At 68.2% G+C, this 52,756-nt stretch carries 45 protein-coding genes, 3 tRNA genes and 2 pseudogenes; 21 read left to right on the top strand and 29 right to left on the bottom strand.

All coding sequences use genetic code 11. The features are described 5' to 3' along the window. Together A5646_RS17880 and A5646_RS17875 are read right to left on the bottom strand one after the other, a co-directional pair. Window positions 1-738, bottom strand: a 738-nt coding sequence (locus A5646_RS17880) for an acyl-CoA dehydrogenase family protein (RefSeq protein ID WP_197505229.1), incomplete at its 3' end; no start/stop codon positions are given. Window positions 739-789: 51 nt separating this feature from the next. Beyond that, entirely contained in the window at window positions 790-1,545 is a 756-nt protein-coding gene (locus tag A5646_RS17875) for a deoxyribonuclease IV (protein ID WP_066869279.1), read from the bottom strand. A gap of 135 nt (window positions 1,546-1,680) precedes the next feature. Between A5646_RS17875 and A5646_RS17870 the strand changes: the two genes are divergently transcribed. From A5646_RS17870 to A5646_RS17860, 3 genes are all read left to right on the top strand, one after another. Further along, window positions 1,681-1,980 (top strand): hypothetical protein, encoded by a 300-nt coding sequence (locus A5646_RS17870; protein ID WP_066878536.1) that lies wholly within the window; start codon window positions 1,681-1,683, stop codon window positions 1,978-1,980. A 293-nt stretch (window positions 1,981-2,273) separates the two neighbouring features. Next, on the top strand, window positions 2,274-3,317 hold the full coding sequence (locus A5646_RS17865; protein ID WP_156765637.1) for a hypothetical protein: 1,044 nt from the start codon (window positions 2,274-2,276) through the stop codon (window positions 3,315-3,317). After that, the gene (locus tag A5646_RS17860) at window positions 3,314-3,925 is read left to right on the top strand and encodes a hypothetical protein (RefSeq protein ID WP_156752925.1); all 612 of its coding nucleotides are present in this window, start codon (window positions 3,314-3,316) and stop codon (window positions 3,923-3,925) included. The genes A5646_RS17865 and A5646_RS17860 overlap by 4 nt, the downstream gene beginning before the upstream one ends. Here A5646_RS17860 and A5646_RS17855 read toward each other — a convergent pair. The 5 genes from A5646_RS17855 to A5646_RS17835 all read right to left on the bottom strand — a co-directional run bounded on the left by A5646_RS17855 (window position 3,922) and on the right by A5646_RS17835 (window position 15,270). After that, complete coding sequence (locus A5646_RS17855; protein ID WP_156765636.1) at window positions 3,922-4,461, bottom strand: hypothetical protein; 540 nt, start codon at window positions 4,459-4,461, stop codon at window positions 3,922-3,924. The genes A5646_RS17860 and A5646_RS17855 overlap by 4 nt on opposite strands. Before the next feature lie 166 nt (window positions 4,462-4,627). Further along, window positions 4,628-8,578 (bottom strand): DNA-directed RNA polymerase subunit beta', encoded by a 3,951-nt coding sequence (locus A5646_RS17850; protein ID WP_066869269.1) that lies wholly within the window; start codon window positions 8,576-8,578, stop codon window positions 4,628-4,630. Between the two features lie 59 nt (window positions 8,579-8,637). Continuing rightward, window positions 8,638-12,159 carry a DNA-directed RNA polymerase subunit beta gene (locus A5646_RS17845; RefSeq protein WP_156749086.1) on the bottom strand — a complete coding sequence of 1,174 codons (3,522 nt, stop codon included), beginning with the start codon at window positions 12,157-12,159 and terminating at the stop codon, window positions 8,638-8,640. A gap of 400 nt (window positions 12,160-12,559) precedes the next feature. After that, entirely contained in the window at window positions 12,560-13,570 is a 1,011-nt protein-coding gene (locus tag A5646_RS17840; protein ID WP_066869263.1) for an ABC transporter ATP-binding protein, read from the bottom strand. 182 nt (window positions 13,571-13,752) lie between these two features. Next, entirely contained in the window at window positions 13,753-15,270 is a 1,518-nt protein-coding gene (locus tag A5646_RS17835) for a carotenoid oxygenase family protein (RefSeq protein ID WP_066881159.1), read from the bottom strand. A gap of 71 nt (window positions 15,271-15,341) precedes the next feature. On the opposite strand from A5646_RS17835, the gene A5646_RS17830 reads away from it, so the two are divergent. Then, window positions 15,342-16,019 (top strand): TetR/AcrR family transcriptional regulator, encoded by a 678-nt coding sequence (locus A5646_RS17830; RefSeq protein ID WP_066881192.1) that lies wholly within the window; start codon window positions 15,342-15,344, stop codon window positions 16,017-16,019. A gap of 50 nt (window positions 16,020-16,069) precedes the next feature. On the opposite strand, the gene rplL is transcribed toward A5646_RS17830, so the two are convergent. The 6 genes from rplL to A5646_RS17800 form a co-directional block, all read right to left on the bottom strand. Further along, a complete protein-coding gene (rplL, locus tag A5646_RS17825) occupies window positions 16,070-16,465 on the bottom strand; it encodes a 50S ribosomal protein L7/L12 (RefSeq protein ID WP_066869254.1) in 396 nt (131 codons plus the stop codon). A 44-nt stretch (window positions 16,466-16,509) separates the two neighbouring features. Then, window positions 16,510-17,130: a 50S ribosomal protein L10 gene (rplJ, locus tag A5646_RS17820; protein WP_066869251.1), complete on the bottom strand. Its 621-nt coding sequence runs from the start codon at window positions 17,128-17,130 to the stop codon at window positions 16,510-16,512. A gap of 249 nt (window positions 17,131-17,379) precedes the next feature. Beyond that, complete coding sequence (locus A5646_RS17815) at window positions 17,380-17,820, bottom strand: DUF1772 domain-containing protein (protein ID WP_066869246.1); 441 nt, start codon at window positions 17,818-17,820, stop codon at window positions 17,380-17,382. A gap of 32 nt (window positions 17,821-17,852) precedes the next feature. Beyond that, on the bottom strand, window positions 17,853-18,770 hold the full coding sequence (locus A5646_RS17810) for an ROK family protein (RefSeq protein WP_066869243.1): 918 nt from the start codon (window positions 18,768-18,770) through the stop codon (window positions 17,853-17,855). Window positions 18,771-18,775: 5 nt separating this feature from the next. Continuing rightward, window positions 18,776-19,393, bottom strand: coding sequence for a malonyl CoA-ACP transacylase (locus A5646_RS17805; protein ID WP_066881160.1), 618 nt, complete (start codon window positions 19,391-19,393; stop codon window positions 18,776-18,778). Next, window positions 19,390-23,559, bottom strand: a complete 4,170-nt coding sequence (locus A5646_RS17800) for an NEW3 domain-containing protein (RefSeq protein ID WP_066881165.1) — start codon at window positions 23,557-23,559, stop codon at window positions 19,390-19,392. Before A5646_RS17800 ends, A5646_RS17805 begins: the two co-directional genes overlap by 4 nt. Before the next feature lie 45 nt (window positions 23,560-23,604). On the opposite strand from A5646_RS17800, the gene A5646_RS17795 reads away from it, so the two are divergent. From A5646_RS17795 to A5646_RS17760, 8 genes are all read left to right on the top strand, one after another. Beyond that, entirely contained in the window at window positions 23,605-24,126 is a 522-nt protein-coding gene (locus tag A5646_RS17795; protein ID WP_066869233.1) for a DinB family protein, read from the top strand. Between the two features lie 22 nt (window positions 24,127-24,148). Beyond that, entirely contained in the window at window positions 24,149-24,742 is a 594-nt protein-coding gene (locus tag A5646_RS17790) for a DinB family protein (RefSeq protein ID WP_066869485.1), read from the top strand. A 41-nt stretch (window positions 24,743-24,783) separates the two neighbouring features. Further along, on the top strand, window positions 24,784-26,130 hold the full coding sequence (locus A5646_RS17785) for an AarF/ABC1/UbiB kinase family protein (protein WP_066881167.1): 1,347 nt from the start codon (window positions 24,784-24,786) through the stop codon (window positions 26,128-26,130). An 8-nt stretch (window positions 26,131-26,138) separates the two neighbouring features. Next, on the top strand, window positions 26,139-27,047 hold the full coding sequence (locus A5646_RS17780) for an alpha/beta fold hydrolase (RefSeq protein ID WP_197505230.1): 909 nt from the start codon (window positions 26,139-26,141) through the stop codon (window positions 27,045-27,047). Between the two features lie 88 nt (window positions 27,048-27,135). Next, a complete protein-coding gene (locus A5646_RS17775; RefSeq protein WP_067023086.1) occupies window positions 27,136-27,996 on the top strand; it encodes a cyclopropane mycolic acid synthase family methyltransferase in 861 nt (286 codons plus the stop codon). Window positions 27,997-28,232: 236 nt separating this feature from the next. Then, window positions 28,233-29,129, top strand: a complete 897-nt coding sequence (gene mmaA4 / locus A5646_RS17770; RefSeq protein WP_066869222.1) for a hydroxymycolate synthase MmaA4 — start codon at window positions 28,233-28,235, stop codon at window positions 29,127-29,129. Window positions 29,130-29,231: 102 nt separating this feature from the next. Further along, entirely contained in the window at window positions 29,232-29,930 is a 699-nt protein-coding gene (locus A5646_RS17765; protein ID WP_066881193.1) for a YciI family protein, read from the top strand. Between the two features lie 3 nt (window positions 29,931-29,933). Then, on the top strand, window positions 29,934-31,151 hold the full coding sequence (locus A5646_RS17760) for an RNA polymerase sigma factor (protein ID WP_066881172.1): 1,218 nt from the start codon (window positions 29,934-29,936) through the stop codon (window positions 31,149-31,151). Window positions 31,152-31,162: 11 nt separating this feature from the next. Here the strand turns inward: A5646_RS17760 and rplA are convergent, their stop codons facing one another. The 12 genes from rplA to A5646_RS17700 all read right to left on the bottom strand — a co-directional run bounded on the left by rplA (window position 31,163) and on the right by A5646_RS17700 (window position 36,319). Then, the gene (rplA, locus tag A5646_RS17755; RefSeq protein WP_066881174.1) at window positions 31,163-31,870 is read right to left on the bottom strand and encodes a 50S ribosomal protein L1; all 708 of its coding nucleotides are present in this window, start codon (window positions 31,868-31,870) and stop codon (window positions 31,163-31,165) included. 126 nt (window positions 31,871-31,996) lie between these two features. Then, window positions 31,997-32,425, bottom strand: coding sequence for a 50S ribosomal protein L11 (rplK, locus tag A5646_RS17750; RefSeq protein ID WP_003873569.1), 429 nt, complete (start codon window positions 32,423-32,425; stop codon window positions 31,997-31,999). A gap of 47 nt (window positions 32,426-32,472) precedes the next feature. Then, window positions 32,473-33,285 (bottom strand): transcription termination/antitermination protein NusG, encoded by an 813-nt coding sequence (gene nusG, locus A5646_RS17745; protein WP_066881175.1) that lies wholly within the window; start codon window positions 33,283-33,285, stop codon window positions 32,473-32,475. 61 nt (window positions 33,286-33,346) lie between these two features. Further along, complete coding sequence (gene secE / locus A5646_RS17740; protein ID WP_066881176.1) at window positions 33,347-33,796, bottom strand: preprotein translocase subunit SecE; 450 nt, start codon at window positions 33,794-33,796, stop codon at window positions 33,347-33,349. 95 nt (window positions 33,797-33,891) lie between these two features. Beyond that, window positions 33,892-33,964: transfer RNA gene (locus A5646_RS17735), tRNA-Trp, on the bottom strand. Between the two features lie 144 nt (window positions 33,965-34,108). After that, on the bottom strand, window positions 34,109-34,609 hold the full coding sequence (gene hadC / locus A5646_RS17730) for a (3R)-hydroxyacyl-ACP dehydratase subunit HadC (protein ID WP_066869205.1): 501 nt from the start codon (window positions 34,607-34,609) through the stop codon (window positions 34,109-34,111). 3 nt (window positions 34,610-34,612) lie between these two features. Next, a complete protein-coding gene (gene hadB / locus A5646_RS17725; RefSeq protein ID WP_065156429.1) occupies window positions 34,613-35,041 on the bottom strand; it encodes a (3R)-hydroxyacyl-ACP dehydratase subunit HadB in 429 nt (142 codons plus the stop codon). After that, window positions 35,028-35,480, bottom strand: coding sequence for a (3R)-hydroxyacyl-ACP dehydratase subunit HadA (gene hadA, locus A5646_RS17720; protein ID WP_369806957.1), 453 nt, complete (start codon window positions 35,478-35,480; stop codon window positions 35,028-35,030). The genes hadB and hadA overlap by 14 nt, the downstream gene beginning before the upstream one ends. 75 nt (window positions 35,481-35,555) lie before the next feature. Next, window positions 35,556-35,723, bottom strand: a complete 168-nt coding sequence (gene rpmG / locus A5646_RS17715; protein ID WP_003898538.1) for a 50S ribosomal protein L33 — start codon at window positions 35,721-35,723, stop codon at window positions 35,556-35,558. Window positions 35,724-35,768: 45 nt separating this feature from the next. Further along, window positions 35,769-35,842: transfer RNA gene (locus A5646_RS17710), tRNA-Met, on the bottom strand. Between the two features lie 52 nt (window positions 35,843-35,894). Beyond that, window positions 35,895-35,967 (bottom strand) — tRNA-Thr (locus A5646_RS17705). A gap of 145 nt (window positions 35,968-36,112) precedes the next feature. Further along, entirely contained in the window at window positions 36,113-36,319 is a 207-nt protein-coding gene (locus tag A5646_RS17700) for a type II toxin-antitoxin system VapB family antitoxin (RefSeq protein WP_066881178.1), read from the bottom strand. Between the two features lie 76 nt (window positions 36,320-36,395). Between A5646_RS17700 and A5646_RS17695 the strand changes: the two genes are divergently transcribed. The 3 genes and pseudogenes from A5646_RS17695 to A5646_RS17685 all read left to right on the top strand — a co-directional run bounded on the left by A5646_RS17695 (window position 36,396) and on the right by A5646_RS17685 (window position 38,726). After that, window positions 36,396-37,109, top strand: coding sequence for an MBL fold metallo-hydrolase (locus A5646_RS17695; protein ID WP_066869198.1), 714 nt, complete (start codon window positions 36,396-36,398; stop codon window positions 37,107-37,109). 71 nt (window positions 37,110-37,180) lie between these two features. Then, window positions 37,181-38,034: pseudogene (locus A5646_RS17690) on the top strand (hypothetical protein). Continuing rightward, window positions 38,031-38,726, top strand: a complete 696-nt coding sequence (locus A5646_RS17685; protein WP_066881182.1) for a crotonase/enoyl-CoA hydratase family protein — start codon at window positions 38,031-38,033, stop codon at window positions 38,724-38,726. The pseudogene A5646_RS17690 and the gene A5646_RS17685 overlap by 4 nt, the downstream one beginning before the upstream one ends. Before the next feature lie 229 nt (window positions 38,727-38,955). Here A5646_RS17685 and cynS read toward each other — a convergent pair whose 3' ends face one another. The 3 genes from cynS to A5646_RS17670 form a co-directional block, all read right to left on the bottom strand. Beyond that, complete coding sequence (gene cynS, locus A5646_RS17680; protein ID WP_066869190.1) at window positions 38,956-39,411, bottom strand: cyanase; 456 nt, start codon at window positions 39,409-39,411, stop codon at window positions 38,956-38,958. A 244-nt stretch (window positions 39,412-39,655) separates the two neighbouring features. Then, window positions 39,656-40,405: a class I SAM-dependent methyltransferase gene (locus A5646_RS17675; RefSeq protein ID WP_066881195.1), complete on the bottom strand. Its 750-nt coding sequence runs from the start codon at window positions 40,403-40,405 to the stop codon at window positions 39,656-39,658. Between the two features lie 47 nt (window positions 40,406-40,452). Continuing rightward, the gene (locus tag A5646_RS17670) at window positions 40,453-40,968 is read right to left on the bottom strand and encodes a nitroreductase family protein (protein ID WP_066869187.1); all 516 of its coding nucleotides are present in this window, start codon (window positions 40,966-40,968) and stop codon (window positions 40,453-40,455) included. 289 nt (window positions 40,969-41,257) lie between these two features. On the opposite strand from A5646_RS17670, the gene A5646_RS17665 reads away from it, so the two are divergent. From A5646_RS17665 to recD, 4 genes are read left to right on the top strand one after another with little or no spacing between them, the layout of a single operon-like run. Beyond that, window positions 41,258-42,124, top strand: coding sequence for a cyclopropane mycolic acid synthase family methyltransferase (locus A5646_RS17665; RefSeq protein WP_066881184.1), 867 nt, complete (start codon window positions 41,258-41,260; stop codon window positions 42,122-42,124). 38 nt (window positions 42,125-42,162) lie between these two features. Next, window positions 42,163-45,459, top strand: a complete 3,297-nt coding sequence (gene recC / locus A5646_RS17660) for an exodeoxyribonuclease V subunit gamma (RefSeq protein WP_066881186.1) — start codon at window positions 42,163-42,165, stop codon at window positions 45,457-45,459. Next, window positions 45,460-48,762 (top strand): exodeoxyribonuclease V subunit beta, encoded by a 3,303-nt coding sequence (gene recB / locus A5646_RS17655; RefSeq protein ID WP_066881188.1) that lies wholly within the window; start codon window positions 45,460-45,462, stop codon window positions 48,760-48,762. It abuts the gene before it with no gap. A gap of 11 nt (window positions 48,763-48,773) precedes the next feature. Next, complete coding sequence (gene recD / locus A5646_RS17650; protein ID WP_066881197.1) at window positions 48,774-50,471, top strand: exodeoxyribonuclease V subunit alpha; 1,698 nt, start codon at window positions 48,774-48,776, stop codon at window positions 50,469-50,471. A 41-nt stretch (window positions 50,472-50,512) separates the two neighbouring features. On the opposite strand, the pseudogene A5646_RS30000 reads toward recD, so the two are convergent. After that, a pseudogene (locus A5646_RS30000) lies at window positions 50,513-50,752 on the bottom strand (DUF2235 domain-containing protein); the annotation flags it as partial. On the opposite strand from A5646_RS30000, the gene A5646_RS17645 reads away from it, so the two are divergent. Then, on the top strand, window positions 50,751-51,482 hold the full coding sequence (locus tag A5646_RS17645; RefSeq protein WP_067023083.1) for a TVP38/TMEM64 family protein: 732 nt from the start codon (window positions 50,751-50,753) through the stop codon (window positions 51,480-51,482). The pseudogene A5646_RS30000 and the gene A5646_RS17645 sit on opposite strands and share 2 nt — an antisense overlap. Window positions 51,483-51,545: 63 nt before the next feature. Beyond that, window positions 51,546-52,756 (top strand): HNH endonuclease signature motif containing protein (locus tag A5646_RS17640; RefSeq protein WP_067023079.1); only part of this gene is annotated, 1,211 nt, incomplete at its 3' end.

Here is a 52,756-nt window from a genome sequence, read left to right as displayed (position 1 = left end):
CCGGTTGCGGGTGCCGTCGGGCAACACCCGCGGCAGCAGAAAGCACGACAGCCCGCCCGGTGCCTGCGCGAGCACCAAGAAGATGTCGCACATCGGCGCCGAGGTGAACCACTTGTGACCGGTCAGGCGGTAGGAGCCGTCAGCGTTCGGGATCGCCTGGGTGGTGCCGGCGCGCACATCGGAGCCACCCTGCTTCTCCGTCATCGACATGCCCGCGGTGATACCCGGCTTGGTGGTGGCCAGCCGGAGCTCGGGGTCGTATTCGCGGCTGGTCAGCAGCGGCTCGTACACCCTGGCCAGCTCGGGGTTGAAGCGCAGCGCGGGAACGACGGCGTACGTCATCGAGATCGGGCAGACGTGGCCCGGCTCGACCGTCCACACCGACGTCTTGGCGGCGCGGACCACGTGCGCGCCCGGCCGCTCGTCGGCCCAGGGCGCGGCGTGCATGCCGTGGGCGATCGCCGCGCGCATCAGTTCGTGGTAGGCGGGGTCGTACTCGACCTCGTCGATGCGGTGGCCGTTGCGGTCGTGGGTGTGCAGGACGGGCCGATTGCGGTCGGCGAGCTCGCCCCACCGCTGCGCCTGCTGGGTGGCCGACAGCGCCCCAACCTCATTCACCTCCTCCAGGCCCCACTGGCCGCCCTCGCGGATCAGGGCCTCGATGAGCACCGCGGAACTGGCGGGGTTGTGGTTCTCCAGGGGCGGGACCTGGTTGGTGACGACATGCGTATCCGACATGCCACCAATGTTACATTGTCCCGACAGCTGCACAAGAGGTGTAACAGCGGGTTAGTCCTTGACGTTCTCCCGCAGGAAGGCGATGTCGTCCTTGCGGCCCTCGTCCGCGGTTTCGCAGATCACCGGTGCGCCGGCGGCCTCGACCACCGCGACGAGCAGCTGCGGGTCGATCTGGCCGGTGCCGAAGTTGGCGTGCCGGTCGGCACCGGAGCCGGCCGCGTCCCTCGAGTCGTTGCAGTGCACCAGGTCGATGCGTCCGGTCAGCGACTTGATCCGGTCGACCGCGTCGATCAGGGCCTCCCCGGCGGCCCAGGCGTGGCAGGTGTCCAGGCAGAAGCCAATTCCCTTGTCGCCGATGTGATCCCACAGCCGGCCGATGGTGTCGAAATAGCGGGCCATCGCGTGGTCGCCGCCGGCGGTGTTCTCCAGGTACACCTGCACGTCTGATTCCAGGTAGTCCAGCGCTTTGACCCACCGCTGGAAGCCGGCTTCCATGTCGTCGTCGTCGGCGTGGCCGCCATGCACGATGACCGCCGTCGCGTCGATCTGCGCGGCCGCGTCGCAGGTGTCCTGCAGGATCTTGCGCGACGGGATCCGGATGCGGTTGTTCGCCGACGCGACGTTGATGAGGTACGGCGCATGGACGTACAGCGGGACGGTCGACGCTTTGAGCGCCTCGGCGTCCTCGCGGGGCTTGGGTTTTTTCCAGCTCTGCGGGTTGCCGAGGAAGAACTGCACGACGTCGGCTCCGTCGGCCTGCGCGGCGGCCAGCGGGTCGTCGTTGCGGACGTGTGAACCGATGAGCACGGGGACAGTCTAGTGAGGGGTAGTGACGCGAGCGATCCACCAGCACATGCACTAGCGCGCTGTGCCGATGAGCTCGATGGGACACCGATCGCCTGGGTGACTTTCGCCTCGCGCACACGCGAATAGAATTTTTCCATGCCGCTGCTGCGTGTCGATACCGCTGGCGTCCAGGCGATGGCCGCCCGATGGGCGGCGTCGGTCGGCGAGCTGGCTGGGACGGAGGTCCCCCCGGCATGGATCGGCTTCTCGTGTCAGGCCAGCGCCGCGGCAGTTAACGCCGCGCATATTGAGGTCACGGAGTTCACCGCGGCACTGGCCGCCCGGGTCGGCGCCCATGCAGCCCACATCGGCGAGGCCGACGCGGGCTACGTAGCCAATGAAGCCGATGCGGCGAACGCGTTAGCCTCGGTGGCTCCTCGGGTGACCGGCGTGTAGCGATGTCGGCGGGTGCTGGGATCCCGAGCCTCTCTCAGCTGGTGGCGTGGCCCAACGGGTATCTCACGGAGGCGGCCGACCACTGGGAATTGGTGGGCGCGCGCAGCTACGGAGTGGCTAACCGAGCGTGGCGCGACGCGTTGGCGGCGGATTGGCACGGAAATGGCGCCGAGGCGCTGCGCACGGCCGCCCATGCCGACATGCTGGCTACCAGCGGGGTGGCCGACCAACTGCAGGCGGCGGCCAAGATGGCTCGCAGCGGCGCTTCAGACCTTCAAGCGGCACGGTCGCGGGTGCGCTACGCGGTGCTGGACGCCAACGCGGCAGGGTTCGACGTCGATGACGACATGGCGGTCATCGACCGCTCCACTGGGGGATCGGCGGCCGAACGCGCCGCACGACAAGCCCAAGCGCAGGCACTAGCCGCCGACATTCGCCGACGAGCCGCACAACTGGTCGCCCTCGATCAACAAGTCGCCGGCAAGATCACCGCGGCCGTGGCGGGCATCCGTGACATCTTTCCGCAAGGTTCCGCGCCGCAGACGGCACCGCGAAAGCCCGAGATCCACAGCGTCGACAACCACACCTTCAAGCAGGACCCGGCGCCGCCCGCAGATCCTGGGGCGGATCCGCCATGGAAAGACCTGCCACCACCACAGAATTGGGATGACGTCCGAAAGATTTTGCAACAACTTCCACCGGGCAAGAACGACCCACATCGAGAGTTGGACACACCGGAAGAGATTCGGAAATTCTTCGAGTGGTTGAGTAAAGGCGCCGTCGGCGACTTACCCAATTCGGGTGGGTTCCCGCGTATGAAACTTCCGGATGGCACGGAGGTCAAGCTGCGTCCGGACAGCACCTCCGGGGGGCCGACTATCGAAGCAGTCCCTCCGGGCAAAACCAAGGGACCCAAAGTTCACTTGCCGTTGGCGCCAGTTGTAGACGATCCGCCGGTCCTTCCAGACATTGATCAACATCCAATTCCGGAGCCGCAGCCGCCGCTCTCGGGGCATCCGCCACCGCCGACGCTGCCACCGACGCAGATCCCCCATCCGGCCGACCTCCCGCCGTGGTTGCAGGACCCGTCCCCGCCGGGATTCACCGTTAGCCCGGTGCAACAACCGCCCGCGTTCGGCTGGGACCAGCCGGATGCGCCGGGGTCACCGGCGCCCCATCCGGCGCCGCCGCCCGGCGGGCCGTCGTGGTTACCACAGGTCGGCCACGATCTCAGTGAGGGAGGCAAAGCAGTGTTCGGCTGGGTAATGGTTGGCGGGATTCTTGTATGGACGATTCTTTCCGGCGGTGGGCAGACCGGTGAGGCGGCTGTGCCGTGAGCGTCTCATCCACCGGGCCGATGCGAGATCCTCTTCCGCCGTCGCTCGTAGATACCCTCATTGAGGACGAGTACATCGACGACGTGGTCGGTCTGCCCGGGGTTCAGGTACCTGAGTGGCTGAAACTATTAGGCATACCCCCTGGTTGGGAACTGCGTCCACTGCCCGACGATGCAAATCTGCCGTGGGCGCGCATCGCCGTGACCGGACCCCGTGGCGGCGGCGAGTGGGACGCTGCCGACACCATAAGCGTCTTCGGCTATACCGGCCGACCCTTCTTCTCGGACGTATTCCACAACGCGGACCGGATGCTGCGCGGTATGAATGCCACCGATATCGCCGTCAAGGCACTGCCCGTCCCGCCGATCCAGTGGACGGCCGCTGTGCGCAGCAGCGGCATCGCCCACCTCGGCGACCACAGCGTGTGGATCCAACAAAGCAACTATGTCGCGGGTTCTGAACAATTGCGCGCGGGCCGACTATTCGTGCACTCCCTGTACGTCGATACCGCATGCCGCGACCGGCTATCTGGCGACATCAGCGTGCTCAGCGACGGCGTGTACCAAGGATTCCTTGCCGGACTCGCCGCCGGGCAGCCCACCAGCTAGTCATCGCTGGCGACAACCAGTGCGACACTGCCGGCGCGGCGATCGATCAACACAAACTCCTGAAAACCGCTGTCGGAGCCCACGGATGAGCCCCAATCATGTTCAGCGGTGTCCCGCAGATCGGCGAGCTGGTAGCGGGCGGTCGCGCCACGAATGCGCGGGTAAAGCTCGCTTTCCATTTCGTCGCGACGGGCCGTGGGTAAGGGCGCTTGGTATTCGGCCCACGTGCGCAGCAACGCTTCGGCGTCCTCCGCAGAGACCGCGGAAAAGGCCTCGGGAGTGATGGCGTTCAACCAGTAAGGCCCGTGAATCGTTTTGGCGTCCTGGAAATTTCGCGTCGCATAGCTGTCGCGATAACGCAAATGTTGGATCAACAACGCCAGGATGTCGCGGTCGTTCGCATCGGCGGGAAATGTGAACAATTTAATGACCACCCATTGCCGACTCGTCCGGAAGTTGATGAACACCTCACCCCGATACGCCAACACCTCCTCCGCCGGTGCAGCACCCGTCGCCACGCCAGCTGGCTCGTCCATCGCTTCTCACCTCCGTCGCCTAGAAGCACACGCGAAATGTCGCCGGGAAGCAAGCCACCCGCCGGTGTGCGCTGGCCGCGCGCTGGACGTCGAACGTGCGGCTCGGCCACTCTCGTGACGCAACGAAAAAGCCCCGGGGCGAACCCCGGGGCTTTTTCGTTGTCGACTAGCGGTAGTCGCTGTAGCCGTAGTCGTCCAGCGGCACCGCGGCACCGGTGGCCTGGCCGAAGTCCGGGCTGTAGTACTGATCCTCGTAGGACGGGATCGTGTACGCGGCGGCCCGAGCCTCCTCGGTCGGCTGCACCTGGATGTTGCGGTACCGGTTGATACCGGTACCGGCCGGGATCAGCTTTCCGATGATCACGTTCTCCTTCAGACCGTTGAGCTTGTCGCTGCGGCAGTTGATCGCCGCATCGGTCAGCACTCGCGTGGTCTCCTGGAACGACGCCGCGGACAGCCACGAGTCGGTGGCCAGCGACGCCTTCGTGATACCCATCAGCACCGGACGCCCGGCCGCGGGCTCGCCGCCCTCGGCCACCACGCGGCGGTTCTCCGCCTCGAACTCCGCACGGTCGATCAGCGAGCCGGGCAGGAACTCCGTCGAGCCCGAGTCGATGATGGTGACGCGGCGCAGCATCTGGCGAACGATCACCTCGATGTGCTTGTCGTGGATCGACACACCCTGAGCGCGGTAGACCTCCTGGACCTCACGGACCAGGTGGATCTGCACCTCGCGGGGGCCCTGCACGCGCAGCACCTCGTGCGGGTCGGCCGAGCCTTCCATCAGCTGCTGACCCACCTCGACGTGGTCGCCGTCGGAGAGCACCCGCTCGGAACCGTCCTCGTGCTTGAACACCCGCAGCCGCTGCCGCTTGGACAGCTTGTCGTACACGACCTCTTCGCTGCCGTCGTCGGGAACGATGGTGATCTTGTAGAAGCGCTCACCGTCCTCGAGACGGACCCGCCCGGTGACGTCGGCGATCGGCGCCTTGCCGCGCGGGATGCGCGCCTCGAACAGCTCCTGCACCCGGGGCAGACCGCCGGTGATGTCCTCACCGACACCACCCTGGTGGAAGGTACGCATGGTCAGCTGGGTACCGGGCTCACCGATGGATTGCGCCGCGACGATACCGACTGCCTCGCCGATGTCGACCAGCTTGCCGGTGGCCATGGACCGCCCGTAGCAGGTGGCACACACGCCGGTTCCGGTGGTACACGTCAGCACCGAGCGCACCTTGACCGACGTGATGCCCGCGGCCAGCAGGGCGTCGATCTCCGGGTCACCCAGGTCCTCGCCACGCGGCACGACGACGTTGCCGGCCTCGTCGACCGCGTCGGCGCCCAAAGTCCGTGCGTACGCCGAGGTTTCGATGTACGGGTCACGGATCACGGTGCCGTCGGGCTGGCGCTCGGCCAGCTCGACGAGGATGCCCCGCTCGGTCTCGCAGTCGTGCTCGCGGACGATGACGTCCTGGCTCACGTCCACCAGACGACGGGTCAGGTACCCGGAGTCGGCGGTACGCAACGCGGTGTCCGCCAAGCCCTTTCGAGCACCGTGGGTGTTGATGAAGTACTCCAGCACGGTCAGGCCCTCACGGAACGAGGACTTGACCGGACGCGGGATGAACTCACCCTTCGGGTTGGTCACCAGACCCTTCATGCCGGCCAGCGTTCGCGTCTGGGTGAAGTTACCCGTGGCGCCCGAGTCGACGATCGTGATGATCGGGTTGTCGGCCGGGTAGTGCTCACGCAGCGCCTGACCGACCTCGTCGGTGGCTTCCTTCCAGATCTCCACCAGCGCCTCGTTGCGCTCGTCGTGGTTCAAAGCACCACGCTGGAACTGCTTTTCGACCTTCTCGGCGCGCTCCTCGTACTGGTCGAGGATTTCCTTCTTGCGCGGCGGGACGAGCACGTCGGCCATCGAGACCGTGACACCGCTGCGGGTCGCCCAGTAGAAACCGGCGTCCTTGAGCTTGTCCACGGTCTGCGCGACCACGATCATCGGGTAGCGCTCGGCCAGATCGTTGATGATCGACGCCTGCACCTTCTTGTGCATCTGCTTGTTCACGAACGGATAGCCCACCGGCAGCAGCTCGTTGAACAGCACCCGGCCCAGGGTGGTCTCGGCCAACCAGGCATCGCCGGGCTGCCAGCCGTTCGCGCCGAACAGCTCGGCCTCGATCTCGGCCGGCGGACGCAACTGGGTCAGCCGCACCTTGATCTTGGCCCGCACCGACAGCACGCCACGGTCCGACGCCATGATCGCCTCGGCCGGCGAGGCGTACACCCCGACCTCGGGCTCATCCTTGGCGGCTGCCTTATATTCGCCCTTGTCCCCGTCGACTTCGGTGGTCAGGTAGTACAGACCGGTCACCATGTCCAGACGCGGCATGGCCAGCGGTCGGCCCGACGCGGGCGACAGGATGTTGTTACTCGACAGCATCAAGATGCGTGCCTCGGCCTGCGCCTCGGCGGACAGCGGCAGGTGCACCGCCATCTGGTCACCGTCGAAGTCCGCGTTGAACGCCTCACACACCAGCGGGTGCAGCTGAATTGCCTTGCCTTCCACCAGCATCGGCTCGAAGGCCTGGATACCCAGCCGGTGCAGGGTGGGCGCGCGGTTCAGCAGCACCGGGTGCTCGGCGATGACCTCTTCGAGGACATCCCACACCTGGGGACGCTGGCGCTCCACCATGCGCTTGGCGCTCTTGATGTTCTGCGCGTGGTTCAGGTCGACCAGTCGCTTCATCACGAACGGCTTGAACAGCTCCAGCGCCATCAGCTTGGGCAGACCGCACTGGTGCAGCTTGAGCTGCGGGCCGACCACGATGACCGAACGGCCCGAGTAGTCGACGCGCTTACCGAGCAGGTTCTGGCGGAACCGGCCCTGCTTACCCTTGAGCAGATCCGACAGCGACTTCAGCGGGCGGTTACCCGGCCCGGTGACCGGGCGGCCGCGGCGGCCGTTGTCGAACAGCGCGTCCACGGACTCCTGCAACATCCGCTTCTCGTTGTTGACGATGATCTCGGGGGCACCGAGGTCGATCAGCCTCTTGAGCCGGTTGTTCCGGTTGATCACCCGGCGGTACAGGTCGTTGAGGTCCGACGTGGCGAACCGGCCACCGTCGAGCTGCACCATCGGGCGCAGCTCCGGCGGGATCACCGGGACGGCGTCGAGCACCATGCCCATCGGGGAGTTGCCCGACTGCTGGAACGCGGCGACCACCTTGAGCCGCTTGAGGGCGCGAAGCTTCTTCTGCCCCTTGCCGTTCCGGATGACGTCACGCAGGATCTCGGCCTCGGCGTCGATGTCGAAGTTCTCGATCAGCTTCTGGATCGACTCCGCGCCCATGGCGCCGGTGAAGTACTCACCGAAGCGGTCGATCAGCTCGCGGTAGAGGTTCTCGTCGACGATCAGCTGCTTGGGGGCCAGCTTGGTGAAGGTCGTCCAGATCTCCTCGAGCCGGTCCAGCTCGCGCTGAGCACGGTCGCGCAGCTGACGCATCTCGCGCTCGCCGCCGTCGCGAACCTTGCGGCGTGCGTCGGCTTTCGCGCCCTCGGCCTCCAGCTCGGCCAGGTCGGCCTCGAGCTTCTGGGCGCGGGCCTCCAGGTCGGCGTCGCGCTGGTCCTCAATGGCCTTGCGCTCCACCAGCATTTCGGCCTCGAGGGTCGAGAGCTCGTTGTGGCGCATCTCCTCGTCGACCGAGGTGATGACGTAGGCGGCGAAGTAGATGATCTTCTCGAGATCCTTGGGCGCCAGGTCGAGCAGGTACCCCAGCCGCGACGGCACGCCCTTGAAGTACCAGATGTGCGTGACGGGAGCGGCCAGCTCGATGTGACCCATCCGCTCGCGACGCACCTTGGCGCGGGTCACCTCGACGCCGCAGCGCTCACAGATGATGCCCTTGAACCGGACCCGCTTGTACTTGCCGCAGTAGCACTCCCAGTCGCGAGTCGGTCCGAAGATCTTCTCGCAGAACAGGCCGTCCTTCTCCGGCTTCAGCGTGCGGTAGTTGATCGTCTCCGGCTTCTTGACCTCGCCGTAAGACCATTGCCTGATGTCCTCCGCGGTGGCCAGGCCGATACGGAGTTCATCGAAGAAGTTGACGTCGAGCACGTAACTCCCTTTCCCCTTGCGGGTTTAGTAACTGAAAAAACGCTTTGCGTGGGGTCAAGCTAGGCGAGATCCTCGACGGACGCGGATTCGTTGCGGGACAGGTTGATTCCCAGGTTCGCCGCTGCCCGCTCGAGGTCTTCGTCCTCGCCTTCGCGCAACTCGATCGCCGCACCGTCGGAGGAGAGCACCTCGACGTTGAGGCAGAGCGACTGCAGCTCCTTGAGCAACACCTTGAAGGACTCGGGGATACCCGGCTCCGGGATGTTCTCGCCCTTGACGATCGCCTCGTACACCTTGACCCGGCCGACGGTGTCGTCGGACTTGATGGTCAACAGCTCCTGCAGCGTGTACGCCGCGCCGTAGGCCTGCATGGCCCAGCACTCCATCTCACCGAAGCGCTGACCACCGAACTGCGCCTTACCACCCAGCGGCTGCTGCGTGATCATCGAGTACGGACCGGTGGAGCGGGCGTGGATCTTGTCGTCCACCAGGTGGTGCAGCTTCATGATGTACATGTAGCCAACGGTCACCGGGTACGGGAACGGCTCGCCGCTGCGGCCGTCGAACAGCACCGCCTTGCCGTCGCCGTCGACCATGACCTCGCCGTCGCGGTTGGGCAGCGTGCAGGACAGCATGCCCTGCAGCTCCTCCTCCTTGGCGCCGTCGAACACCGGCGTCGACACGATCTGGTCCGGCTGCGCGTGCCGCAGGTCCTCCGGCAGGTTCGCCGCCCAGTCGGGCGTGCCCTCGATGTTCCAGCCGGACTTGGCCACCCACCCGAGGTGGGTCTCCAAGATCTGGCCGATGTTCATCCGTCGCGGCACACCGTGGGTGTTCAAGATGATGTCGACCGGCGTGCCGTCCGGCAGGAACGGCATGTCCTCCTGCGGCAGGATCTTGCCGATGACGCCCTTGTTGCCGTGGCGTCCGGCGAGCTTGTCGCCGTCGGAGATCTTGCGCTTCTGGGCCACGTAGACGCGCACCAGCTCGTTGACACCGGCCGGCAGCTCGTCGTCGTCCTCGCGGGAGAACACCCGGATGCCGATGACCTTGCCGGACTCGCCGTGCGGCACCTTCAGTGAGGTGTCGCGGACCTCGCGGGCCTTCTCGCCGAAGATCGCGCGCAGCAGCCGCTCCTCCGGGGTCAGCTCGGTCTCACCCTTCGGGGTGACCTTGCCGACCAGGATGTCGCCGTCGCGGACCTCGGCACCGATGCGCACGATGCCGCGCTCGTCCAGGTCGGCCAGCACCTCGTCGGAGACGTTCGGGATGTCCCGGGTGATCTCCTCGGCGCCCAGCTTGGTGTCGCGGGCGTCGATCTCGTGCTCCTCGATGTGGATCGAGGTGAGCACGTCCTCCTCAACCAGGCGGTTGGACAGGATGATCGCGTCCTCGTAGTTGTGGCCTTCCCACGGCATGATCGCCACGAGCAGGTTCTTGCCGAGCGCCATCTCGCCGTTCTCGGTGCACGGACCGTCGGCGATGACCTGACCGGCCTCCACCCGCTCACCGGCGTCGACGATCGGCGACTGGTTGGCGCAGGTGCCGTGGTTGGACCGCTCGAACTTGCGCATCCGGTAGGTGTGCCGGGTGCCGTCGTCGGCCATCACGGTGATGTAGTCGGCGGAGACCTCCTCGATCACGCCGGCCTTGTCGGCCACCACCACGTCGCCGGCGTCGATCGCCGCACGCAACTCCATGCCGGTGCCCACCAGCGGCGCCTCGCTGCGCACCAGCGGAACCGCCTGGCGCTGCATGTTGGCACCCATCAGGGCGCGGTTGGCGTCGTCGTGCTCGAGGAACGGGATCATGGCCGTGGCCACCGACACCATCTGGCGCGGCGACACGTCCATGTAGTCCACCTCGGAGGACGGGACGTATTCGACCTCGCCCGCCTTGCGGCGGACCAGGACGCGCGACTCCTCGAAGCGGCCCTTGTCGTCGATCGGCGAGTTGGCCTGCGCCACGACGTGGCGGTCCTCCTCGTCGGCGGTCAGGTAGTGGATCTCGTCGGAGACCACACCGTCGACCACCTTGCGGTACGGCGTCTCGATGAAGCCGAACGGGTTGACCCGGGCGTACACCGACAGCGAGCCGATCAGACCGATGTTCGGACCCTCCGGGGTCTCGATCGGGCACATGCGGCCGTAGTGCGACGGGTGGACGTCACGGACCTCCAGGCCGGCGCGCTCACGGGACAGACCGCCGGGGCCCAGCGCCGAGAGACGACGCTTGTGGGTCAGCCCGGACAGCGGGTTGTTCTGGTCCATGAACTGCGACAACTGGCTGGTGCCGAAGAACTCCTTGATCGCGGCGACGACCGGCCGGATGTTGATCAGGGTCTGCGGCGTGATGGCCTCGACGTCCTGGGTGGTCATCCGCTCGCGCACGACGCGCTCCATCCGGGACATGCCGACCCGGATCTGGTTCTGGATCAGCTCGCCGACCGTGCGCAACCGCCGGTTGCCGAAGTGGTCGATGTCGTCGGTCTCCACCGGCACCTCGGTGCCGCCGGGGACAGTCATGACCGCGGGCTGGCCATCCGTACGGGCGTGGTGCAGGCGCACCAGGTACTCGATGGTGGCGACGACGTCTTCCTCGGTCAGCGTCGAGCTCGTGATCGGCTCGCCCACGTTCAGGCCGAGCTTCTTGTTGACCTTGTAACGGCCGACGCGGGCCAGGTCGTAGCGCTTCTCCTTGAAGAACAGGTTCTCCAGCAGGGTCTGCGCGGACTCCTTGGTCGGCGGCTCGCCCGGACGCAGCTTGCGGTAGATGTCCAGCAGCGCCTCGTCGGTGCCGGCGGTGTTGTCCTTCTCCAGCGTCGACATCATGATCTCGGAGAAGCCGAACCGCTCGGTGATCTGCTCGTTGGTCCAGCCCAGCGCCTTGAGCAGCACGGTGACGGGCTGGCGGCGCTTGCGGTCGATGCGCACGCCGACGGTGTCGCGCTTGTCGACGTCGAACTCCAGCCAGGCGCCCCGGCTGGGGATCACCTTGACGCTGTGCAGCAGCTTCTCGGTGGACTTGTCGATCGTCTCGTCGAAGTACACACCGGGCGAGCGGACCAGCTGGCTGACCACGACACGCTCGGTGCCGTTGATGATGAAGGTGCCCTTCTCGGTCATCATCGGGAAGTCACCCATGAACACCGTCTGGCTCTTGATCTCGCCGGTGTTGTTGTTGATGAACTCGGCCGTGACGAACAGCGGGGCCGCGTACGTCATGTCCTTGTCTTTGCACTCGTCGACCGGCGCCTTGACCTCGTCGAAACGCGGGTCGGAGAACGACAGCGACATCGAGCCGGAAAAGTCCTCGATCGGCGAGAGCTCGTAGAGCACCTCTTCCAGGCCGCCCACCGGAGTGACGTCGCCGCGGGCGGCGGCGGCCTCGCGCCACCGCGGCGCGCCGATCAACCACTCGAAGGAGTCGATCTGCACGTCAAGCAGGCCGGGAACCTCGAGCGGTTCGCGGAGCTTGGCGAAGGAAACTCGGTTGGGCGCTCCGGGCACGGAGCCGTTTGAGGAACTTCCGTTAGAGGAACTTTGTGGGCGATCCGTCTTGCTCTGGCGGAAATCTGCCAAGATGCATCCTTCCAGCACCTCGTGCGACTCACGAAGGCCGGGACCACCGGCCAGCTCGCCGCGAATTGTGTCGGTTCGGCCGGCGAACGAACTGTCCGGATCTCACGCGCAACTAGAACTAAGCCACGTAAGGGGGCTCAGGCTTAGACCACGGTGTCAGGTGGCGGGTGAGGTGGGCAGGAGGTAGCCAGCGCAACGTCCAACAATAGCGCAGGACCGCGCATTCCTCAACTTCCCAGCGTTAGCAGTCCAGGGACATCGGCGCTGGCTGGCGATCTCGACTTCCCTTGGGCCATTCCGGTACATGCTGCCCAACAGACTGGCCCGTTTACGGCCCGTCGTCAAGAGGGCGGGCCGGGAGTGTTACGCGGAGTTATCGCGAACCGCCGGACGTCGCTGCCTACTCGCCGACCTCGTGTGCGCGGTACTTGTGGGTGCCTTCCATGTCGTCGATGATCGCGGCTTGGGCCTTCTGCGGCAGGGTGTGCAGGATCTCACGCACCCGCGCCTGGCGGCGGGCGACGGCCTTGCGCTCCGGCATGCCCGGCGAGGCGACGATCTGCGGGGGCACGCCCTCGATCTCCTCGACACCGCCGGCATGCTGGCCGGCGTCCAGGGCGGCCTGCTCTTCGGCCATCGTCGCCTCGTCCTTCTCCTCGGACATGCCGATCGGTCCGATCCGGCGACCGTTGAGGAACTGCCGCACGACGGGCTCGTCGCTGGTCAGCAGCACCTCGCGCGGGCCGAACATGACCAGCTTGCGGCGGAACAGCATGCCCATGTTGTCCGGCACCGTGCGGGCGATGTTGATGTTGTGGGTAACGATCAGCACCGTGGCGTCGATCTGGGCGTTGATGTCGAGGATCAACTGGCTCAGGTAGGCGGTACGGACCGGGTCCAGACCGGAGTCGGGCTCGTCGCAGAGGATGATCTGCGGGTCCATCACCAGGGCGCGGGCCAGGCTGGCGCGCTTGCGCATACCACCGGAGATCTCTCCGGGGAACTTCTTCTCGTCGCCGCCGAGACCGACCAGGGTCAGCTTCTCCATGACGATGTCACGGATCTCGCCTTCCTTCTTCTTGGTGTGCTCGCGCAGCGGGAAAGCCGCGTTGTCGAACAGGTTCATCGATCCGAACAGGGCGCCGTCCTGGAACATCACACCGAACAGCGTGCGGATCTCGTAGAGCTCCTTGGCCGTACATTGCAGGATGTCCGTGCCGTCGATGACGACCGAGCCGCGCTCGGGCCGCAACAAACCGATCAAGGACTTCAGGAACACGGATTTGCCGGTACCCGACGGCCCCAGCAGGACGCTGACCTCCCCGGCGGGGATTTCCAACGTCACGTCTTCCCAAATCCTCGAGGAGCCGAAGGACTTCGTCAGTCCATTCACCTCGATAGCGACGCCCATGGGGAATCCTTCCGTCGACACTCGTGCCCGCCACCTGCCCTTTTGTGTGGCATGAGTCACTGTAGCGCACGGCTGCCACACGGCATCAGGGATGCGGAGCACTGCCGGGAAAAATTGGCCGTCCTGAGATCAGCCGGAAGCCCCGATGGCACAACTTATTTGACGCACGTGTTAGCCAACCGTTAGCCAGTGGGCGCCCAGTTGCCGTGGAAGCCCATCGGCACCCGCTGCGGCAGGTGCACGGTGGCGACCTGCTCGAGCGTCTGCGCGTCCAGCAAGAGCAGTTGGCCCTCGTCGTGCTCGCGGTGATAGCCGAAGCCGATCAGGATGCCGTCATCCTCGGCGCGGGGTGTGGGATTGGGCACAAAGGACATCTCGCCGAGCAAAAGGCCGGCATCCAGGCCGGCGGCCGCGCAAGAACCCGTGGCGTAGTCGTGTTTGTACAGTGCGGTGGTCATCTCGGCCGCCCCGCCGGACAGGTAACCGCCCTCGGTGCCGATGGTGTAGCCGTACCGGTGCCGCCCACCCAACAGCGACTCGTTGATCCGTGGGAATTCCTGTGGACGATCGTCGCGGCGCTCGCTGGTGACCGCCCCGGTGGCCAGGTTGACGGTCCAGCGGTCCAGCGTCGGCAGGCTGTCGCCGGGACCGCGCAGGTCGCGGTCGAACATCCGCGAGTAGCGCACCACGTCGAGCACCAGAACCTCTGCGCCAGCACGCATCTCGGAGTAGGCGTTGAGCGGGTGGTAGACGTAGCAGGGTTCGATGTCGAACCAGCGGATGCCATCCTTGCCCGCATTGCTCCCGTGGCCCTCCCTCGGCATGACGCCGATGCGCGCTTGGTAGCCGGGGTTCCAGCGGTAGGGCATCCGGTTGATCGGCTCGCGATTGCGGTTGATCACGGTCGTCATCGGGCTGGGCACCCGCACGCGTCCGATGAGCGACTGCAGCACCAGCCGGGCCGGCAGACTCAGCCAGCGCGGCACGTTGGTCGGCATCACCTGCACGGGGTCGAAGGTCACCGGCAGGTCGTAGATCACCACGTATTTGTCGGTCAGCGAGAAGTCGTGCATCATCGGCGACCCGCCGACCTCGATGTCCACCGTGCGCCGAGCCCGGCCGGCGGTGTCGATGACCGAGTACTGCACGGTGCGCCCGCGGGTGAACGAGTAGGAGACGGCGTGCAATTCGCCGGTCCGCGGATCGGCGTGCGGATGTGCGGTGTAGCCCCCGAACAACGTCCCGTCGAAATCGCAATGCCCCTCGGTGTCCAACTCGTCGGTCAGGCGGTAGTTCGTCCCGCCCCCCTCGACGAGCGCGAGGGTTTGTCCGGCATGGCTCAGCACGTTGGTGTTGGGCCCGACGGAGAGCATGCCCGCCCGCGGGTCCAATCCGCTGGGCGCCGGCTCGCCGAGTTCGGCGCAGACGTGGGCGGTGCGCACCCACCGGTTGCGATACCAGCGCGCCTCGCCGCCGCGCAGCGCCACCCCGTGCACCATGCCGTCGCCGCTGAACCAGTGGTAGACGGCCGGGTTCACCTCGGCGACCGGGTTGGGCCCGTTGCGCAGGTAGCGCCCGTCGAGGTGGTCGGGGATGTGCCCGGTGACGCGCAGGTCGTGCGCGGTGACCTCGGTGCGCACCGGCGCGAGAAAGTCCTCGAGGTAGGGATTGCCGGGCTTGACGGGTGTCGCAGTCGCCATGACTGAGCTCCTATAACATTGTTATTTCAGCGTTATTGGCACGGTACGCCGCCGATGAGAAGATGGCAACGATGACTTCAGACGTTCAGCGCAGCATCCGCGAGGGGATGCTGCACGCGGCGGTCGCCCTGCTCGACGAGGACGGACCCGACGCCCTGCAGACCCGCAAGGTGGCCGGCGCCGCGGGGACCTCCACGATGGCGGTCTACACCCATTTCGGCGGGATGCGCGGGCTCATCGCCGAGGTGGCCGAGGAGGGCCTGCGCCAGTTCGACGCCGCGCTGACGGTGCCGCGCACCGACGACCCGGTCGCGGACCTGTTCGTGATCGGGGCGGCCTACCGCCGCTACGCCATCGAGCGCCCGCACATGTACCGGCTGATGTTCGGCAGCACCAGCGCGCACGGCATCAACGCACCCGCCCACAACGTCCTGACGCTGACCGTCGCCGAGATCGAGCGGGACTACCCGAGCTTCGCGCACGTGGTGCGCGGAGTGCACCGCTGCATGGTGGCCGGCCGGATCGCCGCCGGCGCCGCGACCGACGACGCGTCCGTGGTGGCCACCGCGGCCCAGTTCTGGGCGTTGATCCACGGGTTCGTCATGCTGGAGCTGGCCGGCTATTACGGCGCTGACAGCTCGGCCGTCGTGCCGGTGCTCGGCTCGATGACGTCGAACCTGCTTGTCGCCCTTGGTGATTCACCGGAGCGGGTTACCCGCTCGCTGCACACGGCGATGCAGGGGCGCTGAGCGCACGAAACCCCCGGGATCGCCATCCCGGGGGTTTGGTGCGCAGTGACTTACTTGACGGTGACGGTGGCGCCGGCGGCCTCGAGCTTGGTCTTGGCCTCGTCGGCGGCCTCCTTGGCCACCTTCTCCAGCAGCGGCTTGGGGGCGCCGTCGACCAGGTCCTTGGCCTCCTTGAGGCCCAGGCCGGAGACGATCTCGCGGACCACCTTGATGACGCCGATCTTCTTGTCGCCGGCGGCCTCGAGGATGACGTCGAACTCCGACTGCTCCTCGGCGGCCTCGGCGGGCGCGCCACCGGCGGCGCCACCGCCGGCGGCGGCAACGGCGACCGGGGCGGCCGCGGTGACCTCGAAGGTCTCCTCGAACTTCTTCACGAAGTCGGAGAGCTCGAGCAGGGTCATTTCCTTGAACGCGTCGAGCAGGTCGTCAGTGGACAGCTTTGCCATGGGTGTGGGTCCTTCCTTGTTTTTCCCAGGTTCCGGGGTGGTTGTTATTCGGCTTCGGCCGGGGTTTCCGGCGCCTCAGCGGGTGCTTCCGAAGCGGGTTCCGGGGTGGATTCCGCGGCGGGCGCGGGCTCTGCCGGAGCTGCTGGCCCCTCTGCGGCCTTCTTCTCCTGCAGAGCGGCCGCCAGGCGGGCGACCTGCGACGCCGGAGCGTTGAACAGCCCGGCCGCCTTGGCCAGGTTGCCCTTCATCGCGCCGGCCAGCTTGGCCAGCAGCACCTCGCGCGACTCGAGGTCGGCGATGCGCTCGACTTCGGCGACCGTCAGCGCACGGCCGTCCATGTAGCCGCCCTTGATGACCAGCGCCTTGTGTTCCTTGGCGAAGGTCTTGATCGCCTTGGCGGCGTCGACCGGTTCCCCGGTGACGAAGGCGATGGCCGTCGGGCCGGCGAAAAGCTCGTCGAGCCCCTCGACCCCGGCCTCCGAGGCCGCCCGCTTGACCAGCGTGTTCTTGGCCACCGAGTAGGTGGCCGCCCCGCCCAGCGAGCGCCGCAGTTCGGCCAGGTTGGCGACGGTCAGACCGCGGTATTCCGTGATCAGGGTCGCGGTCGATTCCTTGAACTGCTCGGCGATGTCTGCAACGGCGGTGGCCTTGTCAGCCCTGGCCATGCCTACCTCCTGAAGTGAAAGTCAATGCGACGTGTCGTCTCGATCCCCCGCAAGAACGACGAACGCCCCGGCGCAGAAGCGGCCGGGGCGTGAAAATGCGCCGGCGCGAGCCGGCGCTGATGCCTCGTCCTCCTGCGTGGGCCGCCGGGATGCTCCCGGACCTTCAACCGATTGCTCGGTGACCGACGGTCTTCGGTGGATCGGCCAACAGAATAGCGCGACCTGGCGCGGTCAGCCAAAACGGCGGACTCAGGTGACGGCGAGGGCCAGCAGCACGAACACCGCCAGCAGCAGGATCACCCGCACGCGGTGCCGGCGATCCCAGCGGGCGGCGAGCTCACGCGAGAGCTCACCGGTGCTGGGCCACTTCGCGATGCGGTTGTTGATCGGCACCAGCAGGGCGACCGTCGACAACACCACCACGGCCATCAGGCCCGCGGCGACGCCGCAGAGCCAATCGCGTGGGGCGCCGCGCTCCTGGACCGCAAGCGACACCAACAGCAGCAGGACGATGGCGTACCAGAAGGGCATCGTCGTGCCCAGCGCCCGGCCGGCGCCGCCGCGCGCCGCCCGGAAGGCGTCGTCGGGCAGCCGGGCGATCAGCGGGTGGAAGAACACCGCGACCGCCAGCTCCACACCGACCAGCAGCCCGGTGACCACGACCGCGAGGGCGTCGATGCTGTGGTTCATGACAATGACCTTGGCATGAAACCCGCGTGGGGTCAGCCGAGGCCCGCGAGCCGGGCGGCGCCGATCAGACCGGCCGCACCGCCGAGTTCCCCCGGCACCACCCGCAGCCCGGACAAGAAGTCCAGGCCGGCGTATTCGGCGAGCTTCGCGCGCAGCGGGTCGAAGAGCAGCGGCCCGGATCTGGCGACGCCTCCCCCGATCACCACCAGGTCCAGATCGCACACCGCACCGACGGAGGCGATCATCGCGGCAAGCGCGTTGGCTCCGCGCTGAAACGCCCGCTGCGCCAACGGGTCTGATGCCGCGGCGGCGGCCAGGTCGCTCGCGCCGGCGCCGGCCGGCGCGGACCATCCGTTTTCCCGCGCCCAGCGCACCATCCACGGCCCGGACGCGACGGTTTCGACGCAGCCGTGCCCGCCGCAGGTGCAGGGCCGGCCATCCAGCTCGACCACCACGTGCCCGACGTGACCGGCGTTGCCGGTGCGCCCCGAGTAGGGGACGCCGTCGAACACCAGGCCGCCGCCCACCCCGGTGGAGACCACCATGCCGAGCAGGAATCGGGCGTCGGGCCCCGCCGTTTTGCCCGCTCCAATCCAGTGCTCCCCCAACGCCATACAGACGCCGTCGCCGGCCAGAACCACCGGCAGCCCGGGCACCGCCGCGGCGACCCTGTCGCGCAACGGGAACCGGTCCCAGCTGCCGATGTTGATGGGGCTGACGGATCCGCTGCGCAGATCGATGGGCCCGGCCGACGCGATCCCCACCGCGGTGACGGCGGCGTCCGCCGTCCCCAGGGCGTCGGCGATCGTCGCTTCGACGGCGGCCCAGACGTCGTCGGGGGCGGTCGTGACCGGAGTTGGGCGGATGGCGGTGTACACCAGCTTCCCCCCCGAATCCACCAGTCCCGCAGCGATTTTCGTGCCGCCGATATCCAGCGCGAGGGTGAGCATGGCGCTCAGTGCCGGTGGGTGTTGTCGGGTTGCCGGGGGTCACCGGGATGCTCGTAGCCGGGCGTCAGCTCCACCAGCGCGGCGCGCCGCTCGTCCAGCCACAGCCGGAATGCGCGGCGCCGCGCGGCGCCGCGCAGATGCCCTTCGATCGCCGGGCGCACCTCGTCCAGCGGCGGCGCGGCCAGCGCCGGTGTGCGCCAACCGTGTTCGCCCGATAACGGCGCGGCGAACCGCAGCGGGTTGCGGGCGTGGTAGGCGGCCACCTCGGCGTCGCCCACTTGCACCGCCGCGGTGACATCGGCGAACAGCGCCCGGGCACGCGGGTCGGCCAGCACGGCCGCGGCGACGCTGCCGATCTCCAGCCGGGCGGTCACGTCGGGCAGCAGCTCGGCCTCGGATGGGGCGCCGCTCGCGGTCAGGCCGCGCGCGGCCGCCTCCACGGCGACCACCCGCTCGGTGACGATCAGCTGGGTCAGCCACCGCCGCAGTTGGCGGCCCTCGCTGGTGCCGGTGACCGGCAGGGCGGCCGCATCGCGCCCGGCGCGCAGCCGCGCCTCGGCGGCGTCGAGCACGCCCGACGGTACGGGCAGGCCGGCCACGGTCGCGATCCGGTCTGTGCTCATGTCACCGTCACCTTCACCGCCGGCGAGTAGACCAGCCGGCCGGCGCAACCGACCCGCACCAGCGCCCACCACTGGCCGGGGGCCAGCCAGGCCGGCGGGGTCAGCTGGAAGACTAAGTCGACGGCGCCGCGGGCGGGCAGCACCGCGCCCAGCGCGGCGGGACCCATCCACTCCCAGGTGCCCCACGGGCTGATCAGATGGGCCTCCAGCGCCAGGTCGGCCCCGGCGTGGCTGCCGACCGTGACCGTCAGGTCGCCCGCGTCGCCGGGTGCGAGCGTGACCTCGGCGGGGCCGCCGCCCAGGAAGATCAGGTCGCCGGGCTCGCCCACCGTCACCACGCACACGTCCTCGACGGGCTGTCGCCAGGAGGCCGGGACGCCTTCGCCGGCGACGCGCAGTTCGGCGCGCACCGGGTAGCGCCCGGGTGGGGTGCCAGCCGGGACCCTCAGCACCACGTCGGTGTGCAGGTGATCGCCGGCGCCCAGGGTGAAGGGCAGGTGGGCGGGCGTGGCCGTCCAGCCGTCCGGACACCTGAGGGTGACGGCGCCGGGAAGGGTGGCGTCGGTGCTGTCGCTGGCCGCGGTGAGCCGCAGCGTCACCTCGTCGCCGGGTTGGGCGGTCAGCTGCACCGGGTGCAAATGGGCGACCGCCGGTAGCCCGCCGAGGGGCGCGGGGCCGCGATTGTGCAGCCAATACCGCGCGTACAGCGGCTGCGCGGCCTCGGCGTGCGGGGCCGGCGCGGCGGCGCCGGTCGCCGCCCGGGACGCGTCGAACCGGGCCAGCACGGTCGCCACCTCATAGCCGTGCAGCTCGACCGACGATACGGGTTCGGCGCGCGATTCCAGCAGGTCGGCGCGGTGCAGGCTGGTCAGCGTCGCGACGTCGGACTTAAGAACGACGGGCGTGCCCGCGCCGGTGGTCTCCACCAGGCGCAGGGCGACCGCGTTCGGGTCCAGCGGCGCCGCGCTGCCCGCGGTCAGCGGATTGCCGGCCACCTTGAGGGCGGCCAGCTGTACCGATTCGGCGGGCTCGACGCGCAGCAGCGACCCGGCCGGCGGGAGCGCGCCCCCGCGGCGGTCCGGCGTGACGGCGAGCAGCGGCTGGGAGAACTGCGCACTGTGGGTGGCGATCCGGGCGCGCCGCCAGTCACCCGCCGCGCTGACCAACGCGTAGTCGAAGTGGTGCGTCCAGTGCTGCAGTTGGAAGTTGGAGCCGTCCGGCGCGGTGCGGCGCGGGTCGTCGATCCAGATGCCCGACGGCCAACCGGTGCAGGACCGCATCAGCGCGGTGTGCAGGGTGCCCTCGGTGTCGACGGCGAAGCTGGGCACCCCGCGGTTGAGCAGGGCGACGGTGCGGTCCTCGAAAGCGCCCGTTTCTGCCGCCGCTTGCTGGGCGACGGCGATCTCGGCGTCGCCGAGGTCGTCGACCACCGCGGCGATCGCGGCCCGTAGCTGGTCGTCGTCGCCGCCGTCGATGATCAGCACCGGCAACGCCCGCGGCGGACGCAGGTCGGCGTCGGGCACCCACACCGCGTCCAGCGGCGTCTCGGCGGGCACCCACACGAGGGCCCGGCCGGTCGCCGCCAACTGGCGGTCCAGCTCCTCGGCGTGCGCCGGGGCCTCGGCCAACACGGCCGCGGCGAAGGCGTTGCGACCGGGCCCGCCCAGCGCGATGCGCGCGTCGGGCAGGTTGGAATCGACTGCGAGGTTGCCGTAGCGCGGCTTGTCGGCGCCGCCGCAGGTGGCCGTGACGCCGGCGCGGACCAGCGCGACCATCAACTCCCGGGCCAGCGGCCCCGACAGCGTCTCCGTCGGCGACACCACCTCGGCGACCGCTATCGCCCGCACGTCGGCGCCCGAGATTCGGACCCGGGCCGCCGAGGACAGGCCGAACCAGCCGTACGCCGGGTTGTCCAGGGTCCACAGGTGCTGGGCGGTGTCCATGGCGCGCGATCCGTCGTGCAGCAGGGCGAAACCGCGGCCGATGACGGCGTCGCCCACCTCGCTGATCGGCATGGCGCCCGGCACCGGGCACGGCCAGCGCAGCCGCACCAACTGGTCGGCGCCGGTGAACTCGTCGATCGTGGTGCGGCAGTCCACCCGCGCGACCCCGCGCCACAACGTCAGGGTTTGGGTGTAGCGCAGCAGCGACCCGATCCGGCCCCGCACCACCAGCCGCTGACCCAGCGGCCCGTGCCAGGCCCGCACGTCTGCGGGGCCTTCCGACGAGCACACCATCGGCCCCTTGGGCAGCAGATGCCACGGGCCCTCGCCCTGGCTCGGGTGCGCCGGGTATTCCTCGTAGACGGCGAGCTCGTTGCCCACCCGCCCGGCTGCCATCAGTTCGCGCCCGTCCTGGATCAGCGAGGCGACGCCCCCGCCGCGCACCGGGTCGACCTCGATCCGGTAGTGCTCGTTGCGGATCGCCGTTCCCGGCACCGGTTCCCAGCCGGCCGGTTCGCCGCCTTCACCGGGGACCAGCCGGTAGGCCCGCCAACCCAGCGACGGCACCTCGCCGGCCAACCAGCTGACCGACCGCCCGCCGTGCTCGACGTGCGCCGCCAGCTCGGCACCGTCGGCGTCGAGCACCCGGACCCCGGCGCCGACCGGCCGGTCGAGGTGGGCGGTGACGACGTCGGTGCGCGGACAGCTCAGCGGATTCCACACGATCACGTCGCCCCCGCCCCCGCCCACGGCGCCGGACAGCAGGGCCAGCGAGCTGTCGCGGGCCGCGCGGCCCAGCTCCCAGGCGTCGCGCCACCCGGTCAGCAGGTCCAGGTACACCTGGTCGGATTCCGACCCGGTGATGGCGTCGTGGTGCGCGCCGTAGGCCAGCTGCACCCACGCCTTGGCCAGCGCGGCCTGCGGGTAAGGGGCGCCGGTCAGCGGCCCGGCGAAGACCGCGAAACGCTCGGCCGCCAGGACGGCGGTCTCGGCGGCCCGGTTGGCCTGCTTGGTGTCGATGTAGGACACGTCCTTGCCGGTGTAGATCGGGTTCATGTCCCGGGTTTGCGGCGACGGCACGCAGTCGCGCCGCCCCAGCTCGGCGCGCACCGCCGCGAAGAACTCGCTGGGCAGCGCGCACACGAACCGCGGCCACGTGTAGCGGGCGGCCCAGTCGCGGTGGATCTCGGTGACCCACTTGTTGGGCGGGGTGTAGTCGGTGCCGACCGGCAGCAACACGTTGCGGGTCAACGCGACCTTCTTGAGCTGGTCGAAGAGCTCGCACGTCGCCTCCTCGGCCTCGCCCAGCGACGCCGCGGAGTCCATCCACCACCCCGCCGAATAGTGCGCCGGCATGTAGTGGGTAAGCAGCCCGCGGCCCGACGGCGAGATCCATTCGAACTCGCTGGCGAACTGCATGCGCTCCACGTCGCCGTCGCCCAGCGCGGGACCCCACTGGTGGTGCGGTCCCCTGGCCCACGAACTCGACGTCAGCCCGGCATCGGCGGCCATGCCCGGGAACTGCGGGTCGTGGCCGAACACGTCCAGCTGCCAGGCGGTCGCCGGGTCAGCCCCGACGACGTGGCGCTGAAAACCCATGCCGTGCACCAGGTTGCGAATCGTCGTTTCCGGGCTGGTGAGGTTGGTGTTGGGTTCGTTGTAGGTGCCGCCCATCACCTCGACGCGGCCCTGGTCGATGAACCGGCGCAGGTCGGCCCGGTCTTCGGGGCGGGTGTCCCAGTACGGCTTGAGATAGTCGACCTCGGCCAGCACGAACTTGTAGTCGGGATCGCGGCGCGCCATCTCCAGATGGGCGTGCACCAGGTCGAACCCGTTGCGCTGGCGGGCCCGCCCCGGCGGGTCCTCGGTCCACTCGCTGGTGTAGGCGCCCTGGGTGTTCCACCACACCGGGTCGTAGTGGAAGTGGCTGACCATGAACATCGTCCAGCCGGGCTCGGCCACGGTGAACTCGAACGGCAGCCGCTGGCCGCCGACGTGCGCCCGCGCCGGCCGGCGTTGCCCGACGACGGGACCGTGAACGGTGACGGGGACCTCGACGACCTCGTCGCTGAGATCGGCGACCGCTTCGCCCGTCAGCCCGTCCCCGTCGATGCGGACCGACGTCGGCCCGCTCACCCCCGCGAGGGTGACCCGCACCAGCTGCAGCGGGGTGTCCGGCGGTCCGACGAACAGTTCGGTCGAGGCCACCGAAGTCACCTGCATGCCCGCACCTTACGGCGACGCGGGGTTGCTGGAAAGCTGACCGTCATGGCGGATTTGACCACCCAACTGGCCGATCAACTCGACTGGCACTGGCACAACCAATTGCGCCCGCGCCTGGACGGCCTGACCGACGACGAGTACTTCTGGCAGCCCGTGCCCGACTGCTGGACCGTGCATCCGGACGGGTCGATCGATTTCGCGTTCCCGGCGCCCAGCCCGGCACCGTTCACCACGATCGCGTGGCGCATGGCGCACGTCATCGTCGGCGTATTCGCGATGCGTGCCCATCACCATTTCGGCGGACCGCCGGCCGACTACCAGAGTTGGGACTATGCGACCGAGGCCGCCACCGCGCTGCGGCAGCTCGACGAGACGTACGCGAGGTGGATCACCGGCGTGCGCTCGCTGTCCGCCGCCGACCTGACCCGCCGCTGCGGCGCGGCCGAAGGGCCATACGCCGACTACCCGCTGACCGAGCTGGTTTTGCACATCAATCGAGAAGCGATCCATCACGGCGCCGAAATTGCTTGCCTGCGCGACCTTTACGTCCACAACAGGAAGGATTGACATGCCCGCCCTCGCCCCGCCGGTGGCCGACGAACGCAGCGCCCTGCGCGAATTCCTGGCCTATCACCAGAGCGCGTATTTCGCCGTCAGCCACGGCCTCACCGACGATCAGGCCCGCTCTACGCCCTCGGTCAGCGCGCTGTCGATCGGCGGGCTGGTCAAGCACGCCACCGGCATGCAGCGCACCTGGATGGCGCGGGTGGCCGCCGCGCCCGGCGCGCCGCCGAAAGACCCCCGTCCGTTCGAGCAGATCAGCAGGGAGTTCGCCGATCAGCACGTGATGCGGCCCGACGAGACGCTGGCCGGGCTGCTGGACGCGTTCAGGGCCCAGAACGCGACGACGCTGCGGCTGGTGGAGTCCGCGGACCTGGACGCCGCGGTGCCCGTCCCGCGGGACATCCCGTGGTTTCCCAAGGACCAGCGGGCCTGGTCGGTGCGCTGGGTGATCCTGCACGTGATCAACGAGCTGGCCCGGCATGCCGGGCATGCCGACATCATCCGGGAGACGATCGACGGCGCCACCATGTACGAGCTGATCGCCGCGCGGGAGGGCTGGGCGATCGAGGGCTGGGTGCAGCCCTGGAAACCCGGCGATAGCGGTGAGCGCCCGGGTTAGAGGATTGGGACTCATCCGCGCCCATTTGGCACACTGCACTGATGAGCTCTACCAAACACCGAGAGGGGGCCAAGCTCGACCGGGTGCCGTTGCCGGTCGAAGCGGCCCGGGTCGCCGTGACAGGTTGGCAGGTCACCCGCACCGCCGCTCGCATCATCACCAAGCTGCCGGGTCGCGGCCCGTGGCAGCAGAAGGTGATCAAGCAGCTCCCGCAGACCTTCGCCGACCTGGGGCCGACGTACGTCAAATTCGGACAGATCATCGCGTCCAGTCCCGGGGCGTTCGGCGAATCGCTGTCCCGCGAGTTCCGCGGCCTGCTCGACCGGGTACCGCCCGCCGACTCCGAGGAAGTGCACAAGCTTTTCGTCGAGGATCTCGGCGGCGACCCGTCCGAGTTGTTCGCCAAATGGGACGAGACGCCGTTCGCGTCGGCGTCGATCGCGCAGGTGCACTACGCCACCCTGCACACCGGCGAGGAGGTCGTCGTCAAGATCCAGCGCCCGGGCATCCGGCGCCGGGTCGCGGCCGACCTGCAGATCCTCAAGCGTTTTGCCCAGGCCGTCGAACTGGCCAAGCTGGGCCGCCGGCTCTCGGCGCAAGACGTGGTCGCCGACTTCTCCGACAACCTGGCCGAGGAGCTGAACTTCCGGCTGGAGGCGCAGTCGATGGAGGCGTGGGTGGCGCACCTGCACGCCTCCCCGCTCGGCAAGAACATCCGGGTGCCGCAGGTGTTCTGGGACTTCACCAGCGACCGCGTGCTGACGATGGAGCGGGTGCACGGGATCCGCATCGACGACGTCGCCGCCATCCGCAAGGCCGGGTTCGACGGCACCGAGCTGGTGAAGGCGCTGCTGTTCTCACTGTTCGAGGGCGGGCTGCGGCACGGGTTGTTCCACGGCGACCTGCACGCGGGGAACCTCTACGTCGACGACCAGGGTCGCATCGTCTTCTTCGACTTCGGGATCATGGGCCGCATCGATCCCCGCACCCGCTGGTTGCTGCGCGAGCTGGTGTACGCGCTGCTGGTCAAGAAGGACCACGCAGCGGCGGGCAAGATCGTGGTGCTGATGGGCGCCGTCGGCACCATGAAGCCGGAGGCCGAGGCCGCCAAGGATTTGGAGAAGTTCGCCACCCCGCTGACCATGCAGACCCTGGGCGACATGTCCTACGCGGACATCGGCCGGCAGCTGTCGGCGCTGGCCGACGCCTACGACGTCAAGCTTCCCCGCGAGCTGGTGCTGATCGGCAAGCAATTCCTCTACGTCGAGCGGTACATGAAGCTGCTGGCGCCCAAGTGGCAGATGATGTCGGATCCGCAACTGACCGGCTATTTCGCGAACTTCATGGTCGAAGTCAGCCGCGAGCACTCCTCCGACATCGAGGTATAGGAGCTTTTCTGGTGCAGGTCCGCACGGGGCATGCCATTTCCGGCGATCTGAAGCTGTATTACGAGGACATGGGCGACATCGACGACCCGCCCGTCCTGCTCATCATGGGCCTGGGCGCCCAGCTGCTGCTGTGGCGGATCGCGTTCTGCGAGAAGCTGGTCGGCCACGGTCTGCGGGTCATCCGGTACGACAACCGCGACGTCGGCCTGTCCAGCAAGACCCAACACCGCAGCTCGGGTCAGCCGCTGGTGGTCAAGTTGGTGCGGTCCTGGCTGGGTCTGCCCAGCCGGTCGGCCTACCGGCTCGAGGACATGGCCGACGACGCCGCCGCCGTGCTGGACCAGCTGGGGATCGACCGCGCCCACATCGTCGGGGCGTCGATGGGCGGCATGATCGCGCAGATCTTCGCCGCGCGATTCCGGGAGCGGACCAAGTCCCTCGCGATCATCTTTTCCAGCAACAACTCGGCGCTGCTGCCGCCGCCGGCCCCGCGTGCGTTGCTGGCGCTGCTCAAGGGCCCGCCGCCCGACGCGCCGCGCGAGGTGATCATCGACAACGCGGTGCGCGTCGGCAACATCATCGGCAGCCCGCGCTACCGGGTGCCCGAAGAGCAGGCCCGCGCCGAGGCCGCCGAGGGCTACGACCGCAACTACTACCCGCAGGGCGTCGCGAGGCATTTCGGGGCGGTGCTGGGCAGCGGCAGCCTGCGTCGCTACAACCGGCAGACCACCGCCCCCACGGTGGTGATCCACGGCCGGGCGGACAAGCTGATGCGGCCGTTCGGTGGCCGCGCCGTGGCGCGGGCGATCGATGGCGCCCGATTGGTGACATTCGACGGCATGGGCCATGATCTTCCACAGCAGTTGTGGGATCAGGTGATCGACGTGTTGACGAAAAACTTCGACAGGGCCGGTTAGCCAAAATCATTCGGTAGAAACGCATCCCCGCGATTTTCAGTCCATGTCGCAGGGCTGTACGGTTGGCACAGAAGGGTGGGTGTCTCAATTGGCCAAGCTGAAGCCGTATTACGAAGAGTCGCAGGCAACCTACGACATTTCAGACGACTTTTTCGCGCTGTTCCTGGACCCGAACATGGTGTACACCTGCGCCTACTTCAAGAACGACGACATGACGCTGGAAGAGGCGCAGCTCGCGAAGATCGATCTGGCCCTGGACAAGATGAATCTCGAGCCGGGGATGACGGTGCTCGACGTCGGGTGCGGCTGGGGCGGTGCCGTGGTCCGTGCGCTGGAGAAATACGACGTCAATGTCATTGGCATCACGCTGAGCCGGAACCACTACGCGCGCACCAAGGCGCGGCTGGCGGCGATCCCGACAACCCGGCGGGCCGAGGCCCGGCTGCAGGGGTGGGAAGAGTTCGACGAGCAGGTCGACCGGATCATCAGCTTCGAGGCCTTCGACGCGTTCAAAAAGGAACGTTGGCCCGCGTTCTGGGATTGGGCATATAAGACCCTTCCGGAGGGCAGCCGCATGCTGATGCACAGCATTTTCACGCATCCGCAGTCGCACTGGAAGGAGGTCGGCATCAAAATCACGATGTCCGACCTGCGTTTTCTGCATTTTCTCGGCAAGGAGATTTTCCCGGGCGGGCAGATGTGCGGCGAACCCGATATCGTCGACCTTTCCCAGCAGGCAGGTTTCTCGCTCGAACACACCCAATACCTGCGGCCGCATTACGCGCGCACGCTGGACATGTGGGCGGCCAATCTCGAGGCGAATCGCGACCGCGCCATCGCCATCCAGTCCGAAGAGGTCTACGACCGCTTCATGCGCTATCTGACCGGCTGCGCGGAGCTTTTCCGCAAGGGCATCTCCAACGTCGCCCAGTACACCCTCACCAAGTAGCGGCCGGCCCCGGCCAGCACGACCGGCCGGGCCAACGTCTTAGGTTCGGCTGGGTGGACGTCAACCAGTTCACCCTGGAAAAGTAGACTGCGTAACCGCGGTCGGCTCCGCGACGCGCACTTGCACCCTTGCCGAAGCACGCCACGACGTTGGGTATCGTTGCTGGTCAAACTTGACCCCTCGGATGGGTGCGCGGGTCATAGGAAGTGGATCTCATCCAGGAGAACAGGACGAAAATGGCTGAGCAACCGACTAGCCCGACGAAGACGCGCACGCGTTCGGAGGACATCCAGGCGCATTACGACGTCTCCGACGACTTCTTCGGCCTGTTCCAGGATCCGTCCCGGATCTACAGCTGCGCGTACTTCGAGCGCGACGACATGAGCCTGGAAGAGGCCCAGTACGCCAAGATCGACCTGAACCTGGACAAGCTGGACCTCAAGCCGGGCATGACCCTGCTGGACATCGGCTGCGGGTGGGGCACCACCATGAAGCGCGCCGTCGAGCGGTTCGACGTCAACGTCATCGGCCTGACGCTGTCGAAGAACCAGCACGCCCGCGCCGAGGCGCTGCTCGGTTCCGTCGACAGCGACCGCTCGCGGGAGGTCCGCCTGCAGAACTGGGAGGACTTCAACGAGCCCGTCGACCGCATCGTGTCCATCGAGGCCTTCGAGCACTTCGGCCACGAGAACTACGACGACTTCTTCAAGCGGACGTTCGACATCATGCCCGACGACGGCCGGATGACCGTCCAGAGCAGCGTCAGTTACCACCCCAGCGACCTGCACGCCCGTGGCAAGAAGCTGACGTTCGAGACGGCGCGGTTCATCAAGTTCATCGTCACCGAGATTTTCCCGGGCGGCCGGCTGCCGTCCACCCAGATGATGGTCGATCATGGCGAGAAGGCCGGATTCGTTGTGCCCGAACCGCTTTCGCTGCGGCCGCACTACATCAAGACGCTGCACATCTGGGGCGACACACTGGAGTCGAACCGGGACAAGGCCATCGAGGTCACCTCCGAAGAGGTGTACAACCGCTACATCAAGTACCTGCGCGGCTGCGAGCACTACTTCGCCGACGAGATGCTCGACGTCAGCCTGGTCACCTACCTCAAGCCGGGTGCCTCCAACTAGTCCGGCCTGACATCTGCGCGCCTGTCGGATTGGCGCTGCGCGGTTCGTCGAGTAGGTAGAGAGTGGAGCACAGGGCTTCGCTCACTACCGGAGGTGACGACCATGCAGTACTTCGCCTTGTTGATCAGCAAGGAGCAGGACCGTGCGCCCGACGATGCCGCCACCGCGATGGCGGCCTTCGAGAGCTTTCACCAAAAAGCCGGCTCGGCCATCAAAGCCGGTGACGCGCTGGCCCCGGCCGCGGCCGCGGTGGTGGTCACCGGCGGTCCGGACGCCCCGGTGGTCACCGACGGCCCCTTCGCGGAGACCGCCGAGGTGGCCTGCGGCTACTACGTCTTCGAAGCGGAAAACCTGGACGAGGCGCTCGCGCTGGCCCGCGACGTCCCGGTGGCCGCATTCGGGGCGGTCGAGCTGTGGCCGGTGGTCCACTCGATCGAGCCGTCGCGCAAGCTGACCGGCAACGACTGGCTCGCGCTGCTGTTGGAGCCGGCCGAATCGGCACACACCCCGGGCACGCCGGAGTGGGAGGCGACGGCCGCCAAGCACGCGGACCTGCACGCCGCCGCCGGCGATCACGTGATCGGCGGTGCGGCCCTGCACGACCGGTCCACGGCGACGACGGTTCGGGTGCGCGACGGCGAGGTCCTCATCACCGACGGGCCCTACGTCGAGGGCGCCGAGATCGCCACCGGCATCTATCTGCTCAGCGCCACCGATCGCGACGAGGCCGTCAAGATCGCCTCGATGATTCCCGCCTCGACCGTGCAACTGCGCCAGCTGGCGGGCGTCTCCGGCCTGTAGCCGATGGCCGACCTGGACGGCGTCTTCCGCCGGGAATGGGGACCGGCCGTGGCCGCGCTCGCGCGGTGGTCGGGTGACCTCACCGTCGCCGAGGACGCCGTCCAGGAGGCCTGCGCCGAAGCGTTGCGCACCTGGCCGCGCGACGGGGTGCCCGCCAACCCCGGTGGATGGCTGGTGACCGTCGGCCGTAACCGCGCCCGGGACCGGCTGCGCCGCGAATCCGCGCGTCCCGGAAAGGAATTGGCGGCGGTGGTCGACGATATTCGGACTCGCACCGATCACACCGAACCGCATCCGGTTCGCGACGACGAGCTGCGGATGATGTTCACCTGCGCCCACCCGGCGCTGGACCGACAGTCACAATTGGCGCTGACGCTGCGGCTGGTGTCGGGTTTGACCGTCGGCGAGATCGCCCGCGCGCTGCTGCAGACCGAGACGGCGATCGGGCAGCGGATCACGCGCGCCAAGAATAAGATTCGGCACGCCAACATCCCGCTGCGGGTGCCGCCCCCCGACTTGCTGCCCGAGCGCACACCGCACGTGTTCGGTTGCGTCTATTCGGTTTTCACCGAGGGCTATTGGTCGACCGCGGGCCCCTCGGCCGTCCGCGACGACCTGTGCGACGAAGGGATCCGGCTGGGCGGGGAGTTGTGCGTGCTGCTGCCCGACGAGCCGGAGGCGCACGCCTTGTCCGCGCTGATGCTGCTGCACGATTCGCGGCGCGCCACCCGGGTGGACGAGGCCGGCATGCTGGTGCCGCTCGAGGACCAGGACCGGCGCCGGTGGGACCGGGGCCGCATCGCGCGCGGTCTCGAGCGGTTGCGTCACGCTGAGGGCTCGACGGGCCCCTATCTGCCCCAGGCGGTGATCGCGGCGCTGCACGCCACGGCGCCGTCCTGGGAGCAGACCGACTGGGTCACCATCTGCGCCGCCTACGACCGGCTGCTCGCGCTGACCAACTCGCCGGTGGTGGCCGCCAACCGGGCGCTGGCCCTCGGATTCCGCGACGGCCCCGACGCCGGCCTGGCCGCCCTGGACGAGGTGGCACGCGACCCGCGGCTAACCCGCACCAATCTGAGCGCGACCGTGCGCGCCGACCTGCTGCGGCGCGCCGGCAGACCCGCCGACGCGCTGCCCTGGTATCGAGCCGCGTTGGAGTCCAACGGATCGGACCCGGGCCGCGAGTTTCTGCGGCGGCGCATCGTCGAGTGCGGCGGATAACCCGCCCGGGCTCAGGACTCCGCGAAATTGCGGGTGACGGCGGGGTCCACCGGGATACCCGGGCCGGTCGTCGTCGAGACCACGATCTTCTTCAGGTAGCGGCCCTTGGACGCGGACGGCTTGAGCCGCAGCACCTCGTCCAGCGCGGCGCCGTAGTTCTCGGCCAGCGCCTTCTCGTCGAACGAGGCCTTGCCGATGACGAAGTGCAGGTTGGCCTGCTTGTCCACCCGGAAGTTGATCTTTCCGCCCTTGATGTCGGCCACGGCCTTGGCGACATCGGGGGTCACGGTGCCGGTCTTGGGGTTCGGCATCAGGCCGCGGGGGCCGAGCACCCGGGCGATGCGACCCACCTTGGCCATCTGGTCCGGGGTCGCGATCGCGGCGTCGAATTCCAGCCAGCCGCCCTGGATCTTCTCGATCAGGTCGTCGCTGCCGACGATGTCGGCGCCGGCGGCCTGCGCCTGCTCGGCCTTGTCGCCGACGGCGAACACGGCGACGCGGGCGGTCTTACCGGTGCCGTGCGGCAGGTTGACCGTGCCGCGGACCATCTGGTCGGCCTTGCGGGGGTCGACGCCGAGCCGGATCGCCACCTCGACGGTCGAGTCCTGCTTGCTCGACGACGTCTCCTTGGCGAGCTTGGCCGCCTCCAGCGGGGAGTAGAGGTTGTCGCGGTCCACCTTCTCGGCGGCGGCGCGATATGCCTTGCTGTTCTTGCTCATTGATTCATCCAATCCGATGTTGGGTCGTGGTTGTCTGGTGTCGGACTCCTCCTCAGGCCGTTGCCGGCCTGCATCGTCGTCCGACGGCGGGCCGAAGCTGGCCCTCCCACGGTGGTGGTGCGGGTGTTACTCGACGGTGATACCCATCGACCGGGCGGTGCCGGCGATGATCTTGGCGGCCGCGTCGATGTCGTTGGCGTTCAGGTCGGCCTTCTTGGTCTCGGCGATCTCCTTGACCTGATCCCAGCTGACCTTGGCGACCTTGTTCTTGTGCGGCTCGGCCGATCCCTTGCCCACGCCGGCGGCCTTGAGCAACAGCTTGGCGGCGGGCGGCGTCTTGAGCGCGAAGGTGAAGCTGCGGTCCTCGTAGACCGTGATTTCCACCGGGATGACCTGGCCGCGCTGGTTCTCCGTGGCGGCGTTGTACGCCTTGCAGAACTCCATGATGTTGACGCCGTGCTGACCGAGCGCGGGCCCGACCGGCGGCGCCGGGTTGGCCTGCCCCGCCTGGATCTGAAGCTTGATCAGCCCGACGACTTTCTTCTTCGGGGCCATGAGATTGTGCTGTTCCTTCCTGGTTTTACGCCCGGCGTATGCGCCGGTTAGAGCTTGGAGACTTGGCTGAAGGTCAATTCGACCGGGGTTTCGCGGCCGAAGATGGACACCAGCACCTTGAGCTTCTGCTGTTCGCCGTTGACCTCGCTGATCGTGGCGGGCAGCGTCGCGAACGGGCCGTCCATGACCGTCACCGATTCGCCGACCTCGTAGTCGACCTCGATGGCCGGACGTTCCAGCCCGCCGACCTCGGCGGCGGCCGCCGTGGTGGCCGCACCCTTGGCGGCCTTCTTCGTCGCGCCGCGCGGCAGCAGGAACTTGACCACGTCGTCGAGGGTCAGCGCCGACGGACGCGAGGTGGCCCCGACGAACCCGGTGACGCCGGGGGTGTTGCGCACCGCGGCCCACGAGTCGTCGGTCAGGTCCATGCGCACCAGGATGTAGCCGGGCAGCACCTTGCGGTTGACCTGCTTGCGCTGGCCGTTCTTGATCTCGGTGACCTCTTCGGTGGGCACCTCCACCTGGAAGATGTAGTCGCCGACGTCGAGGTTCTGCACACGGGTTTCGAGGTTGGCTTTGACCTTGTTCTCGTAGCCCGCATAGGAGTGGATCACATACCAGTCGCCGGGCTTGGAGCGCAGTTCGGCCTTGAGCGCGACGGCGGGGTCGACGTCCTCGTCCTCGGCCGGCGCCTCGGGCGCCTCGGTGGCCTCGGCCGTCTCGTCGACAGCTTGGTCCGCAGTCGCCTCGGTGACCTCGGCGGCCGCAGAGGTATCCGTGGCCTGCGCCTCGGCGGCCTCGTCGGTCCCTTTCAGGTCGACCGCTTCACCCGCGGACGGGTCACCGTCGAAGGTAGTCACGGTTTGAGTCCTCTCTGTCACATTCAAAAGCGGCGTCACATTCAAAAGCGGCGTCACTCGCTCAGCCGAACACCAGCAGCACCAGCTTGGTCAGGCCGAAATCCGCCAGGCCGACCAGCGCCACCATGAAGGCCAGGAAAGCCAGCACAACGGAGGTGTAAGTGAGCATCTGCTTGCGGTTGGGCCAGATGACCTTCCGCATCTCTGCAACGACCTGCTTGAGGTAGTTGTAGACGAACACGAAGGGGTTGACCCGGTGGTCGCCGGCCTTCTTGGGCTTGGCGGCCTTCTTGGCTTTGGCGCCCTTTTTGGTCTTCTCCGGCGTCGCGGCTTCGACGTCGTCCGGCGATACGGCGTCCTCGCCGGCCTCGGCCGCCCGCTGCCGGGACCGCTTGCCCGTGGGGCGCTGGGGCCGCGTCACCACCGCCGTCCGACCGCCGCTCGCGCGGCCGTCCTCTTTGTCAGTGCCGTCGCTTGCGGCGTCGTTGGCAACATCGCCTTCGTCGCTCACCGCATGCTCCTTTGTCTGCTAGTCACTCGCGAACCATCCCGCCGAAGGTGGGAACCTTCTTCCAGTGTCCACCATGCCAGGACGTTCGCCATTAGCAGGGGCGACAGGACTTGAACCTGCAACCTGCGGTTTTGGAGACCGCTGCTCTGCCAGTTGAGCTACGCCCCTTCGCGGTTGGCAGGCCAACCTGCGCTTACCTACCGGGGCTTACATGACACGCGCGCCTTCCGATTGCTCGACTCACGGAAAGCGCGCTAATGCTGGGAAAACCCCGAGGACCGAGTGTACATCGACGCGAGAGTCAGATACTAATTACGCCGTTCTGACGACCTGACCGGAGTCCGGGTCCCAGCGCAGGTTCGCGGAGTTGTCGGCGTACTGGCCCATCAGCGTGGTGTAGGCCTCCAGGACCACTTCACCCTTGTCGTCGGTGCAGATGTTCTTGGTGACGACGATGTCGGCGCCGAAACGCTCGTCCACCGACAGGATGTCCATGCGGGCCCACAGCTTGTCGCCGGCCTTGATCGGCTTGGAGAACACGAACCGCTGGTCGACCTGGACGATCACCAGCGTCTCCATGCCGATGTCGACGTGCCGAAAGAAATCCAGCTGGACCAGCTTGGCGAAGATGGTCCCGAAGGTCAGCGGCGCGATGATCGCGTCGTGGCCGAGTTCGGCGGCGGCGTCTTCCTCGTAGTGGGCCGGGTGGCGGTTCTTGATGGCAAGCGCGAACTGGCGCAGTTGTTCCCGCCCCACAACGAAGTAGTCCGGGTAGCGCCAGATCATCCCCCGGATGTCTGTTTTGAGCGCCATAGCCTACGCGAGTGTCGCGGACGCGATGGCCCTGCCGAAGATCTTCTTGCCGCCGGTGGTGGCGGTGAGCGCGATGGTCACGGACTTGGTCTCGGGGTCGGCGGACTTGACCCGGCCATTGAAAACCAGCTCGGCGCCCTTACCGTCGTTGGGCACCGGCACCACGGCGGTGAACCGCACGTTGTACTCGGTCACGGCGCCGGGGTCGCCGATCCACGCGGTCACGTAGCCGCCGCCGATGCCCATGGTCAACATGCCGTGCGCGATCGCGGTGTCCAGGCCGACGACCTTGGCCATCTCGTCGTCCCAGTGGATCGGGTTCAGGTCACCAGAGACGCCCGCGTAATTCACCAGGTCCTGTCGGGTCAGCGGGTAGGTCTTCTCCGGCAATAGGTCACCCACCTTCACCGAGCTGAACTCACGCAGTGGCATCAGAAAATCCCTCTTCTCCATCCTCGCCGGCACGGCCCGCGAGGGTCGTGTAGGTCTCTTGCACGACGTCACCGGCTTCATTGGTGATGACATTCTTGGTGACGATGATCTGGGTGCCGTGCGACACACGCATCGAGTCCACGTAGACGTCGCAGTACAGCTTGTCCCCGGCCACCAGCGGAGCGAAGTACTTCAGCACCTGGTCGACCTGCACGATTTGGGCGTCCTGGACGGCGACGTTGGCGTGCTTGAAGAAGGCTGTCTGCGCCTGATAGCCGAAGACGGAGACGAACGTCAACGGCGCGATCAGACCCCTGTAGCCGAGTTCGGCGGCCGCCTTTTCCTCGAAGTACCAGGCGTCGTCGTTTTTCACGGCCGTCGCGTGTTCGCGGATCTTCTCCCGCTCCACCTCGTAATGATCGGGGTAGCGATAGTGCATCCCCACCAGGCTTGAACTTAACGGCACGATTCTTAAACTACCTAGTCAATCGGAGTAAACGCCCGCGGGTGGCCGCTAGCGTGTCTCCCGATGCGCCTGGTGCTTACCGCAGTTGGGGCAGAACTTCTTCAGCTCCAGTCGGTCCGGGTCGTTCCGGCGGTTTTTCTTGGTGATGTAGTTGCGGTGCTTGCACACCTCACATGCCAAGGTGATCTTCGGCCGTACATCGGTACTGGAAGCCATGACGGTTCTCTCTCAATTCCTGAATAAAGCTTTGCTGTTGTGTTGTAGCGATGGCCGGACTCGAACCGGCGACCTAACGATTATGAGTCGTTCGCTCTAACCGACTGAGCTACATCGCCTCTGGCCACCCCTTGTGGGGTCGGGGCCGCCACGCCTGCTCGGCGTCCGCCGAGCCCCCTAACGGAATCGAACCGTTGACCTTTTCCTTACCATGGAAACGCTCTACCGACTGAGCTAAGGGGGCCGTGCACCCGAAGCGATCTCCTCCGCGCGGGCCTAAAAGAGGGTACAGCCTGGCTTGCAGCGGAACCAAACCACGCGAAGCCCCGTTGGGGGCGGGTCGTGGGCAACCGCGGCTCACCCGGCGATCGGCGAAGCCGCGGCAAACGTCAGCTGCCGCCGGACCGGTGCCCGGGCTGCCAGGCGCCCAGGTCGCTGAACTCGTCGTACTCGTCGTCCTGTTCGACGGAATCGCTTTCGTTGAGCAGGGTCCGCAACGCGAGATTGACGGCCTCGCGCGCGTCGAGGAGATGAAACCGGCGGATCGCCTCATCGACCAGATCGACGTCCAGCTCGATTTCAACCTTCTTCTTCATGCGCCAACAATACCCAGCGGACACCGGCCCAACGGGCCGCAACCGGCCGTGTGAGCCGAGGCCCTAGTCTGGTCACGTGCCAGAGGACCGGCTGTACTTTCGTCAACTGCTCTCCGGTCGCGACTTCGCCGCCGGCGACATGATGGCGACGCAGATGCGCAACTTCGCCTACCTGATCGGCGACCGGCAAACCGGCGACTGCGTCGTCGTCGACCCGGCGTACGCCGCGGGCGACCTGCTCGACGCGCTCGAGGCCGACGGCATGCACCTGTCGGGGGTGCTGGTGACCCATCACCACCCCGACCACGTGGGCGGGTCCATGATGGGCTTCGCGCTGGCGGGCCTGGCCGAACTGCTGGAGCGGGCACCGGTGCCGGTGCACGTCAATACCCATGAGGCACTGTGGGTTTCGCGTGTCACCGGGATAAGCCGCAGCGACCTGACCTCCCACGAGAACCATGACAAGGTCAGCATCGGCGACATCGAGATCGAGTTGCTGCACACCCCCGGCCACACGCCGGGCAGCCAGTGCTTCCTGCTCGACGGCCGCCTGGTCGCCGGTGACACGTTGTTCTTGGAGGGCTGCGGGCGCACCGACTTCCCCGGCGGTGACTCCGATGAGATGTACCGCAGCCTGCAGCGGCTCGCGACCCTGCCCGGTGACCCGACCGTGTTTCCCGGCCATTGGTATTCGGCGGAGCCCAGCGCCTCGCTCTCGGAGGTCAAGCGTTCCAACTACGTGTATCGGGCCGCGGACCTCGACCAATGGCGAATGCTGATGGGCGGCTGAGCGGCCCGGGGATCGCTCGGTGATGGCCATCCGGCGGCCGCCTTCTGTGATATAAGCGGAGGGTGGATTCCATGGGTTGGATCCAGGACAGCTGGCATGAAGTCACGCACGTCGGGTCCGGCACCTGGATTGCGTGGGCAGCGTGGGCGGCGATCGTCCTGGCAGTGGTCACGCTGGTCTTCACCAACAGCCAGATCAACCGCAATCGCCGCGCGGCGGCCGAGCAGACCCGCCCGCACGTCGCGATGTTCATGGAGCCGCATTCGGCCGACTGGCACGTGATCGAGCTGGTGGTCCGCAATTTCGGCCGGACCGCGGCCTACGACATCAGCTTTTCCTTTGACAATCCCCCCACGGTGGCCGAGTACGAAAACGCCACCGACGGCTACGCCGACGTCGTCGAATTGCGGCTTCCCAGCGAGCTGCCGATGCTGGCCCCGGGCCAGGAATGGCGCATGGTGTGGGATTCCGCGCTCGACCGCGCCGAGATCGGCAGCGGCATCGAATCCCGCTTCACCGGCACCGTGACCTATTACGACCGGCCGGATCGGCCGCACGCCCGGCGGTTCTGGCAGCGCGAGCGTTCGCCGCTGCAGACCGACGTGGTGCTGGATTGGGACGCTCTGCCGCCCGTGCAGCGCATCGAGTTGATGACCACCCATGACCTGGCGAAGCGGGAGAAGGAGAAGCTGGAGCTGCTGCGCGGCCTGCTGACCTACTTCCACTACGCCAGCAAGGAAACCCGTCCCGAGGTGTTCCGCAGCGAGATCGAGCGGATCAACGCCGCGGTCCGGGAAACCCAGGACCGATGGCGCACCCGCCAACTCGACGAACCCACCGATGTCAGCCTGCGCTGGAGTAACGCCGAAGACGACCTGGGCAAACACCACAGCCAGCCCGCCTGACGGCAAGGAGCAACCGATGACCGCCCCGGTTCACTACAGCACCAAAGACTCCATCGCCGTCATCAAGATGGACGACGGCAAGGTCAACGCGCTGGGCCCGACCATGCAGCAGGCGCTCAACGACGCGATCGACCGGGCCGAGGCGGACAACGTCGGGGCGCTGGTGATCACCGGGAACGAGCGGGTGTTCAGCGGGGGCTTCGACCTGAAGATCCTCACCTCCGGCGAGGTGCAGCCCGCGATCGACATGCTGCGCGGCGGATTCGAGCTGGCGCATCGCCTGCTGTCCCATCCGAAGCCGGTGGTGATGGCCTGCACCGGCCACGCCATCGCGATGGGGGCGTTTTTGCTGTCGGCGGGTGATCACCGAATTGCCGCGCACGCGTACAACATCCAGGCCAACGAGGTCGCGATCGGTATGGTCATCCCCTATGCCGCCCTGGAAATCATGAAGCTGCGGTTGACGCCGTCGGCCTACCAGCAAGCCAGCGGGCTGGCCAAGACCTTCTTCGGTGAAACCGCCCTCGCCGCAGGCTTTATCGACGAGATCGTGTTGCCCGAGGTGGTGGTCGACCGCGCCGAGGAGGCCGCGCGGGAGTTCGCCGGGCTGCATCAGCGCGCGCACGCCGCCACCAAGCTGCGCGCCCGCGCCGACGCCCTGGCGGCCATCCGCGCCGGCATCGACGGGATCGAAGCCGAATTCGGCGTGTGATCTGCTAAGGGCGTCCGCCCGCCTCGGTTCGCGTGCCGCTGCCGGGGAAGTCACCGGAATGACCATAGATCGCATCGCGGACCCGTGGGGAACGCGGACCCCGCAGGTCTTGATGAGCTGAAACGGCGAACGCGGTGGCCGCCAATGGCCGCCACCGCGTTCAGCTCGCCTCCTCGACGCCAGTCTGGCACGTGCGCGGCGTGCCGTCACTTCACTCGGCAACTCCGTGTCAGTCGTCGGCCGCAACCCATTGATAGGGAAGGAATTTCCCGTCGAACGTCACCACGACACGGTCGCCGGACGGGTGCGGCTTCTTCTGCACGTCGAGGCTGAAGTTGATCGCGCTCATGATGCCGTCGCCGAACTGCTCGGCGATCACCTCCTTGAGGGCGCCGCCATAAACCTGCAGGGCCTCGTAGAAGCGGTAGATGGTGGGGTCGGTGGGGACCGCGGTGGGCAGTCCGCCGCGCATGGGCGGCGCCGCCAGCACCGCTACCGCGGACTCGTCGAGCTTGAGTTTTTCGGCCAGAACCTTGGCCTGCTCCACCGGAATCGGATGCTGGCCGAGCAGCGCGGCGGTGGTCCACAGCAGCGGCCGGTCGATCGCGTCGGCCAGCTCCTGCCACGTCAGCCCTTGACGGAGCCGGGCTAAAACGACCTGTTCGGTGATTTCGGTTCTGTTCATAGCGCTCAAGCATGCCCTGCGGTCCGGCCCGGCGCAGTCGCGCGCTTCGGCATACTCAAACGTTATGGCTGAAGTGGTCGATCCCCTGCTGCTGGGCCAGCGCGTGGTGGCAAGGGAAGCGTAGTTGCGCCGAGCCGTGTCCGGACCACTGATGCTTCGCCGTTTCAGCTAGCGCATGCGCTAGCTGAAACGGTGGCGATATCTACCCACCCCCTGCCGGATACAGCTCCCTACCCGCCCGGGCTCATTCCGGCTTGGTGGCGGTGACCAAGCGGGTGGAGAACCAGGGGCCGCCGTACCACATGCGCCAGCCGAGATTGCGCCGCCGCACGTTGCGCCAGCCGAGTTCGCGCAGCCGGGCGGCGTGTTGGCGCGTCTCCCACAGGTCGGCGATGGCGAGCCGCCCGCCCGGCCGCAGCACGCGCGCGGCTTCCTCGAGCGCCCGGCGCCGGCCGGCGTGGCCGGGGATGTTGTGGATGGCCAGGTTGCTGACGATCACGTCGACGCTTACGTCGGCGAAGGGCAGCGCGGTCATGTCCGCGGTGTGCAATTCGATCCGATCGGCGACGCCTTCGGCCACCGCGTTGGCCAGCGTGGCCCGCTCGGAGTTGTCGGTCTGGTCGGCCTGCCACAGGTCGACGCCGATCGCGCGGCCCCGGGGCAACCGCTTGGCCGTCGCCAGCAACACCGCGCCCCGGCCGCAGCCGAGGTCGAGCACGGTTTCGTCGCCCGCCAGGCGCAGGTCGCTGAGAACCCGGTCCCAGACCACGAATTTTCCGGCCCGGGTGGCGTACATGTACAGGGCGACGGCGCCCGCGACGCCGGCGGACGACACCGCGGCCAAGGCCGCCCGCAGCCGCTTGCCGCGCGCCCAGCTGATTCCGGCGAACGCGGCCAGGCCGGCAGCCTGAGCGGCGATGCCTACTGCCTGCGCGCGCGGCGACACGGTGTGAAAGGAACCGTCTATTCCGTAGTCGCCGCGATGGTCGTGCACGCCGATCATCTTACGACCAAGGCGCCGAAGGTTTTTCACCGTGCGCGCTACCAACGGCCGTGGTGTACCACCTCGGCGAACGGCCGCCGGTTCGGCTTGCGGATCGGCGCGAGCGGGCGATCGGCGGGGTAGCCCAGGCCGAGCAGGAAAGCCACCAGGTACTCGTCGGGCACGCCCAAAATGGCGCGCGCCTTGTCCTGCTCGCCCACCGACGAATGACCGGTCCCGATCCCCAGGTCGGTGGCGGCGATCATCATCGCCATGGTGGCCTGGCCGACGTCGTAGTTGTCGGTCACCACTCGGCGCTCGTCGGGCGGCACCGGGACCACGATGGCGATCGCGGCCGCCGCCCCGGCGATGTGACCGGCGCCCCGCCAGACCGTGGACAGCTCGGCCAGCTGGTCGCCGTCGGTGACGATGACGAAGTCCCACGGCTGGCGGTTCTTCGCCGAGGGCGCGCGCCAGCCCGCTTCGGCGATGCGGTCCAGGTCCTCGGCCGGTATCGGCTTGCGCTGGTACTCCCGGACATTGCGACGTGCACGAATCGCGTCCCAAGCTTCCATCTGGTTGCCTCCAGTAACTGTTTTCCCGCGTCAACCGGCGTAGGATCTGGTGAATTCCCAGGTGGCGATTGCGCGTTCGCCCGCAGTCTAGCCGCGACACATGTGAGTGCACGGGCGCCAACGCAGCCAAACACCTTGGGCCACAGCTCAACACGTTCTGCGCGAGACGGCCGCGGTTGCCGGCCGGTTGGGTTTGACTATCGCGTTTCCGGGAAGCCGGGGTGAACCAAATGAGCGGCCCGCTCGTCAACAACCGAATGGCCCCGAGTCAGAAAGGCGGGTACCCGCCGTGGCAGAGCACCTGACGCCGCACTTCGAAGAGGTCCAGGCCCATTACGACCTGTCCGACGACTTCTTCCGGTTGTTCCTCGACCCCACCATGACGTATAGCTGCGCGTACTGGGATCGCAACCGGGACATATCGCTGGAAGAGGCGCAACTGCGCAAGATGGACCTCTCGCTGGGCAAGCTGGGCCTGCGACCGGGCATGACGTTGCTGGACATCGGGTGCGGCTGGGGCGGCACGATGCGCCGCGCGCTGGAGAACTACGACGTCAACGTCATCGGTCTGACCCTGTCCGAGCACCAGGCCGCGCACGTGCAGAAGCTCCTCGACTCGTTGGACACCGAACGCAGCAAGCAGGTGCTGCTGCACGGCTGGGAAGAGTTCGACGGGTACGCCGACCGGATCGTCTCCATCGGCGCGTTCGAGCACTTCGGCTACGACCGCTACGACGACTTCTTCGCGATGGCCCACCGCACCCTGCCCGAGGACGGGGTGATGCTGTTGCACACCATCACCATGCTGACCCCGCAGCAGATCGTCGAGCGTGAGCTGCCGATGACCGAGGAGCAGACGAGCTTCAACGAGTTCATCGCCACCGAGATCTTCCCGGGCGGCCAGCTGCCGGCGATCGAGATCGTGGAGTTCCACGCCTCGAAGATGGGCTTCAACCTGAAACGCAGGCAGTCGCTGCGGTTGCACTACGCCCGCACCCTCGACCACTGGGCCGAGGCCTTGCAGGCGCACCACCGCGAGGCCGTCGAGATCCAGTCCGAAGAGGTCTACCAGCGCTACATGCGGTACCTGACGGGCTGCGCCGACGCATTCCGGGCCGGATACATCGACGTCAACCAGTTCACGCTGGCGAAGTAGGCCACCGCGTCGGTATCGGGGTTTATCGTGACACCGCAATGCCGCTTCATCTGCACCGTGCCGAGCGCACCGATCTCCTGGCCGACGGCCTCGGCGCCCTGCTGGCCAACCCGTTGCCCGACCCGTTCGCCACCGAACTGGTCGTGGTGCCCGCGCGCGGCGTGGAGCGTTGGCTCAGCCAGCGGCTGTCCCATGTGCTCGGCGCGCGCGGCGGCGACGGGGTGTGCGCCGGGGTGGCGTTTCGCAGCCCGGGCTCGTTGATCGCCGAGATCACCGGCACCGCCGACGACGATCCGTGGTCACCGGACGCCATGGTGTGGCCCCTGCTGGAGGCGATCGACTGCTCGCTGGACGAACCGTGGTGCCGCACGCTGGCATCGCATGTCGGTCATTTCCACACCGGCGCGGAGGCCGAGCTGCGCCAGGGCAGGCGATACGAGGTCGCGCGCCGGCTGGCCGGGCTGTTCGACTCCTACGCCCGGCAACGCCCGCAGCTGCTCGTCGACTGGGGCAACGGGGACATCGGTGATCTCGACGAGGACCTGCACTGGCAGCCGCAGCTGTGGCGGGCGCTGGTCGCGCGGGTCGCCGCCGACCCGCCGCACGTCCGTCACGGGAAGACCATCGCGCGGCTGAAGGCGGCGCCCAGCGCGCTGCCGCCGCGGCTGTCGCTGTTCGGGCATACCCGATTGGCCCGCACCGACGTCGAGCTGTTGGAGGCGGTGGCCGCCCACCACGAGCTGCATCTGTGGCTACCGCACCCCAGCGACGAGCTGTGGCGCGCGCTGGCCGGCGCGCATGGCGCGATTCCCCGGCGCGACGACGTCAGCCATCGCGCGGTGTCCCATCCGCTGCTCGCGACGCTGGGACGCGACCTGCGTGAACTGCAACGCAGCCTGCCGGCGGACGCGCGGACGGACGACTACCTACCCGGCGACGTCCGCCCGGACACGCTGCTCGGCTGGCTGCAGTCCGACATCGCCGCCAATGCCGTTCGCCCACTTGGGCGCACGCTGGCCGCCGACGACCGATCGGTGCAGATCCACAACTGCCACGGTCCGGCCCGCCAGGTCGACGTGCTGCGCGAGGTGCTGCTCGGCCTGTTGCAGGACGACCCGACGCTCGAGCCGCGCGACATCCTGGTGATGTGCCCGGACATCGAGACCTACGCGCCGCTGATCGTGGCCGACTTCGGCCTGGGCGACGTGGTGCACGGCGCGCATCCGGCCCACCAGCTGCGCGTGCGGCTGGCGGACCGCTCGCCGATCCAGACCAATCCGCTGCTGGGGGTGGCCGCGCAGCTGCTGGCGCTGGCGGCCGGCCGGGTGACGGCCAGCGAGGTGCTCAACCTGGCGCAGGCCCCGCCCGTGCGTGCGCAATTCGGGCTCACCGACGACGATTTGGAGGCCATCACCCGCTGGGTCCGGCAGGCCAACATCCGGTGGGGATTGGATCAGCAGCATCGCCGGCCCTATCACGTCGACTTCGTACACAACACATGGCGTTTCGGCATCGACCGGATCCTGGCCGGCGTCGCGATGTCGGACGATTCGAACGCGTGGATCGACGCGACGCTGCCACTTGACGACGTCAGCAGCAATCGCGTCCAATTGGCCGGCCAGTTCGCCGAATTCGTCGCGCGGCTCCAGCATGTCCTGGACTCGCTCACCGGCGCCCGGCCGCTGACCGAATGGCTGGCCACCCTGACCGACGGCGTCACCATGCTGACCCGGGTCAGCGATGCGGACGCCTGGCAGACCGGTCAGATGCAACGCGAGTTCGCCCAGACCGCCGCGCACGCCGGATCCCGCGGCGACACCCCCCTGCGGCTGGCCGACGTTCGCGCGCTGCTGACGCGGCGCCTCTCCGGTCGGCCGACCCGGGCCAACTTCCGCACCGGCACCCTCACGGTGTGCACCATGGTGCCGATGCGCTCGGTGCCACACCGGGTGGTGTGCCTGGTGGGCCTCGACGACGGGCTGTTCCCACGGCTCGGCATCGTCGACGGTGACGACGCGCTGGCCCGCTGCCCGATGACCGGCGAACGCGACATCCGTTCCGAGGACCGGCAACTGCTGCTCGACGCGATCGGCGCGGCCACCGAGAAATTGGTCATCACCTACACCGGCGCCAACGAGTACTCGGGGCAGCCGCGTCCCCCGGCGGTGCCGCTGGCCGAACTGCTCGACACCCTCGACGTGACCACGCCGGTCAAGGTGCGCGACCGCATCGTCGTCCAACATCCGTTGCAGCCCTTCGACATTCGCAATGTGATCCCTGGCCGGCTGGTGCCGGACGTGCCGTTCAGTTTCGACCCCACGGTGTTGCGCGCGGCACGCGCCACCGCCGGCGACCACAGCGCACGACCGAAATTCATCTCGGCGCCGCTGCCCCCACCGCCGGCGGACGACGTCATCCTCGCCGACCTCGTCGGCTTCTTCAAGGATCCGGTCAAGGGCTTCTTCCGCGCGCTGGAATTCACGCTGCCCTACGACGTCGACGGCGTGCAGGACGCGATCCCGGTCGACATCGACGGCCTCGAGGAGTGGACGGTCGGCGACCGGATGCTGGGCGACATCCTGCGCGGCATGACACCCGACGATGCGCGGCAAGCCGAGTGGCGCCGCGGCACGCTGCCCCCGGGCCAGCTGGGCTGGCGCAAGGTCACCGAGATCCGGGACCAGGCGGCACTGTTGGCGCGCGAGGCGATGCGTCACATGGAGAGTCAGCGCCCGGCGGCCGCCTACGACGTCGACGTCGACCTCGGCGGCGGGCGACGCCTCACCGGCACGGTGTCACCGGTGTACGGCGACCGGTTGGTGTCGGTGACGTATTCCCGGCTGGACGGCAAGCATCTGCTCGAATCGTGGATCCCATTGCTGGCGTTGGTCGCTCATGACCCCGGCCGGGATTGGTCGGCGGTGTGCATCGGCCGCATGCGCCGGGGGACCACCACCCGGGTGGAGGGCCTGGGGCGGCCGCGCGAGGGTGAGGACGCCACCGAGATACTGCGCGAGCTGGTGGCGGTCTACGACGCCGGGCGGCGTGAACCGATTCCCTTGCCCATCAAGACGTCCTACGCCTGGGCGGCCGCCCGGCACGGCGGCGAGGACCCGGTGACCGAGGCCCGTTACCGGTGGAGATCCAGTGACCGCTTTCCGGGTGAGGACCAGGCCCCGGCGCACGTGCGGGCGTGGGGAAAGGGAGCCCCGCTCGACGAGCTGATGCAACCCGTGCGGCCGGGCGAGGAGTGCGACGGCGAGGACAACCGGCTCGGCGCCTACGCCGCCCGGGTCTGGCTGCCGATGCTGCGCGCCGAGCGGGAGCCGGTGTAGATGGAACGCTTTGACCTGTTGGGTCCGCTGCCGGCCGAGCGGTCCACCACGGTGCTGGAGGCCAGCGCGGGAACCGGCAAGACTTTCGCGCTGGCTTCGCTGGTGACCCGATATGTCGCCGAGGGCGTGGCGGCGCTGGACCAGATGCTGCTCATCACCTTCGGCCGGGCCGCCAGCCAGGAGCTGCGCGAACGCGTCCGCTGTCAAATGGTCGACGCGGTACGCGCTTTCGCCGATCCGTTGACCGTCGGCGACAACCAGGTGGTGGCGCACCTGCTCGAGGGCACCGACGAGCAGCGCGCGGCGCGCCGGCAGCGTCTCCGTGACGCGCTGGCCGGTTTCGACGCGGCGACGATCGCCACTACCCACCAGTTCTGCCAGCTGGTGTTGCGCTCGCTCGGCGTGGCCGGCGACACCGCCGCGAGCGTGACGTTGCTCGACAGCCTCGATGACCTGGTGACCGAGATCGTCGACGATCTGTACCTGGCCCACTTCGGCCAGGAACGCGACGATCCGGTGCTGCACTACCGCGAGGCGCTGCGGCTGGCCCGCGAGGTGGTGAAGAACCCGTCGACCCAGCTGCGGCCGCGCGACCCGGATCCGGACTCGCGGGCCGCCGTCAGCCTCAGGTTCGCCAATGATGTTCTGGCCGAACTGGATACGCGTAAGCGGCGGCTGGGCGTGCTCGGCTATGACGACCTGCTGATCCGGCTGGCCGAGGCGCTGGCCACCGAGGGCTCTCCCGCCCGGCTGCGCATGCATCAACGCTGGCCGATCGTCATGGTCGACGAGTTCCAGGACACCGACCCGGTGCAGTGGCAAGTGATCGACCGGGCGTTCAGCGGGCGCTCCACCGTGATTCTCATCGGCGACCCGAAGCAGGCGATCTATGCGTTTCGCGGCGGTGACATCGTCACGTATCTGCGGGCGGCCGAGACGGCGGGCCAGCGCAAAACGCTGGACACCAACTGGCGCAGCGACTCCGCGCTGCTGCAACGGTTGCAAGTGGTGCTGCGCGGCGCGCAGCTCGGTGACCCCGCGATCGTCGTGAACGACGTCGACGCGCATCACCGCGGCCACCGGCTCGCCGGTGCGCCGCACAACGAGCCGTTCCGGCTGCGCGTGGTGGCGCGGAAGACGTTGGGCCGCCGCGGTATTGCGAACCTTCCGATCGACCAGGTGCGCGAGCACATCGGGGCGGACCTCGCGTCGGACATCCGCGCGCTGCTGGCCAGCGGTGCCACCTTCGGCGGCAGACCGCTGCAGGCCCGCGACATCGCGGTGATCGTGGAGAAGCACCGAGACGCGCACGCCTGCTTCACCGCGCTCTGCGATGCGGGCGTTCCCGCGGTCTACACCGGCAACTCCGACGTGTTCACCTCCGAGGCGGCCGAGGACTGGCTGTGCCTGCTGGAAGCCTTCGATCAACCGCACCGGCCCGGCATGGTGCGCGCGGCCGCGGCGACGATGTTCTTCGGCGAGACGGCCGAGTCGCTGGTGGCCGGCGGCGACGCGCTCACGGATCGGATCGCGAAAACCTTGCGGGAGTGGGCCGGTCACGCCCGCGAACGCGGCGTCGCGGCCATCTTCGAGGCCGCTCAATTGCTGGGCATGGGCAACCGCGTGCTCGCCTGGCAGGGCGGCGAGCGGCACATGACCGACCTGGCCCATGTCACCCAGCTGCTGCAGGATGTCGCGCACCGCGAGCACTACAGCCTGCCCGCGCTGCGCGATTGGCTGCGCCGGCAGCGTGACGAGCGCAGCGGCGCGCCGGAACGCAATCGCCGGCTCGACAGCGACGCCGCCGCCGTCCAGATCATGACCGTCTTCGTCAGCAAGGGCCTGCAGTACCCGATCGTGTACCTGCCGTTCGCGTTCAATCGCAACACCCAGGACAGCGACGTGGTGCTGTTCCACGATGAGGACGGCACGCGTTGCCTGCACGTCGGGGGCAAGGACAGCCCCGACTTCAAAACCGTTGAGCGACTGGGCCGCAAAGAGGACGCCAGCGACGACAGCCGCCTGACCTACGTCGCGCTCACCAGGGCGCAGTCCCAGGTGGTGGCGTGGTGGTCGCCGGCGTACTACGAGCCCAACGGCGGCCTGTCGCGGCTGCTGCGCGGCCGCCGGCCCGGCGAGCCGGTGGTGCCGGACCGGTGCGAACCCGCGAAGGTCTCCGACGACGACGCCCTGGCCCGGCTGCGCGAGTGGGAGGCGGCCGGCGGCCCGGTCATCGAGGAGTCGCTGGTGGCGGCGGCCCCGACGCTGCCCGCCGGGCCGGTGCCCGCGCGCCTGGAGAATCGCCACTTCCACCGCGGCATCGACACCGGCTGGCGGCGCACCTCGTATTCCGGTCTGATCCGGGCGGCGCAAACCAGCGGGGTGGGCAGCGAACCCGAAATCGACGAGCTTGACGACGAAGCCGGCGACATCCCGTTGGTGTCCGCGGTGTCCGGGCCGGACGTGCCCTCGCCGATGGCCGACCTTCCCGCGGGCGCCACGTTCGGCACGCTGGTGCACGCCGTGCTGGAGACGGCCGACCCCTTCGCTGCGGACCTGGCCGCCGAGCTGGAGGCGCACATCCGGACGCACTCAACGTGGTGGCCGGTTGCCGTTGCCCCCGAGGAGCTGGCCGCGGCGATGGTGCCGATGCACGACACGCCGCTGGGTGCGTTGACGGGCGGGATCACGCTGCGCCAGATCGGATTGTCAGACCGCCTGCGCGAGCTGGACTTTGAGCTGCCGCTGGCCGGCGGCGACCGTCGGTCGACGGCTACCCCGGTCCGGCTGGCGGATCTGGCGCCGCTGTTGCGCGAGCACCTGCCGCACGACGACGTGCTGGCATCGTATGCCGACCGGCTGGCCGAACCGGGCCTGGGCGATCAGTCGCTGCGCGGATACCTCACCGGTTCCGTCGACGCCGTGCTCCGCGTTCCGGACGGCACCGGGCACCGGTTCGTGGTGGTGGATTACAAGACGAACCGGCTCGGGGAACCGGAGCGACCGCTGACCGCCGCCGACTACGACCGGCCACGGATGGCCGAGGCGATGTTGCATTCGGACTATCCGCTGCAGGCGCTACTGTATTGCGCTGTGCTGCACCGGTTTTTGCGGTGGCGGTTGGCGGATTACGACCCGAGCCGGCATCTCGGCGGCGTCCTGTATCTGTTCCTGCGGGGCATGTGTGGTGCCGACACGCCGGTGCTCGACGGCCACCCGGCGGGGGTCTTCGATTGGCGGCCGCCCTGGCCGTTGGTTGCGGCGCTGTCGGACCTGCTCGACGCGCGGGGGGTGGCCGCGTGACGGTCGAAGCGATGTTCGCGACCGGGCTGCTGCGCACGTTCGCCGATGCCGGCGTTTTCGAGACCGCCGATATCCATGTCGCGCAACGGCTTACGGCACTCACCGGCGAGCCCGACGAGCGGGTGGCGCTCGCGGTCGCCCTGGTGGTGCGCGCGCTGCGGGGCGGGTCGGTGTGCGTCGATCTGCGCGCGGTACCCGCGCAGGTGAGTGCGCCCGACCTGGCCTGGCCGGAGGCCGACGACTGGATGGCGGCGGTGCGGGCCAACGCAATGCTGCAGACGCCGCCAGTGCTGAGGCTGCTCGGGGATCTGCTGTACTTCGACAGGTACTGGCTCGAGGAAGAGCAAGTGTGCACCGACCTGCTGGCGCTTTCGGTGACGCCCGCCAGCGTCGAATCAGCCACCTACGACCGGCTTTTCCCGTCCGGGTACAACGAGCAGCGGGCCGCCGCCGAGATCGCGGTGTCGCAGGCGCTGACCGTGTTGACCGGCGGGCCCGGGACCGGCAAGACCACCACGATCGCCCGCCTGCTCGCCCTGCTGGTCGAACAGGCCGAGCGTGCCGGCCGGCCCCGTCCCCGGATCGCGCTGGCCGCACCGACCGGCAAGGCGGCGGCCCGGCTGGCCGAAGCGGTGGCCGCGGGAATCCAGGAGCTGCCCGCGGCGGACAGGGCGCGGCTGACGGGTCTTCCGGGAACCACGCTGCATCGGCTGCTGGGGCCCCGGCCGGATACGTCGGTGCGGTTCAAGCACAATCGCGGCAATCGGCTGCCACACGACGTCATCGTGGTGGACGAAACGTCGATGGTGTCGTTGACCATGATGGCCCGGCTGGTCGAAGCCGTCCGGCCGGACACCCGGCTGATCCTGGTCGGCGACCCCGACCAGTTGGCCTCGGTGGAAGCGGGTGCGGTGCTGGCCGACCTGGTGGACGGGTTGGCCGGTCGCGACGATGTCCGGGTGGCCGCCCTGCGCACCCCGCACCGATACGGCACGTCGATCGGCGCCCTGGCCGAGGCGATCCGGGTCGGTGACGCGGACCGTGTCCTGGAGTTGTTGACGGCAGGCGGTGAACACGTCGAGTGGGTGGACTCCGAGCGCCCGGCCGGCCGGTTGCGTGAGGTGCTGGTTGCGCACGCGTTGCGGCTGCGCTCGGCCGCGCTGCTGGGCGCGGTGCCACAGGCCTTGGCCACCTTGGACGAACATCGCTTGCTGTGTGCGCACCGCGAGGGGCCCTACGGCGCGACGCACTGGAATAGCCAGGTGCAGAAGTGGATTGGCGAAGCGACCGGACAGCCGGCCTGGTCCCAGTGGTATGCCGGGCGTCCCCTGCTGGTGACGGCGAACGACTACGGGCTGCGCCTCTACAACGGCGACACGGGCGTGACGGTGGCCGGCGCGGACGGGCTGCGGGCCGTCATCGCCGGCGCGACCGGCCCGCTGGATTTCGCGACCAGCCGCCTCGGCGAGGTGGAGACCATGCACGCCATGACCATCCACAAGAGCCAGGGCAGCCAGGCCGACGAGGTGACGGTGCTGATACCGCCGGAGGATTCGCGACTGCTGACGCGCGAACTGTTCTACACCGCGGTGACGCGCGCGAAGACCAAGGTGCGGGTGGTGGGCCCCGAGGCGTCGGTCCGCGCGGCGATCGAACGCCGGGCGCTGCGGGCCACCGGGTTGCGGCAGCGGCTGCGGTCGGTCAGGTAAGTGCGGGGCCGGCCTGGCCAGCGCTTTGGGAGCGTGCCCGCCAGCGCGCCCGCCGTGTGTGCGCCGCGGCTGAAACCGAATATGTACACCGCGTCGCCGGGCGGCCAGTGCTCCATTACGTACCAGTATGCTTGTGCCACATTGTCTTTCAGGCCCGACCCGAACGCCTTCTCGGTCAGCACAGCGAACCAGCGGCGTTCCCGGGGGCCCCGCACCGCCCCGTGTTGGAAATGGCCGGATGGGGTGGGCGGGCAGCGGTGCGGAAGAATCACGGTCGACATGGACGACGACGACGCTCCCGCACCGGCACCGCGGCCCGGCTCGCGGCGTGCCCACATCGCGCGGCTCGCCGTGTTCGCCGCGTTTCTGGCCGTGGTCTTCTATCTGGTGGCCGTGGCGCGGGTGATCAACATCGACGAGATCCGGGGCGTGGTGTCGGCCACCGGGCCGGCGGCGCCGCTGACCTACGTGGCGGTCTCGGCGGTGGTCGGCGCGTTGTTCGTTCCCGGCTCGATACTGGCCGCGGGCAGTGGGTTGCTGTTCGGTCCGCTGCTGGGTGTCTTCGTGACGCTGGGCGCGACGGTGGGCACCGCGATCGTCGCCAGTTTCGTCGGTCGTCGCGCCGGCCGCGACAGCGCGCGCGCACTGCTGGGCAGCGCCCGGGCCGATCGCATGGACGCCCTGATCGGGCGCGGCGGGTTGTGGGCGGTCGTCGGCCAGCGCTTCGTCCCCGGCATCTCCGATGCGCTGGCCTCCTATGCGTTCGGGGCTTTCGGAGTTCCGGTGTGGCAGATGGGTGTTGGGGCCTTCATCGGTTCGGCGCCACGGGCATTCGCCTACACCGCGCTGGGCGCGTCGATCGGGAATCGGTCGTCGCCGCTGGCCTACGCAGCGATTGCGGTGTGGTGCGTGAGCGCGATCGTCGGCGCGTTCGCCGCGCATCGCGGCTACCGCAAATGGCGTGGGCACGCGGGCGACGAGCGAGAGCGAAACCCGGCGTCCGAATCCTAGGGCCGCTGGAACGTCGGTCGCGGGCGGCCCGGATTTGTCGGTGGTGGCTGCGATGATGGCGTCATGTCTCCGACCGCGACTGCAGCCAGCGTCGAAGCGTCCCCGAAGGAACGTCTCGGGGAGCTCTTCGACGAACTGGCGGAGCTGACGGGTCAGCGTAATGCGATTGATGGGCGCGTCGTGGAGATCGTGGCCGAGATCGATCGCGACGAGTTGTGCGGGATGACCGGGGCGCGGTCGGTGCCGGCGTTGGTGGCTTGGAAGATGGGGTGTTCGTCGGGGAATGCGCACATGATCGCCACCGTCGCGAGCCGGCTGGAGGAGTTTCCGCGCTGCGCGGCGGGCATGCGGGAGGGCCGGCTGTCGCTGGACCAGGTTGGGGTGATCGCGGCGCGGGCCGGTACAGGGTCTGATGAGCATTACGCCGAGCTCGCCGCGGTGGCCACGGTGAACCAGTTGCGTACCGCGGTCAAGCTGGAACCGCGACCGGACCCCGAGCCCAGGCCCGAAGTCGAGCGCACGTTCACCGCGACCGCCACCGAGCAGGGCAGCTGTTACCGGATCACGCTTCCGCACCCCGATGCGGCGAAGTTCGACGCGGCGGTGGCGTCGCATCGTGAGGCGCTGATCGCCGAGTGGAAGCACGATCAGGCCACCGGCGCGGGTGATCAGCGGCCGCCGTTGCCGGGCACTGTCGAGGCGTTCATGCGCCTGGTGCAGACCGGCTGGGATGTCGAGGCGGCGCGACGCCCGCACGGGCAGCACACCACCGTGGTGGTGCACCTCGACATGGACAAGCGCGCCGCGGCACTGCATCTGGGTCCGTTGCTCTCCGATGCCGACCGCCGCTACCTGACCTGTGATGCCACGTGTGAAGTGTGGTTCGAACGCCGCGGCGAGGTCATCGGTGCCGGAAGGGCGACGCGGGTGATCAACCGGCGGCTGCGCCGCGCGCTGGAGCATCGCGACCGCACCTGCGTGGTGCCGGGTTGTGGTGCCACCCGCGGTCTGCACGCCCATCACCTGCGGCACTGGGAAGACGGCGGCCCCACCGAGTTGGCCAACCTGGTCCTGGTCTGCCCCTCCCATCACCGGTCACATCATCGGGGTGTCATCACCATCAGCGGACCCGCACACGCACTCGTGGTCCGCGACGACGAAGGCCAAGTACTGAGCCCGGGATCGCTGGCACGCCCACCCACGGGACCCCCGCCCACCGTGGCGCCGTGTCCGGGACCGATCGGCGAACGCGCCGACTGGTGGTGGTACACACC

The organism is Mycobacterium sp. 1245499.0 (assembly GCF_001673615.1).
GTDB classification, from domain to species: Bacteria; Actinomycetota; Actinomycetes; order Mycobacteriales; family Mycobacteriaceae; genus Mycobacterium; species Mycobacterium europaeum_A.
Note: the sequence above shows the minus strand (reverse complement) of the source record. Positions and strands in the feature narration are given on the sequence as shown.

Coding starts and splice junctions, on each gene's coding strand:
- A5646_RS17870 (WP_066878536.1), top strand. CDS start 1,681: ATGCCGCTGCTGCGTGTCGATACCGCTGGCGTCCAGGCGATGGCCGCC.
- mmaA4 (WP_066869222.1), top strand. CDS start 28,233: ATGGCTGAGCAACCGACTAGCCCGACGAAGACGCGCACGCGTTCGGAG.
- A5646_RS17795 (WP_066869233.1), top strand. CDS start 23,605: ATGGCGGATTTGACCACCCAACTGGCCGATCAACTCGACTGGCACTGG.
- hadC (WP_066869205.1), bottom strand. CDS start 34,609: ATGGCGCTCAAAACAGACATCCGGGGGATGATCTGGCGCTACCCGGAC.
- A5646_RS17765 (WP_066881193.1), top strand. CDS start 29,232: ATGCAGTACTTCGCCTTGTTGATCAGCAAGGAGCAGGACCGTGCGCCC.
- rplA (WP_066881174.1), bottom strand. CDS start 31,870: ATGAGCAAGAACAGCAAGGCATATCGCGCCGCCGCCGAGAAGGTGGAC.
- rplK (WP_003873569.1), bottom strand. CDS start 32,425: ATGGCCCCGAAGAAGAAAGTCGTCGGGCTGATCAAGCTTCAGATCCAG.
- cynS (WP_066869190.1), bottom strand. CDS start 39,411: ATGAACAGAACCGAAATCACCGAACAGGTCGTTTTAGCCCGGCTCCGT.
- A5646_RS17830 (WP_066881192.1), top strand. CDS start 15,342: ATGACTTCAGACGTTCAGCGCAGCATCCGCGAGGGGATGCTGCACGCG.
- A5646_RS17835 (WP_066881159.1), bottom strand. CDS start 15,270: ATGGCGACTGCGACACCCGTCAAGCCCGGCAATCCCTACCTCGAGGAC.
- A5646_RS17805 (WP_066881160.1), bottom strand. CDS start 19,393: ATGAGCACAGACCGGATCGCGACCGTGGCCGGCCTGCCCGTACCGTCG.
- A5646_RS17810 (WP_066869243.1), bottom strand. CDS start 18,770: ATGCTCACCCTCGCGCTGGATATCGGCGGCACGAAAATCGCTGCGGGA.
- A5646_RS17800 (WP_066881165.1), bottom strand. CDS start 23,559: ATGCAGGTGACTTCGGTGGCCTCGACCGAACTGTTCGTCGGACCGCCG.
- A5646_RS17670 (WP_066869187.1), bottom strand. CDS start 40,968: ATGGAAGCTTGGGACGCGATTCGTGCACGTCGCAATGTCCGGGAGTAC.
- rplL (WP_066869254.1), bottom strand. CDS start 16,465: ATGGCAAAGCTGTCCACTGACGACCTGCTCGACGCGTTCAAGGAAATG.
- A5646_RS17760 (WP_066881172.1), top strand. CDS start 29,934: ATGGCCGACCTGGACGGCGTCTTCCGCCGGGAATGGGGACCGGCCGTG.
- hadB (WP_065156429.1), bottom strand. CDS start 35,041: ATGCCACTGCGTGAGTTCAGCTCGGTGAAGGTGGGTGACCTATTGCCG.
- recB (WP_066881188.1), top strand. CDS start 45,460: ATGGAACGCTTTGACCTGTTGGGTCCGCTGCCGGCCGAGCGGTCCACC.
- A5646_RS17785 (WP_066881167.1), top strand. CDS start 24,784: ATGAGCTCTACCAAACACCGAGAGGGGGCCAAGCTCGACCGGGTGCCG.
- A5646_RS17815 (WP_066869246.1), bottom strand. CDS start 17,820: ATGAACCACAGCATCGACGCCCTCGCGGTCGTGGTCACCGGGCTGCTG.
- rpmG (WP_003898538.1), bottom strand. CDS start 35,723: ATGGCTTCCAGTACCGATGTACGGCCGAAGATCACCTTGGCATGTGAG.
- A5646_RS17685 (WP_066881182.1), top strand. CDS start 38,031: ATGACCGCCCCGGTTCACTACAGCACCAAAGACTCCATCGCCGTCATC.
- A5646_RS17645 (WP_067023083.1), top strand. CDS start 50,751: ATGGACGACGACGACGCTCCCGCACCGGCACCGCGGCCCGGCTCGCGG.
- A5646_RS17855 (WP_156765636.1), bottom strand. CDS start 4,461: ATGGACGAGCCAGCTGGCGTGGCGACGGGTGCTGCACCGGCGGAGGAG.
- recC (WP_066881186.1), top strand. CDS start 42,163: ATGCCGCTTCATCTGCACCGTGCCGAGCGCACCGATCTCCTGGCCGAC.
- rplJ (WP_066869251.1), bottom strand. CDS start 17,130: ATGGCCAGGGCTGACAAGGCCACCGCCGTTGCAGACATCGCCGAGCAG.
- hadA (WP_369806957.1), bottom strand. CDS start 35,480: ATGCACTATCGCTACCCCGATCATTACGAGGTGGAGCGGGAGAAGATC.
- recD (WP_066881197.1), top strand. CDS start 48,774: ATGTTCGCGACCGGGCTGCTGCGCACGTTCGCCGATGCCGGCGTTTTC.
- A5646_RS17700 (WP_066881178.1), bottom strand. CDS start 36,319: ATGAAGAAGAAGGTTGAAATCGAGCTGGACGTCGATCTGGTCGATGAG.
- A5646_RS17840 (WP_066869263.1), bottom strand. CDS start 13,570: ATGGGCGTCGCTATCGAGGTGAATGGACTGACGAAGTCCTTCGGCTCC.